The following is a 57,671-nucleotide window of genomic DNA, read 5'->3' on the forward strand; positions in this document are numbered from 1 at the left end:
TTGTGCAGAGCGCTGAAGATACACTTAGCCAAATTCGTCATGCTGACAAAGAAGCAGAAAACGTTCGCTCAATCTCCCTTGAAAACAAAAACACCATTGAGATATTGGCGAAAGACGTTCAAGACGCTGCCGACGTTATTAACAAGCTACATCAAGATAGCGCGAGCATTGGCGGTATCCTTGATGTGATTCGTGGAGTTGCAGACCAAACTAACCTGCTTGCACTAAACGCTGCCATTGAGGCTGCTCGTGCTGGTGAGCAAGGCAGAGGTTTCGCGGTGGTTGCTGACGAAGTAAGAACCTTGGCAAGCCGTACGCAGCAATCTACGCAGGAAATTAATGCCATGATTGAAGTGCTTCAGGCAGGTGCTGAACGTGCAGTAGCTGTGATGAATCAAGGTAAAGAGCAGACTGCGGCCTGTGTTTCACAGACTGAGAAAGCAACGCAGGCGCTTGATATCATCTCTGATGCGGTTCACAGAGCCCATGATGTCAGCTCTCAAATTGAGCAGTCTGCCCGAGAGCAAAATACGGTTTCACAAGAAATCAGTCAGAAGCTTGAAACTATTGTAGGCATTGCTGAAGAGACTACCGCAGGTGCTCAGCAAACCTCTGAGTCAAGCCATGAGGTTGCAAGGCTTGCTGATGAACTTCAGCAGTCTATTCGCCAATTTAAGGTGTAAATTACCATCTAATAATGCGAAAAAGCCCCGTATTAACCTTGTTAATGCGGGGCTTTTTATTGTAAACGCTTTTCTGCATCCGTCATCTCTATCGCCATCCCCCGCCCTCGCCAGCTAAATGCAATCTAGTTGCCATCTACATCTGCGCAGCTATGTGACCAAATACCGATGCAACAGCGTATAAACTGCAAATATCACTAACGTATAGCATCACCGTGAAACTTCTAGCGCTTACCTTACTTTGTGGATTACTCATGTCTAGCTTCTCCGCCCGTGCCGATAAAACCTATTATAAAGACAGCGAAACCATCGCCTACAAAACGATTGACTCTCTTGCAGAGGAAATTGAAGTGAGAGAGTACCCTGCTTCTCTTGCGGTAATGTCGAAGGGTAGCAGCGACAATGGCGCATTTAGGCTTTTATTTAATTACATCTCTGGTGAAAACAAAGCACGCAGTGAAATTGCGATGACATCACCGGTAGAAGTGGGTAACGAACAGGTAGAAAGTGCAAAAATCGCCATGACGTCGCCCGTTGAGGTTACCTCAAAAAACACCATGATGTTTTTCCTGCCAAGTAAATACAACGTGGATAACGCGCCCGTCCCCTCACACCCTGCGGTATCATTAGTTGAAGTTCCACCAAGAAAAGTGGCAGTAATTCGCTACTCTGGATTCAACAATGACGATAAGCGACAGGCATATGCCGAAACGCTACTGAGAACACTTAAGGAACAGGGTTATGACATTGCCGGTAAACCAAGTTACCTAGGCTACGACTCACCATTTACCCTACCTTGGAATAAACGTCACGAGGTCATTGTTCCGGTAAAATAAAGCAGTGTAAGTAGCGCTCTGCATGGCTATAGAGAGATAAAAAAACGGCCCGAAAAAGGGCCGTTTTTGATGTGTTTTTTAACTACTCGCTCTTAGCTACAAGCTTTACCTACAAGCTTTTACTCACAGGCTTTTAACCACAAGTACAGAGCAGATAGTGAGTACTTACCCTACACGGAAATCCTATTCGAACAGCGCTCTATGAAGTTTTCTCACCACGTCATCGCTATTCGTTTCGTTAACTAAAAACGACAAATTGTGCGGGTTAGCGCCAAAGCAGATCATGCGTAGATTAAAATCTGATACCGCAGCTAAAATTTTACTGGAGACACCCACCGCGGTTTGCATGTGGTTACCTACCACTGTGACCAAGTCGTAACCCTTCTCAACGGTAACGTCACAAATTGTTTCTAATTCAGCAATGGTCTCTTTATTAAGACGTTGAGCAACAGAGTTAGCCGGGTTGTCTAACGTAAATGACACAGAAATTTCAGATGTCGTCACCAAATCAACACTTAACTTATGCTTGGCAATAATAGCAAACACCTGCTGCAGGAAGCCCTGAGCGTACATCATCTTAGGTGTTTTCACCGTCACCATCACTTGCTCTTTACGGCGTGTAATCGCTCGGTAGGGCGGCTCAAATTCGCAGTCGCGAACAATCCAAGTACCGCCTTTCTCAGGCTCTTTGCTTGAACCTACAAACACCTTAATGTCTTTGCGCAGCGCCGGTTCCATTGTAGCAGGGTGAAGTACCTTAGCACCAAACGTGGCCATTTCAGCCGCTTCTTCAAAGCTTAACTCAGGCAGTGGCCGTGCGGTATCGGTTATGCGGGGATCTGTGGTGTATACACCAATAACGTCGGTCCATATTTCACAAGCTTCGGCATTCATAGCTTCTGCAAGAAGCGCAGCGGTAAAGTCAGAACCTCCTCGCCCAAGCGTAGTGGTGTTGCCATTTTCGTCTGCACCGACAAAACCCTGTGTTACCACAATGGCGTTTTCAATTTCAGGTGCAAGCAGCTGCTCTGCCAAAGTGGCAATTTGCTCAATGTGTGGCGCCGCTTCTCCAAACTCGCTGTCCGTGCGCAGTACTTTTCTCACGTCAAAATTTATCGTTTTCACGCCTTGCTCAGCAAGTACCGATGAAAACATAAGAGAAGACATTCGCTCGCCCATTGAAAGCAATTGGTCTTTTAAGTCATTGCGATGCAAAATTTCTTCGTGAAACGCTAAAGCGCGGACTTCCTCTAGAAGATCATTCAGCTTAGTTTCTACCGACGGTTTGTCTTGTAACTTGTCGAGTATGGCAAGCTCGATGTCAGTGATAGCTTGGCATGTTTCATCTATCTGCTGCTGCGTCATAGGGGTATGAGCCAAGCTAACCAAGTGGTTAGTTACGCCCGCTGATGCGCTTACCACAACGATACGCGTATTCTTATTACCGGCAACAATTCGAGCACAGTTTTGCATTACAGTATAATTGGCAACACTGGTTCCGCCGAACTTAGCTATCGATAAGGCATTTGTCACTTTATTTAACTCCAGATTAGCACCAGTTTTTCACTGGCGTACTGCGCATTGATATAGCGCAGCTTAACGATGAATTGTTATTTGGTCTCCAACCTTCACGTTGTGATTGGCAAACCACCCTTGGTTCATTTCCAGTGCGTACAGTACCTTTTTCGATGAGCCTACAGATTCTAGGCTATGAGGCATCAAAGGTTTTATATCAGTAATGACACCGTTTCTGTCGATAAATGCTACGTCTAAGGGTATAAAAGTGTTCTTCATCCACATACCCGCGTACTTCGCGGTATCAAAGGTGAAAAACATTCCACAATCTTCACATAATTCTTTTCTAAACATAAGCCCCTGAGCACGCTGCTCAAAGGTTTTTGCGTACTGAACGTCGTATTTTTTATCACCCATGGTAATTGAGATACGATCAAAACTGACTTCATTCATTTTAGCGACAGGGTCCACCTGCGCTTGCACGCAACCAGCCGATAAGCAAATAACTATTAATACAAAGAGAAGCTTGTCCATTAGACGTTCCTATAAGCGTAAAAAGTCGCCAAATTCGACTTATTATTGGATAAGTAGTTTATACACTAATCTGGGTAACATCCAATGGTGCAGTTACCTCAAAAACTTCTCAGTAACGGTGCACTCGTTGCAACGCCAAAAGATAAAAATGCTTCATTTAACGCAATTGACACTTCGCATAGCAACTCAGGTTCATCCACATATGACGCGGCAGAAGCAACCACATCTATGTAGGAGTCGTTTTGTTCGCGCATAATAGTTAGCACCTTTTGAATATACTCTTGCTGAGTCTCTTCATCCATGACGAGATGGGCTTCTTGATAAGTACGGATTAACGCAGCAATCGCGTCTTGCTCCTGTGCCCTCAGTTCGGGAGAAACGGTTCCTTCATTGCCATAGCTGTTTTCGTCAGGAACCTCTTCAGGATACGTAAACGAGGCACACGCTAGGGGAAAATCTTTTTGCAGCGCTTTCATTTGGGCTATTTGCGAGTGCCAAAATTGAACCACTGCCTCATCACTTGCTGTCGAAAGATACATTGGCAATAACTCATCGTACAACAAGACCCGAAATTCATTGCTAATGTGGTTTTGGCTTTTACCCGTCAGCATGCCGGCTAGATTAATGTCGATGGCTCGCTGGTATGCGTCAGGGTCGTGCTGCTTCATCGCTACCATAAAATCTAGCGTTAAAAGACCAGACTCTATTTCTGCTGGTGTTATCGAAGAATCAGACCCTAAACCGCTTATTGGATATAAACTTGAGTCTACAATATCGTTAACAATGTTGGCATTGAGTAGCTCTTGGGGCGTCGGTACCCAAAATGTGTCGTTAGGAGTACGCATTACCTTTTTAATAAACCAGGCAGGAAGGTTTTCGCCCTCGTACGCTTTTTTCATATCAGCGCCGAGCTCTGTGTTGTCGTGGGCCGATGCAGTCCCAACACCAGGCGCATGAAACTTGAGCTTACCATTTTCACCAAGCGTTCTTTTTGCCCCGGCAACAAAAAGTAAGGTGCAGGCGGATGCACATTCAGTTTTCACGTAAGTCTCTACACCACTGCGTTTAATGGTATCCATCATGCGTATTGCAGCAAGAATTCGACCGCCTTGGCTATGAAGGTGAATGCGATTTATGTTTGGATACAGTGCAAATTGCTCTTTGAGCAGTTCGTTTGAGCCAATTTCGATGTGACCCATTAGCTCCAAATCATAGCCATCATTGAGTACTCTGAATTCGGTTTTTTCATAGGGTCCATCACCCACCAGCATTTCAATACTGGCCTTTATCAGTGGAAACCCCGTGTTATACATGGTGAATGAAAAGGTAAGTAAGCTAATACCCAGCATAATAATCGCAACATTTGCCCATCCTGAACGGCCCGTTCGCAAAGGGTGCTTTAAGGCGGTTCTGAATAGACCAACGGACTGCCATGTAACGACAGTAATAATAAACGTATAAAGTAAAAGAGAAAGCCCTCCTAACTGCCACTTAGCCGTTGTTTGCTCCATTGCCACTGCTATTAGCGCGTTAAAAGCATAGATGAGTAGCGACGTCGCAATACCAACAACCCAATAGCTCATTGGCAGCGATACCTGGCCCCGCCAATATCGAATAAACCAGTTTGGATGGAGTGTTTCCACGAGAGGTGTGAAGCCGTTTTGTGATTGGCTAAGTTGCCCGGCATTCTCTTGCTGCACGCTTGGGCTATCGTGTCGTGAGGCAATTTCTTTTAGTATCAGCTTCACACGCTCTGGATGCGCTTCTTTATCGATATTTGATAAGGCATCGTTTAGCTCGTAAAGCGAGTATTTAGCATAGTTTGGATGGTCCAAGTTCAATTCCATTTGTTATTTTATTTTGATGACGTGTTTAGATGGAGTGCTTTATTGCGCGTTTTGGTTACATGCATACCCGCACTAACAGGACAGTAAACCGCCTTTAATATACCGAATAAGCGTGCCCTATCACAGTTAACAAATAGCGGTGGCTCAATGCTCTTTAGTCCCTGTTCTTTACCCTACACGATGTACACCCTAATCTAACTCATTTTCTATAATATGCTGATACTCACGAATTCGCTGCACGTACCTTACAGGCTCTGTACCGCGGGCGTAGCCATAGCGTAAATCTTTGTAATATCGCTTTTCGCTAAGTAAGGGCAATACTTGCTTCATATCGGCCCATTTATGGGGGTTCAAATTAAGTTTGCGCGCCAAAGTTTGCGCATCGTGTAAATGTGCACGGCCTACGTTATATGCGGCTAGCGCAAGCCAAGTGCGATCAGGCTCTTTCACTTCATCAACAAATCGGTAGGTTCTGATTTTAGCAAGGTAGCGCGCGCCACCAAATATACTTTGCTTAGGATTTAGCCTGTTTTTCACCCCTACTTCTTTGGCTGTTTGTTGTGTCAGCATCATTATACCGCGAACACCTGTAGGGCTTATTGCATCAGCTAACCAATGGGACTCTTGATACGCTTGTGCCGCTAATAAGTGAAAGGGTAATTTGTACTTTGTTGCAGCGTCGCTGAAATACTGCGTGTATTCAGGAAACCGCTTTTCAACTCGGCGAATAAACGTACGCGTATCCACATAGTCAAACACCTCAAAAAAACCGTAATATTGGTCTAACATGCTCTCTAAACGACCGCTTTTTTCGTATTCGAGATACCAGTTATCGAGTTCAGCACTGAGTCCTGCGCTAGATTTATGTAACATCCACGCTAAATTTTCGCTTCTTGCAAGGTTAAAAGGAGCGATTAACTCTGGGAAGTATCGACGGTTAAGATCAACAATATTGGAGTCGGCCACACTGCAATCAATTTCCCTCTGCCATACCTTGTAAAGAATTTGCTCGGTGGATAATTCTGAGCTCTCCACCCAACTAAGCGTTGGGTATTGTTCCTGTAACTCTTTAAGTCGCTCACTGTAGGCAGTGCCCTCAGCCACCATTATGTTAAGCCCTATTAACTCATCTATGGTTTCTGGCTGGACATTATCTCGTCGGCAAACCACCTGCTGTGTAATGTCTTGATAGTTAGGCCCAAACACAAACTCCTTTGCTCTTGCTTTTGTTTGAGTGAGTCCCGCCGCAGCAATATGCCCTTCTTTGTTTCTCAACGCTGCTATCACCGCTTGTATAGAGGGTTTTTCAATTACCTCTAGCTCAACACCTAAATGAGAGGAAAACGCTTCGGCCATATCAAACTCTGGCCCTTTAGGCAGAATATCTCGCCCTATAAAGTATGTGGTGGGAGCATTTCGAGTAATCACTTTTAAGACGCCTGACGCCTTAATTTGTGAGATGAGTTCACTTGATGCGATATCTGAATTTTCGGGCTTTTTTCCGGTCTTTTGCTCAGTATGAACAGCAGAATTATCTTCCTCACTGCCATTCGGTGACTTTTCACATGCGGCAAGTGAAAAAACGATTACAGCGAAAAACAACATTTTCCATAAAGACTGCATTACGACTACCTTATCTATCCTGTCTTAAGCTTCAAAAGCAACGTTACCAGTTTGAGCAAGGCGCTAGTTAAGAAATACAACCGTATAGCACATATCTCTATTTTGCAATTTAGCGGTAATATGCGCGTTCACTTCACACTACCTTTCAATCACACGCCCTAGTTAACATTAGCCGTTGAAGTTTCTGGCAAATCTTTTTCAGGGCGAATATGCATAAAGCTGGCAAAACGAGGTTTTCCCGAATTGGTATACCCATAAAATTTATACGTAACCCACTCACCAATCTCTGGCGGGTGTTGCCTCTCGTTGTTTGAAAATCCGCTACCAAGTTTAAATTGAACGCCATCGCCCCGCTCTACTAACAACGAGCCCATCATGGTTTTAAATTTGCCCTTTCCCTTAATATGGGCAATGACCTTTGCCTCGCTATCCTGATGGCGCTTCAGTTTAAGTAAATGGGCGCTGCGACCATCAACATATCGAGCCTGCCGATGGTGAAGCATAAGCCCCTCGCCACCGGCATCGGTTACACTATTTAACTTAGCCTGTAAAGCTTCATGGGTGTGCAGCACAAATTGAGGCATTGCCAGTAGCGCAGGGCTGTTTACTTCGTCAGTAAGTCGCTTTATCTCTTGCGCTCTTTGTTCAAAAGGCTGCATGAGCAGCGGCATATCAAACACCATAAATTTTATTTTTTCCCAGCGCTCGTCAGGAATGTCAGTAAGCACAATAGACGCTGTATCTTCAAACTTACCTCGAGCAAACCACAGTTCGCCATCTAACGTAGTGTTTGGCCAAGCCCGCGTAAACCACTTTGGAGCATGGATAACATTACCCTTTCGGGTTAGAAGCTCTGTTCCTGTCCATCTTGCACGAATGCCATCAAGCTTTTCACTTATCAAATAATCACTAAGTGCTACAGTATGGTGAGACGCGGTGTATAAATTTGCCGTCTGTGTAGGTGCGCGCTGATGAACATCACCGAGCGTCTCGGCACTGACGCTTGCGACCGCTGCTATCCATACCAGTACCCCTAATGTCCATTCTAAAAATAATGCCAGTTCTAATTTGCATGGCATAAATGCCAGTGCATTCCCTCGTTTACTTGTGCTCAAGCCTCAATCCTTAAAAAACTGTTTAGTCAGGTTCAGCGTATTGATATTAGAGATTTAATATACTGTGCTTCAGGTGGGTTTTACCTGTTGTTCCTTAACTTTGCACAAATCAGTGAATGGAATTAAGGTGGAGCGAATTAAATGAAAACGGATATGAATATATGAAAGCATTTAAAATACAAAAAGCAGTTATCAACAGCCTAACCGCGCTCACGGTAGCAGCCTACGCGCCATTGTCATTGGCCCATGACTTTTGGCTTGAGCCAACGCAGTTTCATTTTGAGGAGGCATCGCCAGTAGCAGTGCAGTTTAAAGTAGGTCATAAAGAAGACATTGATAGCTGGAATTTAACGTGGGATAAAATAGTGGCTCTTCGCAACTACACCTCAACAGGAGTTGAGGATATGGCAGCAGGCATTATTCCCAAATCTAGCTTGCTACCGGGGGTGGCTAAAACCTCTACGCTGCAAGCAGGCAGTTATATTATCGGCTTTGAAAGCTATCACAGTGTGAGCGTACTAAAAGCAGACAAATTTAACGACTACGCTAAAAAGGAAGGGCTTAAAGAAGTTGTTGAATATAGAAAAGACAAAGGCCTTGAAGGTTACGATGGAGAAGAGCTGTACTCCCGAAAAGCAAAAGCGATTGTCCAAGTGGGAGAAACACTTACCGACAACGTTACCAAGCCTATTGGTCATACACTAGAAATTGTCCCCCTTAGCCACCCTTTCACACTAGGCGAAGATAACACCCTCACCGTTCAAGTGCTTTTCAAAGGCAAGCCTTTACAAGATGCATTAATAGATTCAGTTCCTCTTAAAAATGCAACTCACGAAACCCAATCATTCCTCACTGATGAGAATGGGCAAGCTACATTTACATTCAAAGAGTCTGGCGCAGTTAAACTAAATTGCGTGTGGGGAGTGCCGCTTCAAAGTAATATCAAAGCTGACTTTGAGACGTACTTTTCAAGTCTTACGTTTACAGTAAACCGTGAAAAATAATGCAATGAAAGTGCGCTGACGCTTCAATCCGCCATCTCGATATTGAGTGGCGGAGATCAAACCACAACCTGCCCTAATTAGGATGAGGCCGACAGCTTTTGCTTGTATTCACTGGATAGCCATTGTGACGCTTCATCAAAATCGGTGAAAAACAAATAATCCATAAGTTTCAATTCAGGGATTCTTTGAAACATCATTCCACGGATAACAGGGCCTTTGTATACATACGCCTTGGCTATTAGTCCCATTTCAGGTAGGCGATTTACAATGTGTTTTACCATATCAAACGCTTCAGGCGTTGCCCCTTCAACCTCGCTTATATCTGCAAGCAAAGCAAAAGGTTTCATGTTTAAACCCATGACTAACTTAAAAAGGTGCTCGCGATACTCTTCTGCACTACGCTCATTAAAAATGCCGTAAAGCTTGCTGGTTATAACCCCATTTTCATAACATATTGATAGGGTGCTTAGTTTCTTCTGCATCGCCAACCTTTATCGTTCTATACCAATGCAATAGTAGTCGATAGAAAGCGTGAAATAAATTAACTCACTAATGTTTAATTTAAACATGGGCGTGTTGATCTTTGTTGTACATTTTTGCAGCGGTCTGTGAGCTATTTAGACAAGAAAGATTTTAGAAAAGACAGCTTCTTCAAGAAAAAACATAGCGTTCAATGAGTGTAGACAGCGCTTTGCTGTCCACGGGTTTGGTTATATACCCGCTCATTCCCGATGAGAGTGCTTTGTCTATCTCATCTGACACTACTGATGCCGTAAACGCGATAACGGGTGCGGTAACGCCTGCATCTCGTAGTACCGTTGTTGTTTCTGCACCCGTCATTTCTGGCATTTGTAAATCCATTAAAATCAAATCGAATGTTCGTTGAGCCGCAATAGTTAACGCCTCATGCCCACTACTTGCAAGCGTAACAGTTACCCCTAAGTCTTCTAACAACGATTGCGCTACCACTCGGTTAATCTCATTGTCATCGACCACTAGCACTGAGCCTTTACTCATACCCTCAGCATGTATTTCTTGGCCAATGAAAAGAGGGCTTTCTACGGGTTCTGTTTTTGGCTCTAACTCACTATTCACTGTTTCATCCTGCAAGGTGAACGCTAATACAAAGCTAAAATCACTCCCCTTACCTTTTTCACTGCGTAAGGTGACATTGCCGCCCATTGCCTCGACTAAACTCTTCACAATTTGCAGGCCTAAGCCTGTTCCTCCATGAGTGCGGTTTATACTGCTATTTGCTTGAGTAAACGCGCCAAAAATATCGGCTTGCTCACACTGCTCTATCCCTTCTCCAGTATCGATGACAGAGAACTTTACGGCTTGCTCACGGGATGAGGCAGTAACACACTCAACCACTAAAGATACACTCCCCTGTTGCGTAAACTTAATGGCGTTACTAATTAGGTTATTCAGTATTTGCGATAAGCGAACTGCGTCACCGAAAACGTGGGCGCTAACGTCATCAGCAATACTTAAGTTAAGGGCAATATTTTTGTTTTGCGCAAGTTGAGAATAAAACGATACACAGGATTGCACCGTGGAAACTAAATTTACCGGCGTTGATTCTAGAGAAAGCTTTCCCGCATTGAGTTTCGAGACATCCAATACATCGTTTAATATACGATTTAACGATATCCCTGACTGTTGAATTCGCTCTAGATTTGGCCTAGCGCTTTCGCTTATTTCTTTAGACAACACAACGTCAGTAAGCCCAAGAATTCCATTTAGGGGCGTACGTATTTCGTGGGACATAGTGGCTAAAAAGCGAGCCTGTGCTGCAGATGCCTTTCGCTCTTGCGCAAGAGCGTGGTTAAGTTTTATTGTTTTGGCATTACTTTCAATTAATGCAGCTTCCAATCGGCTCACCAACTGATAGATAAGTATTGATACCACAACATTTGTAATGCATAACCTTACCCATACCGCATGGTCGTATTCTCCCTCGTAAAACGGTACAAGAAAGGTACTGCCTGCGATCACTGCCATAGAAGCCACTCGCCATTTGCCAGAAAGAAACACAATGGGAAATATCGTCATCAAGGGAAGCAAGGATGCCGGTAAAAGGCCATTACTTACAACTAGGTAAGGTGCAATAGGGCATGCAACTATTGCCCACAGCTTCGCAATTGATGCGTCAAGGTCTGAAAAATACAGCGCTGCGCAAGACATGATAAGACACCAAATACCAATACCGAGCGCAACAACAATATTGTCAGGGCGGGCAACCGCAATAACCACGATAATAACTAGCGAAAACCCCAGCATTAGTCGAAAACCGGTTTTGCGAAGTGACAGTGTTACTGTGTCAGCAGAATTATTTAGGTGAGCGTTTTCCGTAGGTGCGTTATCGGCAGATGCTTTATCTATAGGGGCTCTGTCTACAGGAGCTCTGTCTACAGGAGCTTTGTCCACAAATGCTTTTGCCATTAAAACCAGTTATCCAACGCTTAAAAATCGGTATGCGTTTGAGTATAGGTGAAAAGGCTAATATGTAAATTAGTCGTTAGTCACGGTAAGTGGCGTGATTGATGCTGTATATCGATGCTACATATCGATGCTATATAGAGGCATTCTTTCTTTACGTAAACGCCGGTCAGAACGTAACAGAAAAGCAAAAAAAAGCCCCAAAACTGGGGCTTTTTATAAGTTAGCTGTATTTCAATAAAACGTTTTAGATTATACGTTTTGAATCGCTACGTCTGGCGTGAACTTAGGCGCTACGGCCATATCTTCAGCAGGTGGTGCGAAGTCTGTTAGGTTAATACCCTCAACCGCCGCTTTGTACTCGTCCATAGTTGGGAAGCGACCAAGCACGGCAGATAACACTACCAATGGCGTTGAGCCTAGTAGTGACTCACCTTTCTTCTCGTTAGAATCGGCAACAACACGACCTTGGAACAAGCGCGTTGAAGTAGCAATAACCGTATCACCAGGTTCTGCTTTTTCTTGGTTACCCATACAAAGGTTACATCCTGGACGCTCTAGGTACATGATGTTGTCATACTTAGTACGCGCAGACTCTTTTGGCTTATCGTCGTTAAACTCAAAACCAGCGTACTTGGTAAGGATATCCCAATCGCCTTCCGCTTTTAGCTCATCAACAATGTTGTATGTTGGTGGTGCAACAACAAGTGGTACGTTAAACGACACACTGCCATTTTGCTTTTCTAAATTGCGAAGCATTTGAGCGATAATCTGCATGTCACCTTTGTGAACCATACAAGAACCAACAAAGGCTAAATCAACGGTTTTGCCATCGTAGAAAGACACAGGGCGAATAACATCATGGGTATAACGCTTAGAAACGTCATCGTTATTCACGTCTGGATCAGCAATCATTGGCTCGTCGATTTGGTCTAAATCAACAACCACTTCTGCGTAGTATTTTGCGTTGTCATCGGGTGCAAGAGCCGGCTCTTCGCCCGACTTGATTTCAGCAATACGCTTATCAGCAAGGTCGATAAGACCCTGAAGCATGTTCGCATCGTTGTCCATGCCCTTGTCGATCATGATCTTAATGCGTGTTTTAGCAAGCTCTAGTGACGCAATCATCGTCTCATCATTTGAGATACAGATTGACGCTTTCGCTTTCATCTCAGCCGTCCAGTCAGTAAACGTGAACGCTTGGTCAGCAAGCAAAGTACCAATTTGCACTTCAATAACACGACCTTGGAACACGTTCTCACCGCCAAATTGCTTAAGCATTTGCGCTTGCGTTGCGTGAACAACATCGCGGAAGTCCATGTGGCTCTTCATTCCGCCTTTGAACGTCACTTTTACCGACTCTGGAATTGGCATTGCCGCTTCACCAGTCGCCAGTGCTACCGCTACCGTACCCGAGTCAGCACCGAACGCGACACCTTTCGACATACGAGTATGTGAGTCACCACCAATGATAATAGCGCGATCGTCAACAGTAATGTCGTTCAATACTTTGTGGATTACGTCAGTCATTGCATGGTAAACCCCTTTAGGGTCACGTGCCGTGATTACACCAAAGTTATTCATGAAAGACATAAGCTTAGGAATATTAGCTTGCGCTTTCTTATCCCATACCGATGCTGTGTGACAGCCAGACTGGTATGCACCGTCTACAAGCGGAGAAATCGTTGAAGCTGCCATTGATTCAAGCTCTTGGCATGTCATCGGACCGGTTGTATCTTGTGAGCCTACAATATTTACTTTAACGCGAACGTCTGAACCAGCGTGAAGCGGGGTCTCAGATTTAACGCCTACCGCATTGCGGTTAAAGATTTTTTCAACAGCCGTTAGGCCTTGGTTCTTTTCTGATACTTCTTTGGAGCGCGCGTACACTTCAGGTACGTCTGTACCTAACACTTTCGCTGCAAAAGTTTGTAACTGCTTACCAAACGTTACCGCGTAAGAGCCACCCGCTTTCATAAACTCCATTTTTTGCGGAGTGAAAGCGCTTGATATATCAGCAAGTTCTTCTGAACCGTTGTACAGCTTCTTCGCTTTAGTATCGATAGTTAGCACGGTGCCAGTAGCAACAGAGTATGCTTCTTCTAGCACTGGGTCGCCATTAGCATCGCGAACTACTTCACCGCTAGCATCCGTCTTTTTAACCCAGTTTTTAAGGTCTAAGCCAATACCGCCAGTAACGTCTACGGTTGTTAAGAAGATTGGAGCGATACCGTTAGTACCTGCAACCACTGGTGCTTTGTTTACAAATGGAATGTAAGGACTTGCTGCCTCACCGGCCCAAAGTGCAACGTTATTCACACCAGACATGCGCGAAGAACCTACGCCCATTGTGCCTTTTTCTGCAATTAGCATGACTTTGGCATTCGGGTGCTTTTTACCTAGCTCAACAATTTCTTGCTGTGCTTCAGGGGTAATCATGCACTGACCATGTAGCTCGCGGTCTGCACGAGAGTGCGCTTGGTTACCTGGAGACAGTAAATCAGTAGAAATATCGCCTTCTGCAGCAATGTAAGTGACAACATCAATTTTTTCTGGAACGTCAGGTAATTTAGTAAAGAACTCTGCTTTTGCGTAGCTCTCTAGAATCTCTTTTGCTATTGCATTGCCTGCGTTGAAAGACGCTTCTAAACGTTCTGTGTCAGCTTCGTATAGGTAAACCTGTGTTTTCACTACTTCAGCAGCTGGCTTCGCAACCGTTTCGTTATCTGAAAGTGCCAAATCAAGAAGCACTTCAACAGACGGGCCACCTTTCATATGAGAAAGAAGTTCTAATGCAAACTCAGGCGTGATTTCATCAACCTTTTCTTCGCCAAGCACAATTTCCTTCAGGAAAGTCGCTTTTACGCCAGCAGCGCTAGTGGTGCCTGGAAGGGTGTTGTAGATGAAGAACTTAAGAGAATCTTCGCGATGCTCATTACTTGTGTCTTTAATTTGAGCAATGATTTCTGATAGTAAATCAGCACTATCAATGGGCTTAGGGTGTAGACCTAATTCCGCTTTACGGGTCTCGATTTCTGCCAGATATTCTGAATACAAACTCATAGGGTTCTCTCGGTCATAGTTTTACGTGGGCGTAGTGTTAAGTCGGTCTTAGCTATACGCATATAAAATTGATGCTTATTTTAACTGATTTTTGCTCGTTACGTAATCTTTGAAGTAAATCAGACCATGTGGCCAGCTGTCGTGTTTCGCTAACATTAACACTAGCCGCAACCGCGTTAACGATGTACCACAGATGGGAAAACCTAAATTTACTTTCTATTATTCATGCACTTGCGAAAACTAAGGGCAACACTTTGTGCATAAATCCCTCAATCCACTCTCACGCGCTAAATAAGCAATGGTGTTACATTTATGTCAGACATTTTTGCTGGTTATGGTTGTACCAGTTCAAATAATACACAAAACACCTCAATAAAGTGCCATCGGGCCTTGTTAATCCCTATTAGGGCACCGCCTAGTTTACAGGCGAAATTCTAATGACTTTCCCTTTCTCCCCATCGGTAAGAAGTAGAATGTCGCCGTTAATATCGATTGCCACATCTCTTAGGCGAGTTTCTATTTTATCTAGCAGCAATCTCGCGCCTTTCACCATGCTGCCTTTTTTCAGGTTTTCTAATGGTACCGCGTATACGCGCTTTGTTTTAAGTGCTGTAACAATCGCCGTGTTTTTCAAAACCGCGAATCCGCCATCGTTATAAATAGCCATTGATGAGGGCGCTATTGACGGTGTCCAATCAAGCAGTGGGTTTACCATGCCGTCATAGCGATCAAAGGGGGAGATTTGCGCACCTGAATAATCAACGCCTAAAGTCACCACCGGCCACCCATAGTTATTACCACGCGTTACTCTATTAATTTCGTCGCCACCATCTGGCCCGTGCTCGTTAAGTAAAATATCGCCACTTTGGGTGATAACGAGCCCTTGGGGATTCCGATGCCCTAAGGTATAAACATACGGGCTCTCAGGGAAAGGCGCATTAGCGAGTGGCTCACCGTTGATAGTAAAACCCAGTACTTTTCCAAGATGCGAACTTACTACCTGAGCCTGCTCCCGATAGTCAAAACCATCTCCAGAGGTCAGCAGGTATTCCTCATTACCTAAACTTAGCAATTTAGCGCCGTAGTGCACAGGGGTGTCTCTAAACGTATTAATTTCAAACACTGGCTGAATATTCGTGACACCGGATGCTGAGGAAAACTGGCCAGATACCACCACCAGTTTATTCTCTGAGTCTGTTCCTTTTGAGTAAGATAACAACAGCGTCGATGAAGTATCAAAATCGTCAGCGGGGATAACATCTAACCAGCCTCCTTGTCCTTTGATATAGAGACCCGGCAGGCTAACCTTAACTCTAGATTGCGCATTTGATTCACTGATAATGGCTAACTGTCCGTCACGTTGAGTAACCAAGACAATCCCACCAGGCAGTACTTCAATGGACTTAGGAAATGAAAGCCCATCGATGACTACGTTTGTTGAATATTGGCTCTCTTTGAGCAATGCCTCTTTTGACGCTGGCTCCTTAAGCAATAACTCCTTTGGCTGTGACTTTTCCGATATGGCTTCTTGGGCCTTTATGCTTATAGGCAAGCACGCTATCAGCACTGTACTGGCTACAATCAGTGCGCTCGTTATCTTCATATTCACTCTCGCGATTGGTTTCTTTAATAACACTATCATGGTATACCCGTTTCATACGCTAAATTTATACACTCTCAATATGGTGCTTAATGCTCGCCTTTTTACGACATACTTTTTTTCGTTTTACACCTGCTTGGATTATCGCTTTTGTTTTCGCTAGCGTATTACATTCTCACTTTGTACTGTTTGAATTGACGGCACTTAACATCGATATTCCTGCGCCTGAGTGGCTGTCCATGGTGGTAGACGATCTGTTTGGTTTACTGCCAACCTACGGTGCCATTATTGCAGTCACACTGACGCTAAGCTTTTTCATCGCAAGTAGACTTAACAGCCTCCTTGAAAGGCGCGCTCTCACTCTGACAAAAAATGGCACCGCGAGCATCTTTGGCACCGCAGGTATCTTTGGCGCCGCAGGCATCTTTGCCGCCGCAGGCGTCTTTGCCGCCGCAGGCGCTATCGGCTTTTTAATTATGCTAGCAGCTATGCAGCCTATTTTAGATGTGACACTTATAGCAGGCGCTAGAAGTCACCTAGGCATTGCAGCTCAATGCATTGCTGGCTTTGTATCTGGCTTAGTCTACGGCCGCTTACGCTAAGTCGCAGTGATAGTTCACCAACAATAACATTACTTTTATTTATAATAATTTATAAACCAACAAAGATGTAAATGAAAAGTTAACTTTGCTAATGTTACGCTATTATTGAATAACTGCGCCTTATTAGGAACAAGCAATATGATAACTTATCCAGAAAACGTAACCTGCTTAGCTGATTATATCGAAAGTGTATTAACGAAGTTTGCTGATAGACCCGCATATACTGCACTGGGGCAAACGCTTACGTTTAGCGAGATTGATGAGAAATCATCCGCACTTGCCCGTTACCTTGTTAATGAAGCCAAGCTTGAGCCTGGCTCTCGTGTTGCGATTCAGCTTCCAAACCTTATACAAAACCCTATTGCAGTGTACGCAGCCCTTCGTGCTGGCCTGGTGGTGGTTAATACCAACCCGCTCTACACTGAGCGTGAAATGAAGCACCAGTTTACAGACAGCGGCGCCACAGCACTTATTATTCTTAGCGACTTACTTCCTAAGTATGACGCAATTAAAAGCGATACCAATATTCGCACTGTTATTGCAACGTCTGCCACCGAATTGCTAGATCCTAGCTCGGCACCGTCTATCGAAGGCACAGTATCACTATCTAGCGCCATCGAGACCGGCGCTAAAACCGCAGAGTTCAAACGCCCAGCGGTAGAAAAAGATGAATTGGCCATGTTGCAATATACCGGCGGAACCACGGGGGTAAGTAAAGGGGCGGCACTGAGCCACAATAACGTGTTAGCCAACTGCATCCAAATGCTCGACAGAATAGGTCAGCAGTTTAAAGACGGCCAAGAAGTTGTCGTGTGCCCCTTACCGCTTTACCACATATACGCCTTTACGGTGTGCATGATGGCGCTGTTTTCAAAAGGCAGTCAAATTGTACTTATCCCGAACCCAAGAGATATCGATGGCTTCATTCAAACGCTTAAGCCACATTCAATAACGGCTTTTGCTGGCATTAATACGTTATTTGTTGGGTTAGGTCGCCACCCTGAATTTGCTAAACTCGACTTCTCAAAACTACACCTAACTATGTCAGGCGGCACTGCATTAACCCAAGCAGCGGTTTCTATTTGGAAAGGGGTTACCGGCAATACTATTACGGAAGGATACGGCCTGTCTGAAACTGCACCAGTGGTATCGTTTAACATCCCTGGGAAGGAAGAAATTGGCACCGTTGGGCATGAGCTTGAAGATACCGAAGTCGCATTGCTCGACAGTTATGATAAACCTGTTGGAGAGGGAGAGTCAGGCCAAATCGCAGTAAGAGGCCCGCAGGTTATGCTAGGGTATTGGCAGCGCGACGATGAAACTGCAAAAGTAATGACTGAAGACAACTTCTTTAAAACCGGCGACATAGGCGTACGCACTGATTCAGGCGCGATAAAAATAGTCGACCGACTTAAAGACATGATTATTGTTTCAGGCTTTAACGTTTATCCCAATGAAATAGAGGAAATTCTCACCTCCCACCCCGACGTTATGGAAGCCGCGGTAGTTGGCAAGCCAGATGAGAAAACAGGTGAACGAGTTTGCGCCTTTATTACCGTGAGTAACGATATCAAAGTGGAAGACGTTACCGCCTTTTGTAAAGAGCAGCTCACTAACTACAAGGTACCTAAGTCTATTGAGATTTTAGAAGAGCTACCTAAATCGACGGTGGGCAAGATTCTTCGCCGCGAACTTAGAGACAAAGGTTAAAATTAAAGGGTAAGAGACAGAGATTAACTCTACCTCGAACTATGGCATGTCGCTGACGATTTCAGAGGCATGCCGTGTTAACTCATGCCACATTAACTCATGCCATATTAATTCACTTCCCCTTCCCAATACCGCTGCTCTGTAACACCCCTAAATCTAAGCAGCCGAATTTAACCTCTCAGCATTAGGGCGAGTTGGCCTAATTAAAAACGAGACAATAAGCGGTAATAAGTTGATGCAAGTAGCATTTATCACTATAAATAACCTATAGATAATATAAAAGATTACCGCCTATGCTTTCCACGTCGTTTACCTTTGAATCGCTTGAAGAAATCAAAACTCATCAGAGCGCGCTAGAACAGTTTAATCCCTCTTTGATTATCCTTTATGCCGCACCGGCATTTTTCAAAGACAACTCACGTCCAACGGAACGCTTCAGCACGATTATTGAAGACCTGAACCATATTACAGCTAACATTGTGGGTTGTAGTACGGCAGGTGAAATTAACTCCGACCAAGTTTCAAACGACACTATCGTTATGATTGCTATGAAATTTGAATTCGGTAGCTCAGTAAAGGTTCACACCTCAACACTTACCAGTATGCAAAATTCCTTTGATACCGGAGAAAAGCTGGGACAACACATCAAGCCGGAAGGTTTAAAGGGTATTTACGCACTAGCACCAGGGCTTGCCATTAATGGCTCGGCACTTATTCACGGGCTAGCGCATTCACTTTCCAGTGATGTAAAAATAAGTGGCGGCCTCGCTGGCGATAACGCCTCTTTTGAAAAGACCTATATTATTAGCCCTCAGGGTATACGCGAGGATACCGTGGTGGCGGTATGCTTTTATGGCGACAACCTATCTTTTGGCTATGGCGCATCGGGCGGATGGCGCTCTTTCGGCCCGTCTCGCAGCGTTACAAAAGCCAAAGAAAATGTCCTCTACGAATTGGACAACACGCCAGCTTTAGCTATCTACAAAGAGTATCTGGGTGAATATGCCGCAGACTTACCTGCAAATGGCTTACTGTTTCCATTAGAGGTAATCGGCGAAGATCAAAAAGGGACTGGCCTTATCCGCACCATACTTGGCATTAATGAAGAAGATGGCAGTTTAATACTCGCCGGAGATGTGGAAGAAATGCAGTACGTAAGGCTTATGCACGCTTCTACCGACAACCTGATTGATGGCGCACAACTCGCCGTGTCTAACGCCTTAACAGCCCCGAATTCTCAGCCAGCACATAGCGTGGCATTAGTGACCAGCTGTGTTGGCAGAAAGCTGGTGATGGGCGACCGCGTTGAAGAGGAGCTGGAGTGTGTGCAGGAACATTTACCGACGAACACCTGCATTGCTGGTTTTTATTCCTACGGCGAAATTTGCCCTTTTAATAATCAATCTGATAGCAAGCTTTACAATCAAACCATGTCAATGACGCTAATTCAGGAAGCAACCTCTTGAACTCATTGCTCACTCGCCAGCTGAGAAAAGCATTCGGATTGAAAAGCAACGAACAGCTTGAGCAATGGCTATCGTCTTTAGATGACACACAAACCAGTGAAATGTCTCAACATGCGTTACAACGGGGGTTAAAACACCTTATCAAGCGGGTAGACGATTCTTATCAGTTTCACGAGCGTGATATCACGCTGCGCGAGCGCAGTCTAGAACTTAGCTCTAAAGAACTTTTTGCCGCAAACGAACAAATACGCAATGAGCTAGTGGTGCAACAGAAAGTAGTGGATACACTGCGCTCTTCTGTGAACTTGCTATTAGTCGATCAGAACAAGCCTCCTATCAAAGATAATCTTGCCAACATTTCCACGCTATCAGAAATGATGCTTGAACTGACGAATGAACAAAAAGCAGTGGAAAGAAAGGTACAGCGCGCACTGGACGATGCAGAAAGTGCAAATAAGGCAAAAAGTGAATTTTTAGCCACTATCAGCCATGAAATAAGAACGCCTATGAATGCCGTCATTGGCCTCACTCATTTGGCACTCGATACTGAAGATGCAGAAAACAAACAGGCTTATCTAGAAAAGGTAAAAAAGAATGCGGCCTACTTGCTCGACCTTATCAACAATATTTTAGATTTATCAAAGGTGGAAGCAGGCAAAATTGACGTTGCTAATGACACTTTTTCACTAACCGATACAATAGAAAAATTGGCTCATGTGTTCCAGATAAAAGCGAGCGAAAAGCACCTTCAATTGCTGTTCGATATACGCATAGACCCACACCAGCCGTTTATAGGTGATAGTGAGAAAATTTATCAGGTGTTGCTTAACCTGTTAAGCAATGCAGTGAAGTTCACTTCCACCGGCACTATTATAATGACCATATCAGCACGGGCTGAAGATGTGTTTTTTAGCGTTGCTGATACCGGCATGGGAATCAACGAAAATAGTAAGGCTAAGCTGTTTGACGCTTTTGTACAGGCCGACACATCTATTTCCCGACAATTTGGTGGAACAGGGTTAGGGCTTACTATCTGTAAAAGTCTTGTACAGCACATGGGCGGCCAGCTAGATTTCACCAGCGAAGAAGGAAAAGGCAGCGAGTTTTATTTTTCTTTACCTATTATCAAAGATACTATCACTTCCCCCCTTGTCACTGGCCAAGCATCTATAGCTAATTCAGATTTGGCTTCAGATTTAGCTTCAAACCTTGATTCAGGCCTTGCCTCTAAAGCAAAGCCTAAGAAAGTGTTATGCATCAAAAGCTGCCCGTCTGTTGCCCAAGGATGCGTAATTTTAAAACAAACGCTGCACCGACTGCACATCGATTGTGAAATTATAGACAGTACCCAAGATACACTTCCAGATAGTGCAGATACATCGGTGATTTTTTTACCTGACGGCAATGAAGCATGGCAACGCTTTATCACTCAATTGAAAATGGGTGAGTTTACACACCTCAACTTATGCACAGTAATAAGCTCTCGTGCAAAAGTGAACGTAATGAACAAGCTCAAAAACGCCCATGTTGAAGACATTGATGTCATTGAACTCCCCTTTACCGATTTAGACCTCTTAGCGACTTTTTCTCCATCAAATGACCATAAAATAAACCTTCATCGCGACGGTCTAGAAACCAACAAGTGGCGTAAAAGGCGTCTTACCGGCAAACATGTTCTTATTGTTGACGATGACACGATAAGCATTGAAATAAGTCAGCAAATACTGCGAAACATTGGTATGAAAGTAACCTCTGCATTAACCGGAGAACAAGCTCTCGCTGTGTGTGATGAGAGTGACTTCGATGCCATACTGCTAGATTGCCACTTACCTGATATGTCGGGGCAAGAGGTTGCTAATAGACTTTCCATGAAGGATGGGTGGTCGGCTCCCATTATTGCGCTAAGTACCGATGAATCAGTAGCAGCGAGAGAGAAGGCCTTCGAATCTGGGATGTGCCAATACCTAGTGAAGCCTGCTATAGCAGATTTCATTATCCATGCCATCGATAAACATATTCACTCAGGTTACACAGACATCAAAGCACCGCCCGCTGACAATGTTTTTTTAACGTCGTTAAGTAGTTTTTATGACGCCTACAAGCATCCTTCCATAATAACAACATTGCTCGATATTGCTGAGAGTTCAGAAAACACCATTCCGGCGGGCTCGCCGCTGATAAGCCAAATGCTAGATGATACAAAACGAATCGGTGCTTTTTCGCTACATCGTTACTTAGTTGAGCTACTCAATAAACACTTTGAGTCGCAAGAAGGTATCAAGCATGCGATTGTCACCCTATCTCAACACCTCGACGCCACCCTTCGTCTTATCGTCCATACCCTTGAAGTTGAGGCAGCGGTTCCAGCGGTAGCTTCATCACAAGAAGCGAAGCAGCCACTGATAGAGAGTATCCAAGAGCTCATGCTGCTGTTGGAATCTTTTGACGCTCAAGCAATAATGCAAATCGAAGACATACGCAGAGAGTACCGCGATAGTGAACACCTCGATTATATCGACAATATACAGCAGCTTTGCTCTGTGTACGATTTTGAACACGCACTTGAGTTTTCAGATCAACTATTGGAAAGACTAAGTAATGAGAAGTAATTTGCAGGTAACCAAAAAGCAATTTAGCGTACTCGTGGTTGACGACGAGCCTGCGAATATAGATTTACTTAGCGGGATCTTGGGCGCTTTTTACGATATAAAAGTGGCTCCATCAGGGAAGATTGCACTAAAAATTGTACAAAAATACACACCAGATCTTATTTTACTTGATGTCATGATGCCTGAAATGGATGGTTTCGAGGTGTGTCGAAGACTTAAATCAGATAAGCGATTATTAGACATACCCGTTATTTTTGTCACGGCACTGATTCAAGCGGCGGATGAAGAAAGAGGCTTCGCATTAGGCGCAATCGATTATATTACCAAACCCATTTCCCCCAGTATCACCCTAGCCAGAGTAAAAACGCATATCTCCCTCGCCCATCAAATGCGAACGACAGAGGAGTTAGTAAAACAACGCACTGCTGACTTACAGCTTAGTCAGCAAAGCGCTATTACTATGCTTGCCGCTGCGGGGCATTACAACGATAACGACACAGGCCATCATATATGGCGCATGGCCGCGTACAGTAAATGTCTAGCGCTAGCCAGTGGATGGGACTATGACCGTGCAAACCTGCTCGCTCAGGCCGCGCCCATGCACGATACAGGAAAAATAGGCATTCCCGATAACATATTAAAGGCGCCTAGAAAGCTTCACGCTGATGAAATGAGCATCATGAAAACCCATGCTGCAATAGGTCATAAGATACTTTCCCAAAGTAAGACCCCACTGTTTGATATGGCCGCTGAAATTGCGTTGTGCCACCATGAAAAATGGGACGGCTCTGGTTACCCAAATGGTCTTGAAGGAAGCGATATTCCACTTAGCGCAAGAATAGTCGCTATTGCTGATGTGTTTGATGCACTTACCATGAAGCGTCCCTACAAGAAGGCTTGGGCTAATGAAGAAGCATTTGATTATATTCTTAAAGAGTCCGGTAAACACTTCGACCCCAACTTGGTAGACGTATTTTTGGATATACAAGAAGACCTACTCAAAACCAAAGCCTATTGGAACAGTCTTGAAGCCAGAGGCATAATGCCATCGGTCGCTACTTTTTTACCCGACGAACAATACTAATACCAGTCCACCACAAAACAAAAAGACCACAAAGCAGTGTCTGCTTTGTGGTCTTTTTCAGTGTTTTAATAAGTAGCTAAAAACGATTACAGTTAGCGTACATTGGTCTAGCTAGTGCCTTGGTCTAGCTAGTGCCTTGGTCAATCTAGCTTGCACCTAACTCTTCAGCAAGTCGCTCTGCCTGATTTTTTTCACCCTGCACAAAAGACTTCCATTGCTGCGCCATAGCGCGGCTCTTCTGGTGTTTTTCTGCCTCTGCAAGTTGATTCAACGCCAATGCATACTGTTTTTTGTTAAACAGCGCCATGCCCTTTACCAAATACACAAGGCCTGGGTTTCTCAAATCGCCCTTTTCAATGGCTCTATCAACAGCATCAATAGCATCATCCCAGCGCTCTTCGTTGAGCAATATCTGCGCAAGTTGTGCGTCAAGCTCGCCATCGTCAGCCAAATTAGCGGCCTGCATCATGACTGGAATGGCTTTGTCTTGCTCTTTGGCTAGTGACCAGCTTTGACCTAAGAACTTTAAATTACGCAAGTTCTTCTCTAGCACGCCGTCATTCATAGCTTGTTCCATCAGCTTCGCACCTTTATACGGTGCCCTGTGATAGTAATAAAGCTGTGCCATATTAAATATGTCGGCAGAGGACTCTACAAAACCACGCTGATAGGCAGTTTCCATAATAGCTAACTGCTTTCGCTCTTCGCCAAGCTCGCCGAACATACCGGCTAACTGGATCCAATATTTAGGCTCATCGAACAGCTTTACCAATTTAACCAGTACGTCTTTCACCTTTTCAGGCTGCTTTAACTCATAAAACACAGCGCGCTGAAGGATCAACCAAGATTCATCAGGTAACATCCCCTCAGCTTCGTGGTCGACAACGGCCTGAGTAATCCAGTCTGCCGCAAGTTCGTATTGCTTATTTTGATAATACGCTTGGGCCTTAATCACTTTGTTCTTTGGTGGAACTGGGCCTGAGTTGAGCGACTCCCAACGTTCTATGTACTTAATAGTATCGTCGTAATTACTCTGCATCAGATTAAGCTGTGCCAAACTGAAAAGCGTCGTCATTTCAAACTTTTCAGGAATAGGCTGCTGTTCTACTACTTTTGCAAAAGATGCCAGCGCTTTGTCGTAGTCTTCATTGTTGTAATAAATAAAGCCGAAAAAGTTGTACATCATCGCTTTTTCGTATGAATTCATTGAATCAGACTTGTCTTCTACCTCTTTTAAGATAGCAATAGCTTCATCAACGTTACCCGCTTCATCCGCTGCCGTTTGCGCGCGCGATAGTTGCTCATATACCTTGCCACGCAGCGTAGGTACGCGGCGTGTTTTCTTTTCACTGGCTTTTTGCTCTTGAGCGTGTGCGTCGGTTGCAACAAACATACTTGGTGCAGATACCGCAACGACAGTAAATGTAAATACTGCAGCGCTAAGCAGCATGCTTGGCAAAATACTCGATAAAGGCCTAGCCTGTTTCTTCATCATGTTCTGCTACCCGTCAATTTGGAACGAAATGCGGTTTTGAATACCGGATACTTCGGTCGCTTCGCCATTTACCACTCGAGGTTTGTATTTGAACTTCATTGCAGCGTCGATAGCCGCTTGCTCAAAAATACCCTCTGGATTAGCTTCAACTACTATTGGGTTGCGCACTGCACCTTGCTTAGTCACAGTAAACTCAACAATTACAAACCCTTCAATACCACGTTGCAATGCGCGGCGTGGATATACTGGGGCTACTTTAACAATAGGTAAGTATTCGCCATCACCCGACTCAAGCGCGAGTCCGCCGTCTAAAGAAATATCATCGCCAACATCTGCGCCAAAATCCATTGAAGAACCTTCGGCATTGGGTGTAGGTGAATCCATTTGCGGCTGCTGCATCTGTGGCGGCGGCTGCTCAGGCTTTGGTGGCTTCTTAGGCTTGCGATCTTTCTTCTCGACCTGCTCATCCTGCTTAACCCTTACAAAGTCAAGCACGCTTCCCTGAGGCGGCTCAGTTAGTGCGCTGCCACCCATCTTGATCAATGACTGCATCAAGAAGAACAGGCCTAACGTGATCGCAAGGGAAATTACAAATGCGATTATATATCGTGGCATGATTTATGGCTCTTGAGCTGCAATCGAAACGTCATACACACCTGCAGCACGCGAGGCATCCATCACTTTAATAAGGGTCTCAGTTGTGGATTCTTTATCTGCTTGAATCACAACCGTACCCTGAGGATTTTCTGCGTGCAAGCGCTCGATATTTGCCTGAACGGCACGAACATCGATGCGGCGTTTGTTAATCCAAATTTCACCTTTATCTGAAATAGCGATAAGGATGTTCGCGCGATCCTTTTTAACAGCCGTTGCTGCTTCAGGACGGTTTACATCGATACCCGCTTCTTTCACAAACGATGCAGTCACGATAAAGAAAATCAACATGATAAATACGACGTCCAACATGGGCGTCATGTCGATGGTTGCTTCTTCTTCATCGACCAAATTTTGAAAGTGCTGCTTCATAATAAATACCTTACCTTAATGCGACGTCGCATTAACGTTGAATAATCAATGCATCCTCAAGATGCGTGCGTTCAGACTTCACCATACGATTTAACCAGGTAGCAGCGAAGACACCAGACAGTGCCCCAACCATTCCTGCCATAGTAGGAATAGTCGCTTTCGATACGCCCGAGGCCATGGAACGGGCGTTGCCCGAACCAGAGATAGCCATAACGTCGAATACTTCTATCATACCGGTTACTGTACCCATCAAACCCAACAGCGGACAAAGCGCTACAAGAGCCTGAATAATTGGGATACTGCCATTTAGCCGTATAGTTAACTGCGAAATCGTTTTCTGACGTACTTGCTCAGCAAACCAAGAGGAGCGATCGTTTCGTGCTTTCCACATCGCGACCGCATCTTTTTTTGCTTGCTTATGCCAAACCAACAGATACATTGCACGCTCGAGGATCAAAAGCCACATAACGAATATCAGCAGACCAATGACCAGGAGAACCTGGCCACCTGTTTCTGTGAAATCGCGAATTGCTTCTAGAAACTCGATCATAATTAGCCTCGCTCAGAACGCTCTGCGATAACGCCAGATGCTTGTTCTTGAAGAATGTACACAATGTTTTTAGAACGTGTGTTAAGCATTGCGTAAAGCAATGTCATCGGAATCGCTACCACAAGACCAAGAACCGTTGTGACAAGTGCCGTTGAAATACCGCCAGCCATCAGTTTCGGGTCACCTGTACCAAATAAGGTAATTGCTTGGAAGGTATTAATCATCCCCGTTACCGTACCGAGTAGACCCATCAAAGGCGCTACTACCGAGATAATCTTGATAATAGTAAGGTTGCGACCTAACTTAGGTACTTCACCTAAAATTGCTTCAGTAAGATGAAGCTCTAGCGCTTCAACATCGGCGTTAGGATGATCGTCACGTACTTTAAGAACGCGACCCAGTGGGTTATTAGTTTTCACTTCCTTGCTCTTAAGCTGCTTGTTCACTTTCATGCGAATAAGAGAAAGAGACACCAAACGCTCTAAGGCAAGTAGAAGGCCAATTGCACCAACCACTAGAATGATATATCCAACCGGACCACCCTGCTCCACACGCTCTTTCATGTTAGGCGCTTGAACAAGAAGACCAAGGATAGAACCACCCGTTGGGTCAATACCAAACTGCACTAGCTCGCCACTTGATGCTTGAAGCTCTGCCGCTGAATCGTTGTAACGGTCGGCTGGCTGACGAATAAGTTCTGATACCGTGCCAGTGACACCGTTGTAATCTAGATATTTACCGTCTGATACCAAGGCAAATGGACCTACGCGAACCACAGGCTTGTTCACTTTCTCACCACCGGCTTCTACAACGTCTGTTGTGAAGGTAGTGACTTTGCCAGATTCCGTCATTTCACGCTGCATCTCAAACCATACGCGCTCAATCTCTTCAATTGATGCCAGCTTTGAGCTTGAGCCCATGTCCTGCGCCATCTTGTCTAAGAAGTCAGACCGACCAGGAATTTGCGCTGAAATAACAGAGTTGTAAAATTTATTCTTAGTATCGCCAGCAATTTGCTGCAATACACCGAACAACTCTTTAAGTGAACCAAGACGAGTGTCTAGCGCACCGTTAAGGTCTGCCAATTTAAACTCGTTTTCTTCAAACTGTGTTTCAAGTTGCTCTGATTGCACTAGCATTTGGTCGCGTTTTTCACGGGTTTCGCGAAGAATGCGGTCTTGCTCTGCACGTTGCGCTTGGAAATCACGCTCGCGCTGTTTATTTTGCTGTGATTGTGCAAATTGGCCTTCTTCAAGCTGCTTTAGCAGGGCGTCTAGGTCCATTGCACGGTCACTTTGTGCCATTGCACCAGCGCTGATACTAAGGGCTACTAGACCAACAGCGATACGTTTTACTGTATTAAACATTCTCATCAACCTCTTAGTCTGTAATTGCTACTGGCAGCATTAGCAAGTCTGGGGCAAGCTGTTTCTTCGCCATGCGCAGACCTTTTGTGATTTGTGTACGGTAGCTGCTATCAAGCTCTTCCCACTGACGGGTTTGCTTGTTCCACACGCCCTGCATGCTCGCGTCGCGTGTTTGATAAATAAGTGCAGTGCGACCAAGTCGTAAAAACTCTACGTCACGTTCTTGACCTTTAATTGAATGAAGGCCGCTGTACGACTCCATAGTGCGTCCGTAGTCCATTTCAACTTGGAACGCTTCCATTACGCGACGGAATTTTTCAGACGCTGCAACATCCGCTCTATCCATCATCGCTCTTAAATCAGCAACGCGGTTAGCACGCTCTTCTGGAAGAAACGGCATGTCTAGCTCGATAAATTGAGCCAAGCCATCAATCATACGCATCATTAGAGGCGTAATTTGGCGCTCAACAACAGACACTTCATCAATTGCGGCGTTCAAGTCATCCATTTCTTGGTTTTGACTGTTAATTTGCTTACGAAGCTGAGTGTTATAAACCTCAAGACCTTCGATTTCTTTCATTAACGTTTTGAACTGTTGAAGTTTGCTGTCAATCTGATCGGTAATACCGTTTATTTTTTCCTGCGATTTTGCCGCAGACTCATTAATTTTCGCTGCCTCATCGACAACGGGTTTTAAGACTTCATCGTCTTGTGCTAGTGCTGGTGTCGCTGAAAGCAGACCTGCAACAAGCAAAGCGTTGATAAGCTTCATACATTCAAACCTTTTAAGTTAAAAGAAATCGGATGTAACCGACTATAAGTTTCTGCGCGTAGGATAGGAGTTTTCTGTGACAGTTTTATTACGGAACTGTCATAAATAAACCGAAAGTGTTATCTGTTACACATAAAAAAGACCGCTGAAAAGCGGCCTTTTTATTAGATTAGATTTTAAAAGTCGTATTTAAATGACAACCTAATTCCTGTACCGCGTGTCTCTGACCTAAGCAATGCATCGTTAAACTCTATTTCACGATCCTCACCTAAGATATTCTGAACCCGCAATGTGACAGTGCTATTAAAATCTGGATAGTACTTGTACACCATATCTAGCGAGTGGAACGGCTGCTCGTAGTTGTCGTCGAAGCCATCGATACCCGCTATAAGAATACGCTCACCAAATACGTTGTATACCAGTGACGCAGTGTGCTCACCGTTGTCTGAGTCGTAACCTAACTGCATGTTCAACACATACTGAGAGTGACCCGTCATACGTCGTTCCACATTCGTAATTGCTGCAGATACGCCGGTTTGATCCACAATACTCTGGCGATCTAAAACAATCTCAGAGTCGCTCACAGTAATGTTACCGGTAGTAAATAGATTGTCCCATATACCGTCGCCAATGAAGGCCAAGTCTTGTAGGAACTCAAACTCAACCCCGTAAACCTCACCAGATTCAGCATTTGCAATACGAATGAGCGGTGGACCATCCTGAGCCGGCGACTGAACTGACTCGATTGGCGCTTCCATATCTTTATAGAAAAGGCCTACCGATAAGTTGTTGCCTGCTTCGCGATACCACTCCCAACGTAAATCGTAGTTAATAATATCCGTAGTGCTAACACCTGGCGTACCCGCAATTGGGAAGTTCGTTAACGGGTCTAAGTAAGTTGCCGATGACACTTCACGAAGATCTGGGCGAACTACCGTTTGGCCTATGCTTGCACGTAGCTGCATATCGTCTTCAAGGAAGTAGGTTACAGCAAGCGCTGGATAAAACCCGTCTTCTTGGAACGCTAATTGTGCACGATCAGCTTCGTCACTTAAGTCAAACTGATTAGTACGCGGATCCAATGGCGCTACGACCTGACGGAAATCTTCATAACGTGCACCACCGGTGAAACGCCATTTGTTGTCGTAGAAGAAATCGGCTTCAAAATAGTAAGCATCAACTTTTTGACCTGCTACGTAATCATCGCCCGCGATTGTAGTATCACGAATAATTGGTCGACTCGATAACTCTAGAGAATCGAGAACGCTATCGCTGAAAATCTCGCCAAAGTCGTTTCCGTCTAAAATAGAACGGTTTTCAACACCTAGCGTGTTTATGTCAAAGCGACGGTTTTCAGCAGAACGTGTTTTAGTGACAAAACTCGCTCCAACCTTTAACTCAGTTTCCCAATCACCAAAGGACATCGGGTAAGTCACGTTATAACCAAAGTTCTCTAAACGATCGTGAAGGTCTTGGAACGTGTAACGGGCCGCTGTTTGAGCATCTGACAAGAAAATTTCATTTTCATCGTCAAAAATACCGTCTTGATTCACGTCTTCCATAACGAAACGCGCGTTAAAGTTACCTGGAGCATGACGTACAGAACGACCCAACGAGTATGTCCAGTCAACGCCCATAAAATTTAATTCAGGGAATGTATGCTGACCTTTTACCTGGTTGGTATAAAGTGAACGCTCTTCATACTGTATGTCGATATCGCGAATACGCAAGCCTTCTGCCTGGTTCAAGTTTTCAGTGTTACCAAACATTTCACGAATTTCATCGCGGGTATCGTTCAACACGATGAGGCTGTAATCGATGCGATGCTTTCTATCGTAGTCTACGCCCAGCGTTAAAAGCGAAGACCAGGTTACTGTTTGCTCTGTACCTTGAATATCATCAAAGAAGCGTACATTGATGATTTCATCGCCGACCAAGTCTGGGTCTTGCAACTCATATTCTTCTGATGATCGGGTCTGCGTAGAGTAACGTGACGTGGCTAAGAAACCAAAACGCCAATCATCATCGTAATCGTAGCTATCACCATAAGTGACGTTGAAGCGCATGTCAGGATCCGCTGACGTCGTTTCAAGACCGTATGCTCGGTTTGTTCCCTTAAATAGCTCTAACGCTTCTTCAGGCTCTAAATCATCTAAGAAGTTCTTTGAATCCCAACGCTCTTGAATAGCCGCTGAAGCTGCGCGTGTACCATCATCTTCACCTGTCCAATCACGACCGCCACCGGCGTAATCTAGAACATCGCCAGAGTTTTCTGTGTCGATACCAAAAGCGGCAGATACATTGAATACTCGCTGTGTAGGAATAGACTTCAAGCGAATATTAACGTTACCACCACCAAATGCCGCTGGCATTGAGGGAGAATACGATTTTTGAACCGCTAGACTCTCGATTATGCTCGATGGGAACAGATCCAAAGGTATTACGTTACGCGTCGGATCTGGACTTGGAACGATGGCACCGTTTAGCTGTGTTGATGAGTAACGTTCACCAAGACCACGCACATAGATGAATCGTCCATCTACCAATGTTAAGCCAGTTACACGACGAAGGGCCCCCGCTGCATCACTATCACCAGTGCGAGCTATTTGCTCAGCACCCATGATGTCAGCTACGAAGGCTTGATTTTTACGTTCTTCCATTACTGCCGTTGCGGTGCCCTTTAGGCGCGTTCCGGTAGCCACTACTTCTTCAATCACTTCATCTTCATCTGATTGAGCGTAGGCCATAGTCGTTGGAAACAAGATACTTGCTGCAACAGCTAAGCTGATGGGTTTTAGAAGAAACCTGTTAGCAGGTCTGTTCATGATGAACCTCTTTAAAAAGGAATACTTTTACGAATAAAAAATTCGTGTCTTACAAACTTAAAAGCAAGTGCGTCACTTTTGCAACGCACTTGCTTGTTTTTAGCTAGTGAACTAGGTCTTATTCAAGACCTACAGTCCAACCTGCAGTCCAATCGTTGTCAGCGTCTTTAACTGCACCGATAAAGTCCACAGAAGAGAAGAAGCTATCCAGTGTTGAAACGTCTGTCGCCGCTGTCGCATCTACTGTGTAGATTCCGTCAAGTACAGTTGCAGTTTCGTCTAGTAAGCTGTTACCAGTTTGAGCCGTGAACCACGCAGTTTGGTCGAAGTCACCCGAGTCACGAACGTTTTCCGCACATGCTAGTACTGATGTCTCAAAAGTTAGTTGAGGGTCGTTAGTACCGTCCATGTTAGCTAGTAGTGTAGTGTCGCCATCGCTTAGGTCAGCTTCGAAACACTCACCCATGCCTGCTGGACCTGTTACAACAAAGTTGTAAAGCTGCGCGTTAGTTTGGTCTCGAAGTAAAACACCTTCTGAGTCAGCATTAGCCGTGTCGAACTCGTTACCGATAATTGTCATATTAGCAACCATTGGGTTAGAGAACGCTAGGCCGTCACCGCCATCGCCGTCACCTTCAATGGCACGGTTAGCGTCAGAGTTATCATCTGCATGCTTAACAAGTACAAACTGTAGCTTACCTTCGTAGCCATTATCCCAATCTACAGAGTCATCTTGAATGCCTGTAAGGGTAAGGTACTTAACGTTTACTGCACCACCGAAGAACTCAACACCGTCATCTGCGTTTTTGTGTACTTGTACGTACTCAACAGTAGTACCAGAACCAACGCCGCCGAAAGTGATACCGTTTAATTCGTTATCTGGAGCTATTTCGAAACCACCGTGCATTACGCGAACATAGCGAAGTGTACCAGAGCTGTCTTCGTTGTCTGTTCCACCGAATACCGCACCTTCCTGCGCACCTTCAACTTGAAGTGCACACTCAGTACCGTCTTGAGGACACTTAGTCGATTCGCCGTTACCTAGCACGATCATACCGCCCCATTGACCTGCTTCACCCGCTTCAAGGCCACCAACAACGTGGTCACGTGAAGTAAAAGTAATTGGGCTTTCAGCAGTACCGTTTGCATCAATTTCTGAGTCACGGCTAACTACTAGGTAATCGTTACCAGATGCACCGTAAACTGTTACACCAGGCTCAACAGTAAGTGTTGCGCTGTTTTCTTTGTCGCCACCGATGAACACTGCACCAGAAAGCGCATATAAATTGCCCTCTGTAAGTGTTAGGTCTGACGTTACCGTACCTGAGATTTCACACGTAGTCGTTTCGCCGTCTACTGGCGTGATAGTGGTTGTACCTGCAGGGCAACCAGACGCTGATTGAACCAGGTCGATGTTACCGCCACCGAATCCAAATGCCCAACCTTGACGCCAGTCAGTTTCACCAACGGCACCAACAAACGTATTTGCTTCAAAGAACGTATCTAAAAGAACAGATGCGTCGCCGCCAGCTGTAAGAAGTGCGCTTTCTGAAGTTAGCGTGCCGTCTGGGTTAAGACCAAGGTTTGCACGATCTTCAAACGCGATTAGCTGGTTACCTTCTTGTCCAGTAAACCAAGTTTCTAGGTCAACTGCACCTTCAGGTGAATTAAACGGCTCAGAACATGCTATTGCAGAGTGAGTCATTGTAAGGTCACCGTCAGAAAGGTTGGCTTGAACCGTTTCATCAGTGTCCATTTCTAAACACTCGCCCATCGCTTCGGGACCAGTGATAAGGAAGTTCATTAAGTTCGCGCCAGTTTGGTCGCGAAGTAAAAGACCTTCTGAATCAGCATCGGCTGTATCGAACGTGTTACCAATAACTGTCATGTTAGCAACCATTGGCTTAGAGAAATCTAAGCCGTCACCACCATCACCGTCACCTTCAATGGCACGGTTAGCGTCAGAATTGTCAGCCGCATGCTGAACGTAAACGTACTGAATTTTACCTTTGTAGCCATTATCCCAGTCTACTGAGTCATCTTGGTTACCAGTAAGCACTAAATGCTTAGCATTTACCGCACCACCGAAAAACTCTACACCGTCGTCGGCATTGCTGTGTACCTGTACATAATCAACCTCTGTACCAGAACCTACACCACCGAACGTAATACCATTAAGCTCGTTGTCAGGTGCAATTTCGAAACCCGCATACTTAACAACAACGTATTTAAGACTACCTGAGCTGTCGGTGTCATCATTACCACCGAATACTGCACCTTCTTCTGCACCTTCTACTTGAAGCGCGCAATCAGAGCCGTCTTGAGGACACTTGGTAGAGTTACCGTTACCTAGAATAACCACACCGCCCCATTGGCCAGCACCAACTTCGTCACCAACCACGTCGTTGAACGATGTCATGATTACTGGAGCAGATGCAGTACCCTCTGCTTCGATTTTTGAATCACGACTTATTACTAGATAGTCCGCACCAGTGCGACCGAAGATAACGGTACCTTCTTCAACAGCAAGCGTTACGCTGTCTGCTTTGTCGTTACCTACAAATACAGGCCCTTCAAGTGCCCATACCGTGTCGTTTGTTAGAGTAATAACACCTTGGTCGTCTGCATCATCAGCGGTTAAACGACCAGAAAGAACGCGAACTTCAACTGTTTGACCAAATGCGTCAGAAACTTCGCCGCTAAGGAAAGAACTTGCTTCGCCAGGCGCATTGCTTACTGGGTCGGTTGTACCGCCGTCGCTGCCGCTACCATCACCAGCGTCATTATTGTTATTTGTTGTAGTTGTAACGCTGTTGTCAATATCGCCTTCGCTGATATTGATATCGCCACCACAGCCTGCTAGCACTAATGCTGTAGCAATTGCTGAAGCTTTAAAAAGTTGCTTAAGTTCCATGTGTTTCTCCAAGTGCGGTATTTTTATGGATTTTGAAAACGACGAAACTGTACCTAAGCTAAATGACACATTTGTTACATAAAAAAACTGTCATAAAAGTTTCACATAAAAAGCCTGAATTTTAGACTAATGGCTAAAAAAAGAAGAAAAACAGGAAAGATAGGGGTTTAGGGGCTTTCAGCGCTGATTTTTGTGCATGTAGAGGAACAAGCAACAACGGCTACAGATAAAAAATAAGGAGAAATATTACAGTGTCACAATTATCGAACCACGTTGCATGACACTTTAGTTACAGTCTTTATGACAAAATTTGCGCTTATTTACCCAACAGACGGCGCTGTCGCAATAACACATCTTCGCGAATGGGAAAGTATCCATCTCGGACAACTTGGTTTTGTCCTTGCTGGGATAAAATATAGCGGATAAATTCTCTTTCAAGAGTAGGCAATGGCTCACCCGGCTTTTTATTAACCACTAAATAAAGAAAACGTGCAAAGGGATAAGTCTCATCTCTCACAGTATCGATAGACAAAGGAATCAAGCTATCTAAGGTTTCACCTAAAGCAAGTGCCCTTACTCCCGCGGTCTTATAACCATAGGCTGCATAGCCAATAGCGCCGGTTCCACTTGCCACTGACAGTACTACTGATGCCGACCCCGGCTGTTCATTCACTGTATTTTTAAAATCGCCATCGCATAACGCCGTTACTTTAAACAACCCATACGTACCCGATACCGAGTTACGCCCATAAAGTCGAATTGGTGAACGATACCCACTTTCATCCACGCCTAATTGCGACCAGCGGCTAATTTGCTTTTCTGCACCACAATATAAGGTTTGAGAAAAAATGGCGTCAACGTTTTCTAACGTCATACCTTGAAGCGGGTTTCGTCTATCCACGAAGATAGCAATAGCATCCATGGCGACTTTTAATACTGTCGGTGGATAGCCATGTACATTAATAAAGTCTCGAATTTCACTGGGCTTTAGCGCCCTACTCATTGGACCGATAGTCGCCGTGCCCTCAATAAGCGCGGGCGGTGCGGTTGATGAGCCCGATGCTTGAATTTGAAACCCCACCTGTGGATATAAGGATTTAAATTCTTGCGACCAAAACGTCATTAGGTTGGCAAGCGTATCTGACCCCACCGAGGATAGCTTTCCGGCAACTCCAGGCACTCGTTCGTAGTTGGGTATCGTCGGCTTAGTCGAAACAGCCGGCGTATTACTGCCGTTGCTTGCTGCATTGGTCAATGAATTTTGAACACTGCTGGTTTGAGTACTGCTGGTTTGAATATTGCTGACTTGAATACTGCTGGCCTGCACGGAGCTCGCAACAATTAACGCAGCTAATACGGCTATCATACTTAATGCAGAAACCCTGTTGACCAAACTCACTCTTTTCATTCAAACGCCTTCATTCACTTACCTGCATTCACACGCTTTTTTCTACACGCTTTTTTCTACACGATCTTATGAAAAACCCGTTTTCATTACCTGCGTTCACGATTGATCGGCAATAAGTTCATTGTCTAACACAAATGAAAAATGACTGCCTTGACCAATCTCACTGCTTATATCAAGAGACGAATTATGATGGCTAAGCACGTGTTTCACAATAGATAGCCCTAATCCCGAGCCACCGGTTTTTCTAGAGCGTGCTTTATCAACTCGATAGAAACGCTCGGTAAGTCGATTTAAATGAGTTGGCTCAATGCCGTCACCATTATCAATTACAGAAAATTGGGCACCGGCAGACTGGCGGCTCCAATAAACGTTAATCTCACCGCCTGGCGGCGTGTAGTGCACGGCATTAAATACCAAATTAGAACAAGCGCTACGTAATTCTGTTTCCACACCATATACAAACAAGTCATCTTCTATGTGAAATTTGATTGTATGTTGCTTTTCTTTATTAAGTGCCTGGGCTTCACGCTCTATCAGCGCAAGCATAGAGCCTATATTAACAACGTTTTCGTATACCCTTTCTGAACTGGCTTCTATTCGAGAAAGCACTAGCAGGTCTTCAATCAGGTTTTGCATTCGATGAGTTTGGGTTTCCATTTCATGCATGGCTTTTTTCATGAAGGGATTAGCATCGTCACTTTCCGGCATTATTTCTAAGTACCCGTTAATTACCGTTAACGGCGTGCGGAGTTCGTGAGACACGTTAGCCACAAAATCTTTACGCATAGCCTCTAATTGGGATACGCGGGTAATATCTCGGGCAATGAGCAGCAGATGCTCCTCACCATAAGGCATGATTCGATATTCGAAGGTTTTATTCGCGTTTGTCGGCGACGGTACTTCAATGGGGTACTTATAATTTCCCGCATGAAAGTATTGAATGAACTCTGGGTGTCTAATTAAATTATCGAGCCGACGCCCTGCGTCTTTTGGCCACTTCAACCCAAGTTCAAGTCTTGCTAATCGGTTACACCATAAAATACAGGCTTTAGAATCAACTACCACGGCAGCATCAGGCAATGCCTCCGACCCTTCCCTAAAGCGCTTTACTAGCTCACCAAGCTCTTTTCGCTTATTGCGGTTTCTGCGCTGTAAATAGTAAATCCCTTCATATATATATTCCCACACGCCACGTACTGTGGGGGGAGACATTTTTCGGCTATGCCACAACCAGCGATTTAATTTGTACAAATGCCAGTAATTAAATAGCAGTAAAATGACAGCGCCAAAGGCCACAGCAAATACCATATCGTTAATTAACCATCCTCCAATGGCAAACGCCACCAAGAATAATAATAAACGAACCGTACTTCTGAACCATGAGAAGGGGTAATACATAGTGGAACTCGTGTTACAGAAATTTACGGACACATGGCCGATAGCTCAATGTGTCCCTAGTGTGGGGCGTTAAGACTTACCTGAAAAGCGGTATCCGGCCCCACGAACGGTTTGAATCATAGCATCATGACCATGACTCGAGATAGCTTTGCGCAATCGTCGAATATGTACATCTACGGTTCTATCTTCAACATACACATTCGTGCCCCACACATTGTCGAGCAGTAACTCTCGACTGTACACGCGCTCTGGGTGCGTCATGAAAAAATGCAGTAGCTTAAACTCTGTCGGGCCCATATCTAATGGCTCGTCGTTTGCCGTAACCCGGTGAGAAACCGGCTCAAGCTTAAGGCCATTGAACTCGATAGGCTCTTCGTTTGACGTTGGCGTTACGCGACGCATGACAGCTTTGATTCGGGCTACTAATTCTTTAGGGGAAAATGGCTTGGTAATATAGTCGTCCGCACCTGCATCTAAACCGCGAATTTTATCTTCTTCTTCGCCTCTTGCGGTAAGCATAATTACTGGGATATCTCTTGTGAACTCATGCTGCTTTAGGCTTTTGGCCAGCTGTACACCACTTCCACCAGGTAACATCCAGTCGAGCAGAATAAGATCAGGATATGGCTCACACACTTTCTCTTTGGCAATATCAAAATCTTCTGCTTCAATTACAGTGAAACTAGATTGTTCTAAAACGAATTTTAGCATTTCACGAATAGGGGCTTCATCTTCAACCACCAATATTGTGCGAGACATGTTTGTTTTCCTGGTCATTTTTAATTTTTCGCTATTATTAATGTGGTCTGTGACAGTTTTATTAAAGTCATTACAATTATGTGTCAAGTTTTGCATATATTCTACTCAGTACATAGTTTGAACACATAATCTTGTTAATTAATAGAAATTTGCATATTCTTACGAGGCAAAAGCGCATAGAGCTACACTACTCGATTTTAGACAGGGGCAAGTTTATCGATGGCTGCGGTTAAAACAGGGTTATCAAGGAAGCTCTTAACAAGAGTACTTTCAGTATATTTTGCGCTTACACTTATTGTGACGGTGGGGCAAATATTCACCGAATATCTCAGCACAAAGAACCACGTTGAAGAAGAGCTTCAAACCCTCAAAAATACGTTTTCTTCTAGCTTAACCCGTGCCATGTGGGAAATTAATGATGACCAGGTTAGAGCGATAGCTGAAGGTTTAATGTCGATCCCCATTGTAGAGGGTTTACAGGTACGTGGTGAAAACGGCAACTTTATTACCGAGCAAGGTATCCGTAAAAGTCGCTCACCTAACCCAGTAGAGCGTGAGGTGATTGAAGACCATTCCGGTGGCGTATTTAGTTACAGCTTTCCTCTGGTGTTTAAATTCGCAGGCCGAGAGTCTACCGTTGGCGATGTCACTCTATATTCTAGTTTCGACACTATATTCAGTCGAATTGAGGTAGGGGTATTTTTCCTTATTGGCAACGCCATTGTTAAAACCACCTTCCTTGTCTTTCTGTTTATGACGGCTTTTCGCACTATGCTGTCGGAACCTCTGCAAAATATTACCGAACAAATGGGAAGATTCGACCCCGAACGCCCAGAAGAGAGTAAACTTAACCTTGAAGTAAAAGACGACAACGAACTACTGCAATTAAGAGACTCATACAATGGGGTCATCGATGACTTAATTGCTTCAAATCACAAGCTAAAAAGCGCTCAAAAAGAGCTTACCGCCGCTAATACAAAGCTAGACGACCAAAACTTGGTACTCGAACAAGAGGTAGCGAAAAAGACTGCGTCGCTGTCGCAAATCATGCTAGACCTTGAGCAACAAAAAGATGAGCTTATTGCCCACCAGCGAGAGTTACGTCAAGAAAACAAGAATCGGCAGTATATTGAAAGCGAATTGCGCAAGAAGAACGATGAGCTGGCCGGCTCTATGCAAACCTTAAATCAAGCGCAGCAACAATTGGTTGAGTCAGAAAGAATGGCGTCGCTAGGCGGGCTTGTTGCCGGTATTACCCACGACATCAATACTCCTCTTGGGGTCAGTGTTACTGCAGCTAGCTTTCTACAAGAGCGACTTATTAATCTTAAGCAAGACTTTGAAGACACCAGCTTAACCAGTAAAAGTATGGCAAGTTTTATCGATGAGGCCGACCAGACTGCTAAATTGCTGCTGAACAACCTAGGCAGAGCGTCAGATTTGATTGCCAGTTTTAAACAAGTTGCCGTTGACCAAACCAGCGAGAATGAGCGCGACTTTGACCTAGGCGAATATATTGCGGAAGTACTTCAATCCCTCCAGTCGGGCTACAAGCAAACTAAACACAATATTACGGTTAATTGCCCGCCAGAATTAATAGTCACCTGCGCGCCGGGGGCCATCGCGCAAATTGTAAGCAACCTTGCTGTAAACTCCCTTAACCATGCATTTGAAGATAAAGCAGTTGGAAACATCAGTTTAAATGTTGAAGCAGTTGATGACCAAGTAGTCATGCATTTTGAAGACGATGGTAAAGGCCTCACGAAAGACGAACTTTCTCAGCTATTTGATGCCTTTTTTACCACTAAACGAGGCTCAGGAGGCAGTGGCCTAGGTACGCATATTGTGTATAACCTAGTCACTCAATCTTTAAATGGTAAGATTGATGCCCAAAGTGAGCCGGGTAAAGGCCTTCGCTACACCATAACGTTTCCAATAAGCCAACATTAGGGCGTGTTGAACTTTGCTCTACGAATGTTGGGCTAACAACACGCGCTAAGATGCACAAACCTTTTCTAACGCTTTTCATTGCAAGCCTTACTCAATTTAAAGAGAGCACTGCTAGCCGAGTATTCCTAACGGTGCATTTCCAATTGCGCGGTGACGCGTTGGTTGATACGCTTGCGCCCTAATTTTTGAATGAGATTTTCCCTTCTATGTGGTTTAAAAATATAAAAGCATTTCAATTAACACAGCCACTGTCGCTCGATGATGACGATTTAGAACGTATGCTTAACGAGCATGCTTTTAGACCTTGCGGCAGCCAAGATATGGCGACTATGGGATTTGCTTCACCCTTTTCTCAAGCTGGCAAATCGGGCACCATGTTTCACTGTGTTCAGCAGCGCTATTGGATAACGCTGAAAAAGCAGGAAAAGATTTTACCTGCAGCGGTTGTTAATGCTGAACTTGAAGAAATGGTTGCCAAGATAGAAATGGAAACTGGAGCCGCGGTTGGTAAAAAAGCCAAAACAGATTTAAAGCAAGAAATTCAAACGCGCCTGCTACCACAAGCATTCACAAAGAATAGTTATACCCATGGGTTTATTTCGCTACCGGACAACTTAGTGGTAGTGGATGCCTCATCAGATGGCAAAGCCGAGGCGTTTCTCGCTATGGTAAGAAAGGCGATTGGCTCACTGCCTGTTGTGCCATTTACCCGTCATAGCCTGCAAAGCGAGTTAACGCATTGGGTAACAGACGCGACGCCAGATAACATCGATTTGCTTGAAGAGGCAGAATTAAAATCTGCTGACGACACTGGCAGTGTCATTCGCTGTAAAAATCAGCCTCTTGATAGCGACGAAATTAGCCTGCATTTATCTGCTGGTAAACTTGTTCAAAAAGTGGCGTTTGAATATGCTGAAAGCCTATCGGCAATCATGTGTGAAGATGGTGCGGTAAAACGTATTAAATTTACCGACCGCTTTAAAGAAGAAACTGAAGACGTCCCTAAAGATCAGGTTGAAGCTCGTTTAGATGCAGAGTTCGCACTGATGTCAGCGGAAATAACCACGCTGTTAAACTTCCTTCGAGATACATTGAAGCTGAATGACAACGACCTGTAGTTTTTATTAAGCCCTGATTACCCCCAACGACGCTTATTGGGGGTAATGTATTATTGAGGGTAGTGTATTATTGCCATAAATCGAGTCTCACCTGCATCATCTCTGTAAGCATGCGCCTGATCTGCCGCTAATACGCATTGCTCCCCTGCTTTTAGCGTTTCCCACTGACCGTTTTGCATCACACTTAACACGCCAGAGATAACATGAATACGCTCAGTTACACCTGCTTGGTGAGCTGTGGAGTGTTGCTCATGGTGTTGAGATAATACCAGTTCAAACACCTCAAATGACGTCAGTGGATCAAAGGGGAATAAAGTGACAACCTGCATATTAGGGTCGGCAATCAACTCAACCTGCGGTTGCAGTACACTGGTTTCATTACTGGTTTCATTACTGGTTTCCTGGCTGCTTTCTTGGCTGTTTGCGCGTGTTGCTGCAGTGCTGCCCAAGAACGAAGAAAAAGAGCACTGTAGTCCAGTGGCTATTTTCCACAGCGTAGCAATGGTTGGACTCGACTCCCCTCTTTCTATCTGCCCTAACATGGCCTTTGATACGCCGGTTAACTGAGACGCACTATCGAGTGATAGCTTTCTTTCGCCCCTTACCCGCCGTAAATTTTGCGCCACATTATGGGTAATTTTACTTCCGCTGCCTTCCAACATACCTACCTTATTGCCAAGAAATCATTAAAACCTTTTGGCTCAGTATACGTTATTTTTGCACTTGTGCGCTATAGCGCACAAGTGCTACTCTTGCCCCACAAACTTTGTGCGCTATAACGCACAACATTTTAGTAACGGTAATCATTTTTCAAAGTGAAAACAGTAAATACTGTTCAAACAAAGGCATGGACAATGAGTGGATTTTCTTTACGGCATATTAGCGCGGGGGTTACCGCTGTCATTGTTGGCTATAGCAGTGCCGTTGTCATCGTTATTGACGTCGCGAAGCGTGCCGGCGCGTCAGACGCTATGGTGGTAAGTTGGCTACTAGCCTTAGGGCTTGGCATGGGAGTAACGTGTATTGCTTTTTCATGGTTCACTAAAGTTCCCGTGGTGACGGCATGGTCGACACCAGGTGCCGCATTTTTACTTACCACAGTAGAACAATACTCCTACAGCGACGCTATCGGCGCTTTTATCGTTTGCGCTTGTTTATCACTCATAACCGCGCAAAGCAGACTTCTGCTTAAACAAATTAGCCGCATCCCACCCGCCATCTCAAGTGCGCTCCTTGCAGGTATTTTACTGCCCCTGTGCCTCGCTATTTTTAGTGATGTGAATGAGTATCCCTACATCGTTGCGTCATTTTTAGCGGTCTATATAGCCGGAAGTCGACTTTTTCCCCAGTATTTAATGTTGGTGCTATTAATATTATCTCTCATAGTGACCGTTTTCATGCAGAGCCAGGCCAGTGATTCAGGCTTCACGTTTGTGTTAGGCGCCCCAACCCCTGTGTGGGTTACCCCCACATTGTCATGGTCTGCTGCCATCGGTTTAGGCTTACCACTATTTATCATTACAACGCTATCGCAAAACTTACCAGGCATTGCCATTCACCATATCCACGGCTACTTTCCAGACCATAAACCCATACTTTCTGGCATTGCTGTTGTACAGGGAATACTTGCCCCTTTTGGCGGTTTCACGTTTAATCTTGCCGCGATTACTGCCGCAATTTGTATGGGAAATGAGGTAGATAATGATAAGCAGCAACGTTACAAAGCTGCAATAGCTGCAGGTATTGCGTATTTGATAGTGGGCCTTTGTGCATCGGCCATTGTGTCATTATTTGTCAGCATGCCTAAGGTCATCATTCATCTATTGGCAGGGCTGGCTTTGCTAGCAACACTTCAGGGAGCATTTTCCAAAAGTATGGAAACGCAGTCTCATCGCGCACCAGCACTGTTAACACTGCTGTGTACGGCATCTGGATTCAGTTTGCTTTCGTTACCCTCTGCGGTGTGGGGGCTTGGACTTGGGCTCGGATTACTTTTTGTGCAAAAAAGGGAGGGGAAGCCTTCTTAAATTGTTCTTTTTCAGTGAACTTCAATATAAATAAAAAGCCAGCACGTAGTTGGGAATAGACAATTTCTACCACAAAAATGTGTGCTGGCTTTCTTTCAATTCAATACCTTGTAAATAAGGTGCTAAGGCCTTAAAAACATACGCTTTACATGAATATTTGTTTCGCTGAATTTGACAGCTCTGTAAACTCGTCGCTGTGCAATACGCTAATATCGTCAACCACGTTCCGCTGCATGGCTAAATTGAGTACGGCATCTTTTTGATTATCCATCGCGCCAGATAGGGCTGCGCCCACGCGAACAAAGTCAATATAGTCTACGTTTTCAGGAATAAAGCTTAGGTCTTTCCAGTGCTGTGAAACGTTAACAAAGGTCTCGCCAAATCCCCATTCTTTCATAATGCTCGCGCCCACTCGACCGGATAGTTTGTCTATCGCTACATCGAGGAACGAGGGATTGGCAAAGACTTCTGGGTGGCGCTCGGCTTCAGTTAATACAGGAAGCACACCAATATTATGAACTAATGCGGCTAGCGTCATGGTATCCAGACTCATCTCACGCTTTTTCGTTCTCGAAATGTAGAGCTGCAGCACCGCCATTGAGTTTGCAACGATATCAACGGTACGCACCCATTCTTTTTGCAAATAGCGCGTGACGATGTCATTTTTTGACACAAACAGCTGTTCCATGGCCAACGCAGTAGAAATATTTTTAATTTGGCGCAGACCAATTCGCGTAACGGCTTGGCCAATCGACGTTACTTTTACGCTACGCCCCATGTATGCACTATTCGCAATTTTAATCATGCGGGCGCCTAGTGATGGGTCTTGGCCAATAACGTCGGCCATTGCATTGAGGTTTATATCAGGATCATCAGCCGCTTTTCTTACTTTTAACGCAATTGCTGGAAGCGTAGGCAGTACAAGCGTGTCATTATTTATTTTTTCAACAAGAATAGTTGAGAGCGCGTTCTGTGTAGACATAGTTCTACCCTTAGACTTTTTATGGCTTGTTCAAGCCAATCACTTACTAAAATATTAATATCGTTTATGCAGTAAAGCGCGATTCGCTAGCGGCATAATCGATAGTTGTGCGTTCGACTTTCATTTTCAATACAGCATCCCTTCATATTTTCAGCGGGACAGGCTTTTTATAATAGTATAACTTTAACCATACTATCGCAGTGTTTCGATTTCGACCAACTAAATATACAGGCGAACAAGCCACCTATTACAGTATAGATAATAGACGAGAAAATACTTTTGATTTCAAACAACAAAGTGAATAGTAGAAGCTATTTGCCTTTGATGTAAAATCAAATTAATACGATTAATAAAACTAACGACAGACGGTAAAACAACCAATGAAAAAAATAATAAGAACAGGTCTATCTCCTGTAGCAGCGGCACTTGCCGGTGTATTTATGTTAGGCGCATGCAGCCAACCCACAGATACTAAATCAGCAAACACAGCACTTGAAGACACGGCGGACACAGAGCAGACTCTGCTAGTGGATGAGTCAAGACTGACTATTTATCACCCAGTGGACCTTACCGCCAATTTAGACCATCTCAGCGATAATCAGCATAAGATGCTATCGCTTCTCATTGATGCATCAAAAATAATGGATGAGCTATTCTGGCAACAGGCATTTTTTGGCAGCAAAGCCTCATTTTTGAGTGGGATTAAAAGTGAAGAGGTACGTCACTTCGCTTCAATTAACTACGGTCCATGGGATCGTTTAAATGGCGATACCCCCTTTATCAGTGGCTTCGATGCGAAATTCGCTGGAGCACAGTTTTACCCCCATGACATGGAAAAGGCTGAATTTGCTACCGCAGAGTTTGCTGATAAGCAGGGGCTATACTCCATGGTTAAGCGTGATGAAGCGGGAAATTTGTATTCCGTGCCTTATTCAGAAGCGTTTAAAAGTGATTTGATGGAAGCCTCTGATCTTCTTCTTGAAGCGGCCGAGCTTGCTGAAGATGAGAGTTTTAAGGCGTACTTAACATTGCGAGCAGATGCACTGTTAACCGATGACTACCTTGCCTCTGATATGGCGTGGATGGACATGAAAACCAACCCTATTGAGTTAGTGATTGGCCCCATTGAATCCTATGAGGATCAGTTATTTGGCTACCGCGCCGCGTTTGAAGCTTATGTGCTGGTGAAAGACTTAGCATGGAGCGAAAAGCTTGCTAAATATGCAGCGTTTTTACCCGAGTTACAGCAAGGACTGCCAGTAGCAAAAGCTTATAAAGCCGAAGTGCCGGGGTCTGACGCCGACCTAAATGCTTATGATGTTATTTATTATGCAGGTCACTCTAATGCGGGCAGTAAAACCATCGCCATCAATCTACCCAATGATGAACGTGTACAGTTAGAGAAAGGGACTCGTCGACTACAGCTTAAAAATGCTATGCAGGCAAAATTCGACAATATCCTCGTGCCTATAGCAGATACACTTATTGTTCCTGAGCAGCGTCAGCATATTACCTTCGACGCCTTTTTTGCCAATACCATGTTCCATGAAGTGGCTCACGGTTTAGGCATTAAGAATACCCTTGATGGTTCAAGCACCGTTCGCCAGGCGTTGAAGGAACACGCATCCGCATTAGAGGAAGGCAAAGCCGATATTTTAGGTCTCTACATGGTGCAAAGTCTTCTTGAGAAAGGTGAGATTACAGAGGGTTCACTAGAGGATTACTATGTCACCTTTATGGCCGGCATATTCCGCTCGGTTCGCTTTGGTGCAAGCTCAGCGCACGGTAAAGCAAACATGATTAGGTTTAACTTTTTTGCACAGCAAGGTGCGTTTGAGAAAACTGAAGACGGACTGTATCGTGTCAACATGCGAAAAATGGGCGCAGCCGTGGAAGCGTTATCAGAGTTAATTCTTACCCTTCAAGGTGATGGTGACTATGATGGCGTTGGTGAACTTGTCGAGACAATGGGCGTTATTAAGCCGCAACTAAACTCTGACTTAGCCCGTTTAAGCGATGCTAACATCCCAGTGGATATACACTTTAACCAAGGTAAAAAAGTGCTGGGATTACCCGAGTGATCGCAGTTTGATTTTTAATTTTTGCTTTTATAAAAAACGCCGCGTTATTGCCAATAACGCGGCGTTTTTCATTATTTCACGGCTTTGTAGGCTGCTCGCTATTCAACGTGCTTTTTCATATCTTCTGTGTACGGAGGCCATCCTAACGGTTTCCCAGCCAGTACATGAAGGTGAATATGGTAAACCGTTTGGCCACCAAACTCGTTGCAGTTCATGACAGTTCGAAAGCCTTGCTCGGCAACCCCTAAATCGCTGGCCACCTTCGCCGCCACTACTGATAAATGACCAACCACTTCCCTGTCGTCAGCTGTAATATCGTTGATTGTGGCAATGGCCTTTTTTGGAATAACAAGAAAATGGACTGGAGCTTGGGGATTAATATCCTTAAACGCCAACGCCATGTCATCTTCGTAAAGAATGTCCGCGGGGATTTCTTTATTAATAATTTTGGTAAAAATAGTGTCCGACATCCTGTTGCTCCTTTTATTTACACTGTAATCTGACGCGCCTTAAAACGTTATGCCATTCTGGCGCACTGCTTTTTTACAAAGCGAGCTCTACAAAGCCAAGCTTGACATGTCTGCCTTTCAAATTTGGCTTTTTAATCTCGCTCTCTAGCTGTTTTTTCTATTCGGGCTTTTCTGTTCAAGCTAAGCTTTTCAACCACAGGTTAAGCAAAGACAAACCATAAAAGTATTGCACCAAGCGCGAGGCGGTATATCACAAAAGGAAGCATCCCTATGCGCGCAATCCAGCTTAAAAATAGGTAAATGCAAAGGTAAGCACTCACAAAAGAGAACATAGCGCCGTACATTAATGCTTGCCAGTCCACCGCCTCGTTGGCTTCAATCAAATCGTAGGTTGCCAATAAGCCTGCCCCCAGTATCACTGGAATAGACAATAGGAAAGAAAAACGGGCGCATGCTTCACGCTTTAAGCCAAGCATCAATCCTGCGGTCATGGTTATTCCCGAACGGGACGTACCGGGTATTAAAGCTAACACTTGCGCCAAGCCAATGAATATCGCTTGTTTCATGTTAAGTGTATCAAGCTCGTGCTTTCGCTTGGCGGTCGCATCGGCGTACCACAATACCAGGCCAAAAATAATAGTTGTTGCGGCAATAACCAGCGCCGTTCGGGCGTTGTCTTCAATCCAGCCCTTCATAAGAAAACCCACAATAACCGCAGGAATGGTCGCAATAATGACGTACCACGCCAGCTTACTGTCAGTGGACTGCTGTTTACTGAACCCTTGCGTACACCATGCGACCGTCATTTGCATAATTTCTTGGCGAAAATAAATCATTACGGCTAACAAGCTGCCCACATGAACCGCGACATCGAAGGCCAAACCTTGGCTTACCCAGCCAAAAAGCTCCGCCGGTAACAGTAAATGTCCCGAGCTACTAATAGGTAAAAACTCCGTTACCCCTTGGATAATAGCTAAAATTATAATTTCAAAAAGTGTCATTCCCTTGCTTAGCTCCAGGTAAAGTCAACAGGCCAAAGTCGCTGCTTCTGCTTATCGAAAGACGCCCACATGTGGGCATAGGTTTGTTGTGTTTCAGGATGAATACTATTGGGTACCAGCTCTGCCAGTGGCCATAATACAAAGGCATTGTGACAAATCTCTTCTCTTGGTAACACAACGGGTGAACGAGTCACGGTGTCATCATAGGTAAGAAGGTCTAAATCCAATGTACGAGCACAAAACTTTTTGTCGGTATGAACCCGCCCATTGTCCCGCTCAATGTTTTTCAAGGTTTCGCATACGTGTTCTATACTCAGTGAGGTATTTGCCTTAGCCACTAAATTATAAAATGGACTGCCGTTAAACCCTACCGCTTCACTTTCGTACACTGAAGACAGCGAAACGTCTTGAAAGTGCTTTTTTAACGCAATAATTGACTGTCGAGTGTAATGCTCACGCTCAATATTAGAGCCTACACTAATTAAAATGGTGTGTTGAGACATTAACTACGCTCTCGGCAAAGCTCGACTGCCACCGTTTGTGCATTGGGTAAAATATTCGGCTTTACAATTTTAACGGTGATAGCGGACACGGCAAAAGCGTCAAGTACCGATATCATTACGGCGTTGCCAAAGGCTTCTAATAGTTCAAACTCGCTACGCTGACCAACGTCAACAATACACTCTGCCACTTTTGCATAGTCAATGGTGTCGTTTACATCATCGCTTTGCATGGCTGCGTTTAGGTCTGCGGTTAGGGTTACGTCTAAAAGCAGCGCAGTTTGCTGTGTGCGCTCCCAATCGTAAACCCCAATTAACGTATTTACCGTTAATCCAGTTATATATATTTTACCCATGAATTCTTTCAACTTATGTGTTTACTGGTCTTACTACTGCGAATTGACTTACATAAATGCAGGCCAAAGGTGGTATATCGTATTTGGATGAAGTAGCGTTATGCTGATGCAAAGCTTACCGCAGTAAATGATGCACAACTATACCGCTGTATGGCAACACGGGGCAACTGAGGTTTTCATATTTAACGAAGACAAAAACGTTACATGAGACTGAGAAACCTTAGTTTGAACAATGAGGGTCGCGGCTAGCAGTTAAGCACCTAATAGCGTTTTAACAATTAAAACGTTAGGAAAATGAAACGCCAATGAGTGAAAAAATAAACTAATGATTTCCTTAACAATATTAATGATTGCCGTTGCGTATCTTTTTGGTTCGCTGTCGAGTGCGGTACTCATCAGCCGAGTATTTCTTCTTCCAGACCCAAGAACTGCAGGCTCTAAAAATCCAGGCGCTACGAATGTATACCGGCTCGGTGGACGTGTACCAGCCCTACTTGTATTGGTTATGGATATTTTAAAGGGAACCATCCCCGTTTATGGCAGTTACTTTTTAAATATTGAACCTGTGCTATTAGGGCTAATTGCAATAGCCGCATGCCTTGGTCACATTTTCCCACTGTACTTTGGTTTTAAAGGCGGAAAGGCGGTGGCGACCGCTTTTGGTGCCATGTTGCCAATAGGTCTAGACTTGGCAGGGCTTCTCATTGTGAGCTGGGTGCTTGTGGTCTTTATCACCGGCTATTCTTCATTGGGCGCGCTTGTTGCCGTAAGCCTAGCGCCCCTTTTTACTTGGCTGGTAAAACCGCTCTATACAATTCCAGTGGCCATGTTATCCATACTCATTATTATTAGGCATAAAGACAACATTGTACGGCTTTTAAGCGGCTCTGAGAGTAAAGTGTGGGATAAAGGGTCTATCAAAGAATGACTCGCCCCCAGTGTTAATGTTTCTGCACTAATGTTTCGATGTTAGTGTTCCAGTGCTTATGTTTCAAAGTGAATGCACTAGCCCTTGATTGAGTACGTCAAGTTTGCCATCTATGGGCGTGAACGGGGCTATACCCATTATTTTAGCAAGGGCAGGATAAACTTCTAAGTTACTGAACACCGGCAGCGTAACCCCTTCTTTGAACGCAGGGCCTGCAGCAATAAAAGTGGCGCCCATATCTGGCAGCGTATTGAGGTAGCCATGACCGCCTTTGCTGATATGACCTGTTGCATCATCAATAAAACGCGCTGGGGGTGCCACCTCTAACAGGATGTCTCCCGTTCTACTCCCCTTTTCAAATTGACGTATTTCTCGCTGAGCATCGCTAAGCACAACGAACTGTCCCTTATACCGCTCATTAGAAATAGCAGATAAACGGTTTGTCTCTTGCAATATCACTTCTTCACTCGCGTCTTTAGGGGCGTAAATATGAACTTGTGCGCCCTCGTTTTCTACCGAGAATGTATCTGGGATAGACAGTGCTGACACATCAATGACCTTATTGCTATCTACCGGAGTCATACCGTGGTCCGATACAATGACCACATTAACGTTTATATCTAATGCTTGAATTCGGTCATACAACTCACCCACGAGGGCATCCACTTGCACAACTGCATCTTTGGTTAAGGGCGAATAAGGCCCTTCGTCATGACCTACCGTATCGGTTAGCGAAAAGTAGCCAGTGACAAAGCGAGGTCGAGATACTTCAGGCAAACTTAACCACTGAACCATCTGGTCTATTCGCTGTTGATAGCTTGTATATTTTGAATAAGGAAAGTGATAGGTGGGAAGCGCGCCGCCAATTCGTGCATCAGACTCTGGCCAGAAAAAGGTTGCCGCTTTAAGCCCGTTTAGCTCGGCTAAATTCCACAGTGGCGTTGCCGTAATCCAGGTACTGTCTGTCTTTCCTTTGCCCATACTGTAGCGAGCATAGCCCTCTTTCATTGGTCTTGTTTTATCAAAAAAACGATTATTCACAATGCCATGATGTTTAGGTAATAACCCTGTAATCAACGACAGATGATTAGGAAACGTATTTGCTGGGTAAACCGGTGTCATGCTTGATGCGCGCACGCCCTCTTTGGCTATGCGAGCTAGATGAGACGCGCCGTGTAGCTCAACGTAATCGTGCCTAAAACCATCCAGTGAAATCAACACGACGTACTGAGTCTGCTGCGTGGTCTCTTCACTCGCACTTGCGGTCTGAGATAACACCAGTAACATCCATGCAGATAACACAGCGGTCATTAATTTAATCATGTTCTTATTCCTTATTGCGAACACATTAGGCGCACATCAAATAAAGATGACGCGTTCCCCGTCTTAGACGCGCGCCTGCACCTAATGCCTAAACCTAATACCCAAACCTAATACCTAAACGCTTGAGTCTATACCCAAAACCTAACACCCAAACAGCAGTATCTAAACTGCAGTGAGCGTGTCTAGCGGCCAGCGAGGCTTGGCCTGAGAGCTTAGTTCAAGGACTTCGTTTGCTTTTAATCTTTGCATTCCGGCATAGGCAATCATGGCTCCGTTGTCAGTGCAGTAAGCTAGGCTGGGGTAGAATACTTCGCCGTGTAGCTCATCCATCAATACCTTCATTTTTTGCCTCAGCATGTGATTAGCGCTGACACCACCGGCAATAACTAATCGTTTCATGCCCGTCTGTTTCAGCGCCCGCTTACATTTGATCATAAGCGTGTCCACCACAGCCTCTTGGAATGCAAATGCAATGTTAGCTTTAACTTGGTCGCTGCCATCAGATGCTCTAATTGTGTTTGCAGCAAAGGTTTTGAGGCCGCTGAAGCTAAAATCTAAACCTGGCTTGTCAGTCATAGGCCTTGGGAATTTATAATGACCGGGCTCACCCTTTTCCGCTAATTTGGCAAGCAATGGACCGCCTGGATAATCTAAACCGAGAAGTTTCGCGGTTTTATCAAACGCTTCACCTGCAGCGTCATCGACTGACTCCCCAAGTACTTCGTATTGACCGATGCCTTTTACATTCACCAACATTGAGTGGCCGCCAGAAACAAGCAACGCCACGAAAGGAAATGAAGGCGCATTGTCTTCTAACATCGGTGCTAACAAATGGCCTTCCATGTGATGCACACCAACCGCCGGTACATTCCACGCATAGGCGAGTGAACGCCCAACGGACGAGCCCACAAGTAACGCACCAATTAAGCCTGGCCCCTGAGTGAAGGCAACGCCGTCAATATCCTTTGATGTTGTATTTGCGTCAGTCAGCGCTTTTTCGATAAGGGGAATAATTTTGCGGACATGATCGCGAGAAGCCAACTCGGGAACGACTCCACCATAATCGGCGTGCAGCTTAACTTGGCTGTATAACTCATGAGATAATAAGCCCTGCTCGTCATCATATACTGCAATGCCGGTTTCGTCGCACGACGTCTCAATTCCTAAAATTCGCATTAAGCGCTCACCTTTTTACAACAAAAACCAATAATATTACTAGCGATCTGCGGCGATCATCTTTATGATCCGCCCGTGATTATCTTTCTAACCCGAAATTCAGAACCCAGATACGCTCTAAAAAGGCAGCGTTAGGGGGATGAAACTGGGTAGCTTATGTTTCTTAGGCGCAGAGTTTACCTGTAAACCTGCATTCATGGAATGCTAGCAAAGGAGTAAATGCACGATATTGGCTATTTTTTAGCAATTCATCCTTTACTTTCTCTGCAGAAATGATTAGAATTTCGCACCATTTTTAACCCGGGTGGCCTTTTTAGCGCACAATTTTACCCGGATATACACAGTAAAGTTTTGAGGTGAGTGTTTAAATGCCTATCGTTAAAGTTAGAGAAAACGAGCCGTTTGATGTGGCGCTGCGTCGTTTTAAGCGTTCTTGTGAAAAAGCAGGTGTTCTATCTGAAGTTCGTCGTCGTGAATTCTTCGAAAAACCTACGTGGGAACGCAAGCGCAAGAAAGCTGCCGCTAAAAAGCGTCATCTTAAGAAGCTAGCTCGTGAAAACGCACGTCGCGTAAAACTCTACTAAACTAGGGTTTAATTACGAGTACGAAAGGTGTTGCTATTGCAGCACCTTTCGCGTTTCTGAAGTATCAAAAAGATCCTTATTTGGATCTTTTTTTGTATCTGTTTGCTTTTAATATGAGGCCAAAGTACCAAGCTAAGTATAAAGAGTAGTCCTAAACCCTAGTATAAAAAGTAATGCTAAGCCTTAGTATAAAGAACCGTGCTAAGCCGCAGTGCAAAGAGCAGTACGCAGCAGCTGGCGCATATCAATTAGCCTTTTCTGATAACCAATCCGTTTTACAATCGCGCTATAATTAAACTCGTTATCGAACCATCTACATTGAACTCTATTTTTCATCCTTTTTATTTAGCGCTTATATTTCGTCCACCCATTTTTTAGACTTCTCATTGGGCCCTTTCGCTTATAAAGCTTCCATTTATCTTTCTATTGATTATCCTATTGCCCATAACGTTATATCCAACAACGACTCGCTAACAAAGGATACGGAAACTATCATGGCATTAATCGATGATTTAAAATCTGCCCAAAAAGATGCAATGCGCGCGAAAGAGAAGCTGCGTTTAGGCACTATTCGAATGGCCCTTGCGGCAATTAAGCAAAAAGAAATAGACGAGCAAATCACGCTCGATGACCCTGCTGTACTTGCGGTACTCACGAAAATGGTGAAGCAACGCCAAGACGCCGCGGCTCAGTTTGATGCAGCAGACAGAGACGACCTTGCAAGCAAGGAACGGGAAGAAATCACCTATATTGAACACTTCTTGCCTCAGCCACTTACTGATGAAGAACTCAATGGGTTAATTGATGACACCATGGCCTCAACGGGTGCATCGGGTATGCAAGATATGGGGAAAGTAATGGGCGCATTAAAACCAAAGGTACAAGGTCGCACCGATATGGGCGCACTTAGTGCAAAAATTAAAGCCCGTTTAAACGCCTAAGAATGTAAGCGCAATAGTCACCGATTCGAAAACCATTAGTAGAGAGTGCTGACTATTACCAATTACCGCAACCAACAAACTTGGGTGCGGTAATACATTCTCATTTTTCGCTATCCCTGTTAAAGTAACCACCGTTTTATTTATACGAATCCCTCATGGCTGGAAAAATACCCCGCGACTTTATTGATGATCTTCTTTCACGTACCGATGTGGTAGAAGTGGTCGATAGCCGAGTAAAATTAAAAAAAGCAGGCAAAAACTATCAAGCTTGCTGTCCTTTTCACAACGAAAAGTCGCCCTCTTTTACTGTCAGCCAAGATAAGCAGTTTTATCACTGTTTTGGTTGTGGAGCCCACGGCAACGCCATCTCTTTTATCATGGAATTCGACCGCCTAGAGTTTGTTGAAGCCATTGAAGACCTCGCTAGATATCACGGGCTAGAAGTACCACGAGAAAAGGGCAGCCGCCCTGCCATGAGTGAGGAAAAGAAGCAGCAGCTGCAAGACGACTACACGTTAATGGAGCAGGTGACACGCTTTTTCCAACACCAGCTTCGCCAAAACGGAAACAGTAAAAAGGCAATCGATTATCTTAAAAATCGCGGTTTGAGTGGCGACATTGTCAAGCAGTGGGAAATTGGATATGCGCCTGATGGCTGGAGCGCATTGCTGGATACATTTGGAAAAAGTCCTCAACAAATAAAGCAGCTTATTGATTTGAGATTGGTTAATAAAAATGACCAGGGCCGTACCTACGATTTTTTTCGCGACCGCATTATGTTTCCTATTCGAGACAAACGAGGGCGTGTGGTTGGCTTTGGCGGACGAGTATTAGAAGACGGTGGTCCCAAATACCTTAACTCGCCAGAGACCCGTATTTTCCATAAGGGCAACGAGCTATTTGGCTTTTATTCTGCGCGCCAGCAAAACCGGCAGCTAGACACAGTTGTAGTCGTAGAAGGCTACATGGACGTCGTGGCGTTAAGCCAGTTCGATATTAATATTGCCACCGCAGCCCTAGGCACAGCCACGACCTTAGAGCATATCCAAATGCTGGTTCGCGCAACATCGCACATTGTGTGCTGTTACGATGGTGACCGTGCAGGTCGCGAAGCGGCCTGGAGAGCGCTAGAAAACGCGCTACCCGCATTAAAAGACGGCGTGCGATTATCGTTTCTATTTCTACCCGATGGTGAAGATCCAGATACCATGGTACGCCAGGTGGGCAAAGATACCTTCTTAGGCATGCTTAACGAAGCTATGCCGCTATCGCGTTTCTTTTTTGAGAACCTACTTAAGAGTCATAATGTGGGCACACCTGAAGGAAAAATAGCCCTTAAGAAAGCCGCAATGCCTCTTATTGAGTCAACGTTAGGCGCTGATCAGAAAAATATGTTGCTTGAAGAGCTAGCTAAGCACACCGGAGAATTTGACCGATTCAAGCTTCAGCAAGACATCTCAAAAGCAAACCAAGGCAGCAAAAAAGCCTACTCCCCAAATCTAACTCAGGTAAACAAACCCAAGTTATCACCCCTTCGTATGCTTATTCGCTTACTCTTAGACTCACCAAAACTGGCCGCGACTTGTGACGATGTGCAAATTGGCATTTTTACCGGTAGCGCAGCGGCGGGCATGGATTTGCTGCGCGATGTACACGCATTTTGTTTGGCTAACCCAGAGGCTAAAACCAGTCAGCTTGTTGAAAACTTCCGCGACCATCCCCATTCTTCTACTATCGCAAAACTATTGTTGCAAGAGCACTTAGTTAAAGATGAAGACGCAGAACGGGTCTATAACGATAGTTTTACGCGTTTACTTGATGCTCACCTTGAAAGCCGAATAGAGACATTACTATCGCGCTCTCGAGTGCAATCACTAAGTAGAGCAGAGAAAGAAGAATTAACGCTGTTAATGAAAGAACGGCAAAATAGTTAGGGCGTATTGAACTTCGCTGCAAAAATGCACAGCGAAAATCAGCATACCCTGTAAATTTCAATTGCAAATGATTGCTGTTTAAAAAATCAGCCAGTAATCTGGTAAAATCACTGATTTTTCTGTTATACTGACTAATTCGCTGTGTTCAATCGCAATACATACAGAGCAATTACTGCCTGGCTGCTATGTGAACGAAAAAACAGCAATGTGAGTAAACAATATATAGCCGATAACACGGGCAAAACCAAACTCGGGCGGATGCGCATCGCACACATAAGCGTCGCATTGGGCACAAACGGCATTGATACGAACATCAGTACTCCAGCAGATAAGATGGAACATACGCCAGCGTATGGTGTCTTGTCTATTGCAAACTAATTGAATGTGAGAAGTGTAGGTTATATGGCGCAAAGCAAGCAGTCTCAGATTAAGCTCCTGATTGCAAAAGGTAAAGAGCAAGGTTACTTAACCTTTGCAGAAGTTAACGACCACCTGCCGCAAGATATTGTCGATTCTGATCAAATAGAAGACATTATCCGCATGATCAACGACATGGGAATTCAAGTTTCTGAATCAGCACCTGATGCAGATGAACTTCTCATGCAAGAAGCAAATGCAGACGAAGATGCAGCAGAGGCTGCAGCGCAAGCACTTGCAACTGTAGAAAGTGAAATTGGCCGTACTACAGACCCTGTCCGCATGTATATGCGTGAAATGGGAACCGTAGAGCTTTTAACACGCGAAGGCGAGATTGAAATAGCCAAGCGTATTGAAGATGGCATAAACCAAGTTCAGTGTTCTGTAGCAGAATACCCAGAAGCAATTACTTATTTGCTTGATCAATGGGACTTATATGAAGCCGAAGAAATTCGCCTAAGCGATATTATTTCTGGCTTTGTTGACCCTGATGACGATCAAGATCTTGCTCCAACGGCAACGCACATCGGTTCTGACCTTTCAGAAGAAGAGTTAAAAGATGAAGACGATGACAGCGATGACGAGGACGAGGAAGAAGAAGACACTGGCGTAGACCCTGAACTTGCGAGAGCGCGTTTCGACGAACTTCGTACTCAATACATCAAAACGCGTGATGTCATTGAGAAGAAAGGTCGTTCGCACGCAGAAGCACGCAAGCAGATCAACGCATTAAGCGACATTTTTAAAGAATTCAGACTTGTTCCTAAGCAGTTCGATCGCATGGTGAAAAACATGCGTCATATGATGGACAAAGTTCGTATTCAGGAACGTCTTGTCATGAAGTTTTGCGTAGTTAACGCAAAAATGCCAAAGAAAGACTTCATTAAAGCGTTCGCAGGAAATGAAACATCAACAGCGTGGCTTTTTGCTGCAGTGAAATCTGGCGCTCCTTATGCCGACGAACTTGCTGTACATCAAGAAGAAGTAGAGCGCTGTATTAGCAAGATGAATCAAGTTGAGCAAGAAACTGGCTTGGTTATCGCAGACATAAAAGACATCAATCGTCGTATGTCTATCGGTGAAGCGAAAGCCCGCCGTGCGAAAAAAGAGATGGTTGAAGCTAACCTTCGTCTTGTTATCTCAATTGCTAAGAAATATACCAACCGCGGACTTCAGTTCCTCGACCTTATTCAAGAAGGTAACATTGGTCTTATGAAGGCAGTTGATAAATTTGAATACCGTCGTGGTTACAAGTTTTCAACGTATGCAACGTGGTGGATTCGCCAGGCTATTACGCGTTCAATCGCCGACCAAGCCAGAACAATCCGTATTCCTGTGCACATGATTGAAACTATCAACAAGCTAAACCGTATCTCTCGCCAAATGCTTCAAGAGATGGGCAGAGAGCCAACGCCAGAGGAATTATCTGAACGCATGCTAATGCCGGAAGATAAAATCCGTAAAGTGCTTAAGATTGCAAAAGAGCCGATCTCTATGGAGACGCCAATTGGTGATGATGAAGATTCACATCTTGGCGACTTTATTGAAGACAGCACCATTGTGCAGCCTTTAGACTCGGCGACGGGCGGAAGCTTGAAAGGTGCTACGCAGGAAGTACTTGCTGGTCTTACAGCCC

46 protein-coding genes (2 of these 46 running past the window's edge) are annotated in these 57,671 nt (G+C 44.7%); 18 read left to right on the forward strand and 28 right to left on the reverse strand.

All coding sequences use genetic code 11. The features are described from left to right. Together AC27HD_RS06760 and AC27HD_RS06765 are read left to right on the forward strand one after the other, a co-directional pair. Nucleotides 1-683: the 3' end of a HAMP domain-containing methyl-accepting chemotaxis protein gene (locus tag AC27HD_RS06760; protein ID WP_032096310.1), read on the forward strand. It extends 1,342 nt beyond the left edge of the window; the window shows 683 of its 2,025 coding nt (coding positions 1,343-2,025); its start codon lies beyond the left edge, outside the window; its stop codon occupies nt 681-683. Between the two features lie 254 nt (nt 684-937). After that, nucleotides 938-1,519: an SOUL family heme-binding protein gene (locus tag AC27HD_RS06765; protein WP_032096309.1), complete on the forward strand. Its 582-nt coding sequence runs from the start codon at nt 938-940 to the stop codon at nt 1,517-1,519. 183 nt (nt 1,520-1,702) lie between these two features. Here the strand turns inward: AC27HD_RS06765 and lysC are convergent, their stop codons facing one another. The 5 genes from lysC to AC27HD_RS06790 all read right to left on the reverse strand — a co-directional run bounded on the left by lysC (nt 1,703) and on the right by AC27HD_RS06790 (nt 8,153). Beyond that, entirely contained in the window at nt 1,703-3,052 is a 1,350-nt protein-coding gene (lysC, locus tag AC27HD_RS06770; RefSeq protein ID WP_032096308.1) for a lysine-sensitive aspartokinase 3, read from the reverse strand. A gap of 63 nt (nt 3,053-3,115) precedes the next feature. Beyond that, nucleotides 3,116-3,568, reverse strand: a complete 453-nt coding sequence (locus tag AC27HD_RS06775) for a DUF192 domain-containing protein (RefSeq protein WP_032096307.1) — start codon at nt 3,566-3,568, stop codon at nt 3,116-3,118. A 98-nt stretch (nt 3,569-3,666) separates the two neighbouring features. Beyond that, the gene (locus tag AC27HD_RS06780; protein WP_487104585.1) at nt 3,667-5,415 is read right to left on the reverse strand and encodes a hypothetical protein; all 1,749 of its coding nucleotides are present in this window, start codon (nt 5,413-5,415) and stop codon (nt 3,667-3,669) included. 189 nt (nt 5,416-5,604) lie between these two features. Next, nucleotides 5,605-7,038 carry a membrane-bound lytic murein transglycosylase MltF gene (mltF, locus tag AC27HD_RS06785; RefSeq protein ID WP_487104587.1) on the reverse strand — a complete coding sequence of 478 codons (1,434 nt, stop codon included), beginning with the start codon at nt 7,036-7,038 and terminating at the stop codon, nt 5,605-5,607. A gap of 158 nt (nt 7,039-7,196) precedes the next feature. Next, nucleotides 7,197-8,153, reverse strand: coding sequence for a DNA ligase (locus AC27HD_RS06790; protein WP_152561548.1), 957 nt, complete (start codon nt 8,151-8,153; stop codon nt 7,197-7,199). A 161-nt stretch (nt 8,154-8,314) separates the two neighbouring features. On the opposite strand from AC27HD_RS06790, the gene AC27HD_RS06795 reads away from it, so the two are divergent. Further along, nucleotides 8,315-9,157: a DUF4198 domain-containing protein gene (locus AC27HD_RS06795; RefSeq protein WP_052010200.1), complete on the forward strand. Its 843-nt coding sequence runs from the start codon at nt 8,315-8,317 to the stop codon at nt 9,155-9,157. 77 nt (nt 9,158-9,234) lie between these two features. On the opposite strand, the gene AC27HD_RS06800 is transcribed toward AC27HD_RS06795, so the two are convergent. From AC27HD_RS06800 to AC27HD_RS06815, 4 genes are all read right to left on the reverse strand, one after another. After that, a complete protein-coding gene (locus tag AC27HD_RS06800) occupies nt 9,235-9,639 on the reverse strand; it encodes a hypothetical protein (protein WP_032096305.1) in 405 nt (134 codons plus the stop codon). 169 nt (nt 9,640-9,808) lie between these two features. After that, nucleotides 9,809-11,602, reverse strand: coding sequence for a response regulator (locus tag AC27HD_RS06805; protein ID WP_487104590.1), 1,794 nt, complete (start codon nt 11,600-11,602; stop codon nt 9,809-9,811). 249 nt (nt 11,603-11,851) lie between these two features. Continuing rightward, nucleotides 11,852-14,662, reverse strand: a complete 2,811-nt coding sequence (locus AC27HD_RS06810; RefSeq protein ID WP_487104592.1) for a bifunctional aconitate hydratase 2/2-methylisocitrate dehydratase — start codon at nt 14,660-14,662, stop codon at nt 11,852-11,854. A gap of 415 nt (nt 14,663-15,077) precedes the next feature. Further along, entirely contained in the window at nt 15,078-16,265 is a 1,188-nt protein-coding gene (locus AC27HD_RS06815; protein ID WP_487104594.1) for a PQQ-dependent sugar dehydrogenase, read from the reverse strand. Nucleotides 16,266-16,354: 89 nt separating this feature from the next. Between AC27HD_RS06815 and AC27HD_RS06820 the strand changes: the two genes are divergently transcribed. From AC27HD_RS06820 to AC27HD_RS06840, 5 genes are all read left to right on the forward strand, one after another. After that, nucleotides 16,355-16,864 (forward strand): hypothetical protein, encoded by a 510-nt coding sequence (locus AC27HD_RS06820; RefSeq protein ID WP_487104596.1) that lies wholly within the window; start codon nt 16,355-16,357, stop codon nt 16,862-16,864. Between the two features lie 138 nt (nt 16,865-17,002). After that, nucleotides 17,003-18,574 (forward strand): AMP-binding protein, encoded by a 1,572-nt coding sequence (locus tag AC27HD_RS06825; protein ID WP_487104598.1) that lies wholly within the window; start codon nt 17,003-17,005, stop codon nt 18,572-18,574. Nucleotides 18,575-18,867: 293 nt separating this feature from the next. Beyond that, complete coding sequence (locus AC27HD_RS06830; RefSeq protein ID WP_487104599.1) at nt 18,868-20,040, forward strand: FIST signal transduction protein; 1,173 nt, start codon at nt 18,868-18,870, stop codon at nt 20,038-20,040. Beyond that, nucleotides 20,037-22,649: a hybrid sensor histidine kinase/response regulator gene (locus AC27HD_RS06835; protein ID WP_487104601.1), complete on the forward strand. Its 2,613-nt coding sequence runs from the start codon at nt 20,037-20,039 to the stop codon at nt 22,647-22,649. Before AC27HD_RS06830 ends, AC27HD_RS06835 begins: the two co-directional genes overlap by 4 nt. Next, nucleotides 22,639-23,733, forward strand: a complete 1,095-nt coding sequence (locus AC27HD_RS06840) for a response regulator (RefSeq protein ID WP_349378078.1) — start codon at nt 22,639-22,641, stop codon at nt 23,731-23,733. The genes AC27HD_RS06835 and AC27HD_RS06840 overlap by 11 nt, the downstream gene beginning before the upstream one ends. Nucleotides 23,734-23,878: 145 nt before the next feature. On the opposite strand, the gene AC27HD_RS06845 is transcribed toward AC27HD_RS06840, so the two are convergent. From AC27HD_RS06845 to phoB, 11 genes are all read right to left on the reverse strand, one after another. Then, complete coding sequence (locus tag AC27HD_RS06845) at nt 23,879-25,228, reverse strand: tetratricopeptide repeat protein (RefSeq protein ID WP_032096300.1); 1,350 nt, start codon at nt 25,226-25,228, stop codon at nt 23,879-23,881. A 6-nt stretch (nt 25,229-25,234) separates the two neighbouring features. Continuing rightward, a complete protein-coding gene (locus AC27HD_RS06850) occupies nt 25,235-25,843 on the reverse strand; it encodes an energy transducer TonB (protein WP_032096299.1) in 609 nt (202 codons plus the stop codon). Nucleotides 25,844-25,846: 3 nt separating this feature from the next. Continuing rightward, nucleotides 25,847-26,254: an ExbD/TolR family protein gene (locus AC27HD_RS06855; protein ID WP_032096298.1), complete on the reverse strand. Its 408-nt coding sequence runs from the start codon at nt 26,252-26,254 to the stop codon at nt 25,847-25,849. A 31-nt stretch (nt 26,255-26,285) separates the two neighbouring features. Continuing rightward, complete coding sequence (locus AC27HD_RS06860) at nt 26,286-26,804, reverse strand: MotA/TolQ/ExbB proton channel family protein (RefSeq protein ID WP_032096297.1); 519 nt, start codon at nt 26,802-26,804, stop codon at nt 26,286-26,288. A gap of 2 nt (nt 26,805-26,806) precedes the next feature. Then, a complete protein-coding gene (locus tag AC27HD_RS06865; RefSeq protein ID WP_032096296.1) occupies nt 26,807-28,171 on the reverse strand; it encodes a MotA/TolQ/ExbB proton channel family protein in 1,365 nt (454 codons plus the stop codon). Nucleotides 28,172-28,184: 13 nt separating this feature from the next. Next, a complete protein-coding gene (locus AC27HD_RS06870; protein WP_032096295.1) occupies nt 28,185-28,943 on the reverse strand; it encodes a DUF3450 domain-containing protein in 759 nt (252 codons plus the stop codon). A gap of 176 nt (nt 28,944-29,119) precedes the next feature. Further along, nucleotides 29,120-31,768, reverse strand: a complete 2,649-nt coding sequence (locus AC27HD_RS06875; RefSeq protein WP_032095736.1) for a TonB-dependent receptor domain-containing protein — start codon at nt 31,766-31,768, stop codon at nt 29,120-29,122. Nucleotides 31,769-31,886: 118 nt separating this feature from the next. Beyond that, nucleotides 31,887-34,682 (reverse strand): hypothetical protein, encoded by a 2,796-nt coding sequence (locus AC27HD_RS06880; RefSeq protein WP_487104606.1) that lies wholly within the window; start codon nt 34,680-34,682, stop codon nt 31,887-31,889. Nucleotides 34,683-34,998: 316 nt separating this feature from the next. Beyond that, nucleotides 34,999-36,090 (reverse strand): PstS family phosphate ABC transporter substrate-binding protein, encoded by a 1,092-nt coding sequence (locus AC27HD_RS06885; protein ID WP_235207790.1) that lies wholly within the window; start codon nt 36,088-36,090, stop codon nt 34,999-35,001. A 96-nt stretch (nt 36,091-36,186) separates the two neighbouring features. Further along, complete coding sequence (phoR, locus tag AC27HD_RS06890; RefSeq protein ID WP_487104608.1) at nt 36,187-37,488, reverse strand: phosphate regulon sensor histidine kinase PhoR; 1,302 nt, start codon at nt 37,486-37,488, stop codon at nt 36,187-36,189. Between the two features lie 69 nt (nt 37,489-37,557). Then, nucleotides 37,558-38,247 carry a phosphate regulon transcriptional regulator PhoB gene (phoB, locus tag AC27HD_RS06895; RefSeq protein ID WP_032095733.1) on the reverse strand — a complete coding sequence of 230 codons (690 nt, stop codon included), beginning with the start codon at nt 38,245-38,247 and terminating at the stop codon, nt 37,558-37,560. A gap of 219 nt (nt 38,248-38,466) precedes the next feature. On the opposite strand from phoB, the gene AC27HD_RS06900 reads away from it, so the two are divergent. Together AC27HD_RS06900 and rdgC are read left to right on the forward strand one after the other, a co-directional pair. Then, nucleotides 38,467-40,197 carry a sensor histidine kinase gene (locus AC27HD_RS06900; RefSeq protein ID WP_032095732.1) on the forward strand — a complete coding sequence of 577 codons (1,731 nt, stop codon included), beginning with the start codon at nt 38,467-38,469 and terminating at the stop codon, nt 40,195-40,197. 206 nt (nt 40,198-40,403) lie between these two features. Next, nucleotides 40,404-41,315: a recombination-associated protein RdgC gene (gene rdgC, locus AC27HD_RS06905; protein ID WP_032095731.1), complete on the forward strand. Its 912-nt coding sequence runs from the start codon at nt 40,404-40,406 to the stop codon at nt 41,313-41,315. Between the two features lie 50 nt (nt 41,316-41,365). Here the strand turns inward: rdgC and AC27HD_RS06910 are convergent, their stop codons facing one another. Then, nucleotides 41,366-41,977, reverse strand: coding sequence for a helix-turn-helix domain-containing protein (locus AC27HD_RS06910; RefSeq protein ID WP_052010132.1), 612 nt, complete (start codon nt 41,975-41,977; stop codon nt 41,366-41,368). Nucleotides 41,978-42,169: 192 nt separating this feature from the next. Here AC27HD_RS06910 and AC27HD_RS06915 point away from each other — a divergent pair, with 192 nt between their 5' ends. After that, nucleotides 42,170-43,342, forward strand: coding sequence for a benzoate/H(+) symporter BenE family transporter (locus AC27HD_RS06915; RefSeq protein WP_032095730.1), 1,173 nt, complete (start codon nt 42,170-42,172; stop codon nt 43,340-43,342). A 145-nt stretch (nt 43,343-43,487) separates the two neighbouring features. Here AC27HD_RS06915 and AC27HD_RS06920 read toward each other — a convergent pair whose 3' ends face one another. Continuing rightward, on the reverse strand, nt 43,488-44,324 hold the full coding sequence (locus tag AC27HD_RS06920) for an HDOD domain-containing protein (RefSeq protein ID WP_032095729.1): 837 nt from the start codon (nt 44,322-44,324) through the stop codon (nt 43,488-43,490). 380 nt (nt 44,325-44,704) lie between these two features. Between AC27HD_RS06920 and AC27HD_RS06925 the strand changes: the two genes are divergently transcribed. Beyond that, entirely contained in the window at nt 44,705-46,405 is a 1,701-nt protein-coding gene (locus tag AC27HD_RS06925) for a dipeptidyl-peptidase 3 family protein (RefSeq protein ID WP_032095728.1), read from the forward strand. A 98-nt stretch (nt 46,406-46,503) separates the two neighbouring features. On the opposite strand, the gene AC27HD_RS06930 is transcribed toward AC27HD_RS06925, so the two are convergent. The 4 genes from AC27HD_RS06930 to folB all read right to left on the reverse strand — a co-directional run bounded on the left by AC27HD_RS06930 (nt 46,504) and on the right by folB (nt 48,732). Continuing rightward, the gene (locus AC27HD_RS06930; RefSeq protein WP_032095727.1) at nt 46,504-46,875 is read right to left on the reverse strand and encodes a histidine triad nucleotide-binding protein; all 372 of its coding nucleotides are present in this window, start codon (nt 46,873-46,875) and stop codon (nt 46,504-46,506) included. A gap of 200 nt (nt 46,876-47,075) precedes the next feature. After that, nucleotides 47,076-47,876 carry an undecaprenyl-diphosphate phosphatase gene (locus AC27HD_RS06935; protein WP_032095726.1) on the reverse strand — a complete coding sequence of 267 codons (801 nt, stop codon included), beginning with the start codon at nt 47,874-47,876 and terminating at the stop codon, nt 47,076-47,078. An 8-nt stretch (nt 47,877-47,884) separates the two neighbouring features. After that, the gene (folK, locus tag AC27HD_RS06940) at nt 47,885-48,379 is read right to left on the reverse strand and encodes a 2-amino-4-hydroxy-6-hydroxymethyldihydropteridine diphosphokinase (protein WP_163107464.1); all 495 of its coding nucleotides are present in this window, start codon (nt 48,377-48,379) and stop codon (nt 47,885-47,887) included. Then, on the reverse strand, nt 48,379-48,732 hold the full coding sequence (gene folB / locus AC27HD_RS06945) for a dihydroneopterin aldolase (RefSeq protein ID WP_032095724.1): 354 nt from the start codon (nt 48,730-48,732) through the stop codon (nt 48,379-48,381). The genes folK and folB overlap by 1 nt, the downstream gene beginning before the upstream one ends. 325 nt (nt 48,733-49,057) lie before the next feature. On the opposite strand from folB, the gene plsY reads away from it, so the two are divergent. Beyond that, on the forward strand, nt 49,058-49,660 hold the full coding sequence (gene plsY / locus AC27HD_RS06950; RefSeq protein ID WP_487104613.1) for a glycerol-3-phosphate 1-O-acyltransferase PlsY: 603 nt from the start codon (nt 49,058-49,060) through the stop codon (nt 49,658-49,660). Between the two features lie 63 nt (nt 49,661-49,723). Here the strand turns inward: plsY and AC27HD_RS06955 are convergent, their stop codons facing one another. Beyond that, a complete protein-coding gene (locus AC27HD_RS06955; protein WP_487104615.1) occupies nt 49,724-50,983 on the reverse strand; it encodes an alkaline phosphatase family protein in 1,260 nt (419 codons plus the stop codon). A gap of 162 nt (nt 50,984-51,145) precedes the next feature. Next, entirely contained in the window at nt 51,146-52,159 is a 1,014-nt protein-coding gene (tsaD, locus tag AC27HD_RS06960) for a tRNA (adenosine(37)-N6)-threonylcarbamoyltransferase complex transferase subunit TsaD (RefSeq protein WP_032095721.1), read from the reverse strand. Nucleotides 52,160-52,527: 368 nt separating this feature from the next. Between tsaD and rpsU the strand changes: the two genes are divergently transcribed. The 5 genes from rpsU to rpoD all read left to right on the forward strand — a co-directional run. After that, nucleotides 52,528-52,743 (forward strand): 30S ribosomal protein S21, encoded by a 216-nt coding sequence (rpsU, locus tag AC27HD_RS06965; protein WP_012517258.1) that lies wholly within the window; start codon nt 52,528-52,530, stop codon nt 52,741-52,743. Between the two features lie 494 nt (nt 52,744-53,237). Beyond that, entirely contained in the window at nt 53,238-53,684 is a 447-nt protein-coding gene (locus AC27HD_RS06970; protein ID WP_032095720.1) for a GatB/YqeY domain-containing protein, read from the forward strand. A gap of 155 nt (nt 53,685-53,839) precedes the next feature. Further along, nucleotides 53,840-55,618: a DNA primase gene (gene dnaG, locus AC27HD_RS06975; RefSeq protein WP_032095719.1), complete on the forward strand. Its 1,779-nt coding sequence runs from the start codon at nt 53,840-53,842 to the stop codon at nt 55,616-55,618. Between the two features lie 207 nt (nt 55,619-55,825). After that, nucleotides 55,826-55,996 (forward strand): hypothetical protein, encoded by a 171-nt coding sequence (locus AC27HD_RS06980; RefSeq protein WP_160173352.1) that lies wholly within the window; start codon nt 55,826-55,828, stop codon nt 55,994-55,996. 24 nt (nt 55,997-56,020) lie between these two features. After that, nucleotides 56,021-57,671, forward strand: partial view of an RNA polymerase sigma factor RpoD gene (gene rpoD / locus AC27HD_RS06985; RefSeq protein WP_163107472.1) — the 5' portion only. The gene runs 182 nt beyond the window's last position; the window shows 1,651 of its 1,833 coding nt (coding positions 1-1,651); the start codon lies at nt 56,021-56,023; its stop codon lies beyond the right edge, outside the window.

The organism is Alteromonas sp. 4NS20-0143, assembly GCF_057542855.1.

What these genes read in the sequence shown, in the direction of transcription:
- rpsU (WP_012517258.1), top strand. Translation starts at nt 52,528, where the DNA reads ATGCCTATCGTTAAAGTTAGAGAAAACGAGCCGTTTGATGTGGCGCTG.
- AC27HD_RS06955 (WP_487104615.1), bottom strand. Translation starts at nt 50,983, where the DNA reads ATGATTAAATTAATGACCGCTGTGTTATCTGCATGGATGTTACTGGTG.
- AC27HD_RS06925 (WP_032095728.1), top strand. Translation starts at nt 44,705, where the DNA reads ATGAAAAAAATAATAAGAACAGGTCTATCTCCTGTAGCAGCGGCACTT.
- AC27HD_RS06900 (WP_032095732.1), top strand. Translation starts at nt 38,467, where the DNA reads ATGGCTGCGGTTAAAACAGGGTTATCAAGGAAGCTCTTAACAAGAGTA.
- AC27HD_RS06845 (WP_032096300.1), bottom strand. Translation starts at nt 25,228, where the DNA reads ATGATGAAGAAACAGGCTAGGCCTTTATCGAGTATTTTGCCAAGCATG.
- AC27HD_RS06930 (WP_032095727.1), bottom strand. Translation starts at nt 46,875, where the DNA reads ATGTCGGACACTATTTTTACCAAAATTATTAATAAAGAAATCCCCGCG.
- dnaG (WP_032095719.1), top strand. Translation starts at nt 53,840, where the DNA reads ATGGCTGGAAAAATACCCCGCGACTTTATTGATGATCTTCTTTCACGT.
- AC27HD_RS06860 (WP_032096297.1), bottom strand. Translation starts at nt 26,804, where the DNA reads ATGATCGAGTTTCTAGAAGCAATTCGCGATTTCACAGAAACAGGTGGC.
- AC27HD_RS06885 (WP_235207790.1), bottom strand. Translation starts at nt 36,090, where the DNA reads ATGAAAAGAGTGAGTTTGGTCAACAGGGTTTCTGCATTAAGTATGATA.
- phoB (WP_032095733.1), bottom strand. Translation starts at nt 38,247, where the DNA reads ATGTCTCGCACAATATTGGTGGTTGAAGATGAAGCCCCTATTCGTGAA.
- AC27HD_RS06910 (WP_052010132.1), bottom strand. Translation starts at nt 41,977, where the DNA reads ATGTTGGAAGGCAGCGGAAGTAAAATTACCCATAATGTGGCGCAAAAT.
- AC27HD_RS06970 (WP_032095720.1), top strand. Translation starts at nt 53,238, where the DNA reads ATGGCATTAATCGATGATTTAAAATCTGCCCAAAAAGATGCAATGCGC.
- AC27HD_RS06825 (WP_487104598.1), top strand. Translation starts at nt 17,003, where the DNA reads ATGATAACTTATCCAGAAAACGTAACCTGCTTAGCTGATTATATCGAA.
- AC27HD_RS06765 (WP_032096309.1), top strand. Translation starts at nt 938, where the DNA reads ATGTCTAGCTTCTCCGCCCGTGCCGATAAAACCTATTATAAAGACAGC.
- AC27HD_RS06800 (WP_032096305.1), bottom strand. Translation starts at nt 9,639, where the DNA reads ATGCAGAAGAAACTAAGCACCCTATCAATATGTTATGAAAATGGGGTT.
- plsY (WP_487104613.1), top strand. Translation starts at nt 49,058, where the DNA reads ATGATTTCCTTAACAATATTAATGATTGCCGTTGCGTATCTTTTTGGT.
- AC27HD_RS06795 (WP_052010200.1), top strand. Translation starts at nt 8,315, where the DNA reads ATGAAAGCATTTAAAATACAAAAAGCAGTTATCAACAGCCTAACCGCG.
- AC27HD_RS06820 (WP_487104596.1), top strand. Translation starts at nt 16,355, where the DNA reads ATGCTCGCCTTTTTACGACATACTTTTTTTCGTTTTACACCTGCTTGG.
- AC27HD_RS06840 (WP_349378078.1), top strand. Translation starts at nt 22,639, where the DNA reads ATGAGAAGTAATTTGCAGGTAACCAAAAAGCAATTTAGCGTACTCGTG.
- folK (WP_163107464.1), bottom strand. Translation starts at nt 48,379, where the DNA reads ATGTCTCAACACACCATTTTAATTAGTGTAGGCTCTAATATTGAGCGT.
- mltF (WP_487104587.1), bottom strand. Translation starts at nt 7,038, where the DNA reads ATGCAGTCTTTATGGAAAATGTTGTTTTTCGCTGTAATCGTTTTTTCA.
- AC27HD_RS06815 (WP_487104594.1), bottom strand. Translation starts at nt 16,265, where the DNA reads ATGAAGATAACGAGCGCACTGATTGTAGCCAGTACAGTGCTGATAGCG.
- AC27HD_RS06880 (WP_487104606.1), bottom strand. Translation starts at nt 34,682, where the DNA reads ATGGAACTTAAGCAACTTTTTAAAGCTTCAGCAATTGCTACAGCATTA.
- AC27HD_RS06830 (WP_487104599.1), top strand. Translation starts at nt 18,868, where the DNA reads ATGCTTTCCACGTCGTTTACCTTTGAATCGCTTGAAGAAATCAAAACT.
- folB (WP_032095724.1), bottom strand. Translation starts at nt 48,732, where the DNA reads ATGGGTAAAATATATATAACTGGATTAACGGTAAATACGTTAATTGGG.
- AC27HD_RS06920 (WP_032095729.1), bottom strand. Translation starts at nt 44,324, where the DNA reads ATGTCTACACAGAACGCGCTCTCAACTATTCTTGTTGAAAAAATAAAT.
- AC27HD_RS06865 (WP_032096296.1), bottom strand. Translation starts at nt 28,171, where the DNA reads ATGTTTAATACAGTAAAACGTATCGCTGTTGGTCTAGTAGCCCTTAGT.
- AC27HD_RS06810 (WP_487104592.1), bottom strand. Translation starts at nt 14,662, where the DNA reads ATGAGTTTGTATTCAGAATATCTGGCAGAAATCGAGACCCGTAAAGCG.
- AC27HD_RS06935 (WP_032095726.1), bottom strand. Translation starts at nt 47,876, where the DNA reads ATGACACTTTTTGAAATTATAATTTTAGCTATTATCCAAGGGGTAACG.
- AC27HD_RS06870 (WP_032096295.1), bottom strand. Translation starts at nt 28,943, where the DNA reads ATGAAGCTTATCAACGCTTTGCTTGTTGCAGGTCTGCTTTCAGCGACA.
- AC27HD_RS06780 (WP_487104585.1), bottom strand. Translation starts at nt 5,415, where the DNA reads ATGGAATTGAACTTGGACCATCCAAACTATGCTAAATACTCGCTTTAC.
- AC27HD_RS06805 (WP_487104590.1), bottom strand. Translation starts at nt 11,602, where the DNA reads ATGGCAAAAGCATTTGTGGACAAAGCTCCTGTAGACAGAGCTCCTGTA.
- rdgC (WP_032095731.1), top strand. Translation starts at nt 40,404, where the DNA reads ATGTGGTTTAAAAATATAAAAGCATTTCAATTAACACAGCCACTGTCG.
- AC27HD_RS06850 (WP_032096299.1), bottom strand. Translation starts at nt 25,843, where the DNA reads ATGCCACGATATATAATCGCATTTGTAATTTCCCTTGCGATCACGTTA.
- AC27HD_RS06855 (WP_032096298.1), bottom strand. Translation starts at nt 26,254, where the DNA reads ATGAAGCAGCACTTTCAAAATTTGGTCGATGAAGAAGAAGCAACCATC.
- AC27HD_RS06775 (WP_032096307.1), bottom strand. Translation starts at nt 3,568, where the DNA reads ATGGACAAGCTTCTCTTTGTATTAATAGTTATTTGCTTATCGGCTGGT.
- AC27HD_RS06915 (WP_032095730.1), top strand. Translation starts at nt 42,170, where the DNA reads ATGAGTGGATTTTCTTTACGGCATATTAGCGCGGGGGTTACCGCTGTC.
- AC27HD_RS06875 (WP_032095736.1), bottom strand. Translation starts at nt 31,768, where the DNA reads ATGAACAGACCTGCTAACAGGTTTCTTCTAAAACCCATCAGCTTAGCT.
- tsaD (WP_032095721.1), bottom strand. Translation starts at nt 52,159, where the DNA reads ATGCGAATTTTAGGAATTGAGACGTCGTGCGACGAAACCGGCATTGCA.
- phoR (WP_487104608.1), bottom strand. Translation starts at nt 37,488, where the DNA reads ATGTATTACCCCTTCTCATGGTTCAGAAGTACGGTTCGTTTATTATTA.